The sequence below is a fragment of the Bacillus sp. FJAT-14266 genome, from assembly GCF_001719225.1.
GTDB classification, from domain to species: Bacteria; Bacillota; Bacilli; order Bacillales; family Bacillaceae; genus Bacillus; species Bacillus subtilis.
In genome coordinates this window covers 4,032,813-4,090,483 of the sequence record NZ_CP017072.1, presented here as the reverse complement: position 1 = coordinate 4,090,483, position 57,671 = coordinate 4,032,813, and the positions used below count along the sequence as shown (strand labels likewise).

Below are 57,671 nucleotides of genomic sequence, written 5' to 3'. Positions count from 1 at the left end.
ATTGCCTCTGTGCCATGCAAATATGTAAATCAGGATCGCCGCGATGAGCCCGCCTATCAATCCAAAGAGCGGCATTCCCATCGCTGCAGCTATGGATGTCACTTCCTTCTGGCCTTGGAATAAGAGCATAAACGCTACAATGCCGGCTCCTGCCCCTGCGTTGATTCCGAGAATTCCAGGATCAGCAAGCCCGTTTCTCGTGATGGCCTGGATAACAGCGCCTGCAATGCCAAGACCGAGTCCAATAATAGCAGCCATGACAACCCGCGGCAGTCTTAAATCGAACAGCAAAATTTCATACTGCGGATTCGGGTAGATTTGAAAAAGAGTGGAGAGCAGCTCAGCAGGACGAACAGAAAATGATCCGCTCGTTAAGCTGAAATAACTGACAACAAGAATCAAAGCGATGAACAATGCATATTTTTTAGCCATTTTGCTCCCCTCCTTTTCGTTTAATTAAATAAAGGAAGAAAGGTACGCCGATAATGGATGTTACGACCTCAATCGGTGTTTCAAACGGATAGTTGATAAATCTGCTTGCGAGATCACACAGGGTTAAAAAGATTCCGCCCAAAATACAGGAGCACGGAATCAGCCTGCTGTAATCAGAGCCGACGAGAAATCTCGTGATATGCGGAACAACCAATCCGACAAACGCAATTTTTCCGGCCAGCGCTACGGCACTGCCGGTTAAAATGATGACGGAAAGCATCGCCATGATTTTAATGGTTTTTTTCTTTTGCCCCAGGCTTTTAGAAATGTCGTCCCCTAATGATACAGCGGTTACCTTTTTGCTGAGAGAAATGGCCATTATAATGCCAATCAGGAAAAACGGAGCGGCGAGCTTCAGGAAATCCGGACTCATTTGATGAAGTCTGGCACTGTACCAGAAACTGAGATCCTGAGAAATTTGAAAATAAATCGACATGGCCGCTGATAAGCTGCTGAGCAGCATGCTTGTGACTGTGCCGATGATGGCGAGCTGCACGGGGGTAAATCCGTTTGGCATCATGGCGGCAAGGCCGAATACTAACACAGCTCCTAACGCTGAGCCGATAAAAGAGTATATCATCATTTCAATCGAAGATGATTGCGGGAGCAGAACCATGCAAAGCGTAATGATAAACGCTGAACCATCTGAAACACCCATAATGGATGGCGAAGCTAAATAATTGCGCGTAATGCCCTGCATAAGCGCTCCAGAAACAGCAAGGGCTGCCCCTATGAGCAGAGCGCCGGCAGCCCTTGGAATCCGGGAATGCCATATAATTTGATGGTCTGTGTTTCCCGGATCGAAATGAATAAGAGATGTAAAAACAATATCTGTGCTAAGATGCTTTGCCCCATAAAGGATTGAAAGTAAAAGTGACAGCGTTATAGCAAATGGAGAAGTAATCAATATGATACGTGTCCACTGTTTTGAATACATACAAAAACCTACTCTGAATTAGTTTTGTGTCAATTTTTCAGCAGCCGCTTTCAGGAAACGGACTTTGCTCCAAGCTGTGCCGCCTTGTGCGAGAGGGTCCACTGAGTTGACATACACATGGTCTTCTTTGACTGCTTTAAGGCTTTTCCAGATTGGATTTTTCTCTAAATCTTTTAAGGCATCAGGTTTATCTGCATTTTCATCATCAGAAAATTGGACGAAAATATGGTCCGGGTTCATTTCACTTAATTTTTCTAATGAAATCAGCTCTTGCGCTTTTGCAGCTTTTACTTCGTTAGGCGCCTTAAGGCCTAAATCACCGTATAGTGTGGAGTTGAAATACACCTGTTCAGGGTAAATGTAAATGTTGCCTTGTCTAATTCTAATGACAAGCGCTTTTGAATCTTTCGCTTTATCGTTGATTTTTGTTTTTGTTTCTTTTAGATCTTGTTCATAGTCTGCAATAATTTTCTTTGCTTTTTTCTCTTTTCCGGTCAGCTGGGCAAGCAGCATCATGTTTTCCTTCCAGTTTGAAGAGATATGAGAAACTGGGATCGTCGTGCCTGCTGTGCTGATTTTTTGCAGCGTTTTTTCCGGAAACTTTGTTGAAGCAAGGATAACATCAGGCTTCATTTCAAGAATCTTTTCAATATTTGGCTCCATTTTTTCTCCGGTTGGTTCGGCTTTATCAGTGATGTCTTTGAACATATCAGGGAATTTGCCGGAGAATGAAATTGCGCCTTGCGGATGAACGTCAAGCAATTTCGCGTCTTCCATTGATTCAACGCTTCCCGTAATGGCGATTTTGTCTGTCGGTACAGTTACTTCATATGTTTTATCAAGATATTCAATTTTCTTCTTCTCAGATGCTGTGCCGCTTGCCTTGCTGGCAGTTGATTCATTTTTGCTGCCGCAAGCTGCCGCCGTCAGCGCGAGAAGCAAGATTAATAAGGTAAGAGATATCTTTTTCATCTATAGAGCCTCCTGTTCAATTGATAACTATTATCAATTGGAATTATAGAGAATGAACAGATATAACACCATGGACAAATTCCTGATTTATCATGGACAATCTCCGGATAGTAAAGAAACAGTTTGCTGAACGATGCGTTCGTGCCCGCAAGCTGAGTATTCATTCCACGGGTCAAGGGATAGAAGATAAACACGGTTATCTCGTACCGCGCTTAGGTTTTGCCATGCTTCTGTCTGCTGTAATTGCTGGTAGTAAGCTATGGTCTCCGGCTCTTTAAAAAGAAAAAGCATCATACAGTCAGCTTGGTAATTTGCGATATTTTCTAACGAAATCGCTTGTTCTGAAGGTGTGTCAGCCGTTGTTGCCGAGCTGAATCCTAAATCCCCAAAGAAAACTTCGCGGACACTTCGGTTATGTGCCAGATAGAAGTTTTGCTTATGCAGCCTCAAAAAGAGAAAACGCAGCCCTTGAACGTGCTGAAGTGTTTTTTTGGCGGCTGTTGTCTGCTGGTCATAATCCGCTAGCCACTTTTCTGCTTCGGACTCCTCCTTTAAAAATGAGGCAGTTTGCAGAAAGTGGGTTCTCCAGCTTTCTTCTGAAGGAAGGTACATGACTTCTGCGATGCGATTCAGGCGATCTTGTTCTTCTGGAGAAATAGAATCCATGCTGACAATCACATCTGGTTCTGCCTGCGATAACGTGTACAGGTTTTCTTCCCACTTTTCATTAAACCGGTATGCACTGAGCTGGACGGGTATATCTGTCGAATAATGCTGATAGTAGTAAGACGTCCATTTCGGATGCAGAGCGGCCGCAAAAGGTATGTGGTGAAGAGGGATGAGATGGCCCATTGTGCCCCTTCCGTATGCGGCGATTTTCTTTCGGCGTTTTTTCATATAGCTTGTAGGTGAACAGCCTGTATATTTTTTAAAGATTCTGCTGAAATAAAATTCATCTTGATAACCGGTTTGGTGTGCGATTTCTTTCAATTTGCAGTTTGATTTTGCCATGAGCCGTTTTGCCTTTGTGATTCGTGTTTTCGTAATAAATTCTGTTACGCTCTGTCCTGTCCATTTTTTAAAGCTTTCACTGTAGTGTTTGGCACTGATTCCTGCCATTTGCGACAGCTGGGCAAGCGTGATTTTTGTATCGGCATGTGTTTCGATATAGTGTTTTGTTTTTTCGATTGCTGAATGTGTATCCGTTTGATCAGATAAACTGGCAGTAAAAAGATCATAAATCAGGCTTTGTACTTCAATCACACATTTTAGCTGAGAAAGCTGAGACGATTCATTCCATAGTGCGGCAAGCTCTTGAAGCCGGACTGCAAGATTTTCGATATGTGAAACATTCATAAGCTTCAGTTTGGCTAATTCCGATTCTGTGCACGGTGTGTAAATATCTTGGCCGGCTTCCTTGATATAGCTTTGAAGCCTGATCAGACAGGCATCTATATGTCCATCGGCTGCTGGCATAAAGCCAAAGGTCTCGTTAGGCGGACAAACATAAAGTGTCTTTTTTTGCAGAGGATTGGTGTTTGTTCCGATCGAAATATAGCCGTTTCCTTTTAAATGAAAAATCAGCACGAATGAATCGGCTAATTGCTGTTCTGAGAAGAGATCACTTGTCTTTTTTAGATATTCAATTTGTATCGGTTGATAAATCACTGCATTTTGCACGAGTAGACCACCTTTTCAGAAGCTTTCAATTGATAATCATTTTCAATAAAAATTGTACCAAATAAATGAAAGTTTTCCTATATAAAGCGGGTGGGTTTTTAGCATGAAAAAAACCCTTACTTATGTGTAAAAGTAAGGGTCTTTCGTTCAGTAAGAATATGTTACACGTGTAACATACGATGCTTACGTTCTAATAAATGAGATATTTTTTTCTTGTTTTGCTGAATTGTTGGAGTGTTTTTTCATAGCTGTTTATGATGCCCTCAACCGAAGTTCCATTTTCAATTTTTGTCCTGATCCAGCCGTTGCCTGCCAGTTTATCGAATGAACCTGTTGACAGGAACTCAAAATCCTCAGGATAGAGATCGTGTATGGTTTTAATGACTGAAAGACCCGTTTTAACGGCTTCAAACTTATCTCTGTCTGTCACATAGAGCTGCACACCGTGGCAAAGCGTTCCTTGATGTTTAGAAAACGTCGGTGTGAAGGATGCTGCCCTAAATGTTACGCCCGGCAAATGGAGGCTGTTTAATGTTTCTTCAAGTTCTGTGCTTTTGATAAAGGGAGCTCCGATCAATTCGAATGGCTTTGTTGTCCCTCGCCCTTCGGATATATTTGTTCCTTCAATCAGCCCGGTTGCAGGATAAACAAATGTGCTTTCCACCGTCGGCATGTTAGGCGAAGGGAGGACGAAAGGCAATCGGGTATCGTCAAAATCCATTTTTCGTTTCCAGTGTTTCATTTTTACCACTGTAAGATCGGCATCAATATCAAATTCTTTGTTGAACAGTAAAGCCAATTCGCCTATCGTCATCCCATGCTTCAATGGAATGGGATACAATCCGACAAATGAGGCGTATTCAGGTTCTAAGATTGGCCCTTCAATATGATTCCCGCCTTGGGGATTCGGACGGTCTAGCACCATAAATGGAATGCCGTTTTCTTTAGCGGCTTCCATTGCGTATGCCATTGTATAAATGTACGTGTAGAAACGGGTCCCGACATCCTGAATGTCAAACATTAGAATATCGACATTTTTCAGCATTTCTGGAGTCGGTTTTTTCGTTTTTCCGTAGAGGCTGTATACGGGAACCCCGGTTTTTTCGTCAATGTAAGAGCCTACTTCGTCTCCAGCCTGGGCGTCACCGCGGACGCCGTGTTCAGGGCCGAATAAAGCTGTCAGTTTGATATCCGGGTTCTCGTAAAGGATATCGACACTGCTTTTCAGAGATGCGTTTACTCCGGTTGGATTGGTGATCAGTCCGATACGTTTTCCCTTGAGCTGTTTTTTATAGTCTGGCAAGAGCGTGTCTATCCCAGTCTGGACTTTAGGTTTTTTAGCCGTTTGATTCTTTGAATCGGGTGAAGCAGAGGCAGCGGTTATCGTTCCGAACATCATGAGCCCTGTCAGAAAAGCGAATATTGTTTTTCTCATGTGTCCCTCCTTATTAAAGCGGTCTTCCCGTTTTGATATTTAATCCGTAGCCAAATGGGTAAAGGGTGTTCCCTGGTTTCGTGACTGACGGAATGTCAACTGGAAGTGTGCCTTTAGGTTTTGCCTGGCCGAATATCGCCATCACTCCGGCCGGAATATTAGGTTGAAGATAACTGCCATTTGCGTATCCTTTAAAGCCATAGACTGCAATCAGTGCTTTTGCTTCTTCGAAATTGGCTGCGTCATAGGGGTTGCGCAGGCTCATTAAGACAAATGGTTTGTTGTGCTGCAGTGCGGCTTTCATGACAGCTCTCGGAAACACGGTGGCCCATTTGCTTGAATCTGATATTGTGTCGTCGATGACACCGTCGTTGACGACAGGGTCATTTTTGACGACATAGGAGCCGGTAATGATATAATCAGCCTCTTTTACTTGTTTTTCATGCTCGGCCTTAAATACTTGGTTGGCAAAGTTCATTTTGCTGAGGGATACGGGTTTGATTTTCTTTCGCTTGATGAGATCGTGAATGGTTTGTTCGATTGAAGCAGTTTGTTCTTCGTAAGGTGCCACAATTAAGATTCGGCTGCCTTTTTTAGGCTTGAACGGCAAAGTGTGCTGTTCATTTTTTAATACAGTTACTGCTTTTTCAGCTATTTTTTTCTCTGCTTTCAGGTGCTGCTGGCTTCCTACGATTTTTTTGGCTTTGGCTATTTTTTCTTTTGTACTGTCGCTGTTTCGTGCTGGATACATGCCGCGTTTTATTTTCAGGGAAATGATTCTTTCAACTGATTTGTTGATTTGTTGTTCAGGAATATCCCCGTTTTTCACGGCTTCTTTCAAAGCTTGAATGACACGTGCGAATTTCTGTTCTTCTTTCATTGAAGTGACTGAGGCTGGCATTAATGCAATATCGACACCAGCTTTTACGGCCATGACCACAGCCTCCTCCTGTCCGAAATGATCTGCAATTGCCTTCATATTGAGCGCATCGGTAACGATGACCCCATTAAAGCCCATTTCCTGACGAAGAAGACCTGTCATCACTTTTTGCGAAAGTGTAGCTGGAACCAGAATGTCCGATCCATCGAGTTTGCTTTTGTAAGTGGTGTCATCAAAGGCGGGAAACTGAACATGGGCTGTCATCACCATATCAGCACCAGCATCAATTGCTTTTTGAAAAGGATAAAGTTCGACCTCACGAAGCCGTTCTTGGCCATGGGAAACGAGCGGCAGTCCATAATGGCTGTCAACGTCCGTGTCTCCATGTCCCGGGAAATGTTTGAGGGCAGACGCGATATCCTGCCGCTGCAACCCTTTCATCGTATATAGACCGAGGCGTGATGTCAGTTCTCGATTGGAGCTGAATGACCGTACGCCGATTACAGGATTATCAGGATTATTGTTAATGTCCACGACAGGGCTGAAATCTGTATTGATGCCTAAGGCAGAGAGCTCTTTCCCGATGATGCTGCCGGTCTGATACGCATTGATTCTGCTTCTGGCTGCGCCCAGTGCCATATTCCCTGGGAAATTAGTGCCCTCCCCTAACCGCGTTACAATGCCGCCTTCCTGATCAATACTCAGCATGAGCGGGATTTTTGGACTTGCCTTTTGGTAATCGTCTGTCAGTTGGACAGTTTGTTTTGTTGTTTTTACATTTTCTGCAAAAAGGATGATGCCTCCGAATTGATATTTCTTGACGAGGCTGGCGACTTCATCATTCATTTCTGTAAGGGCTTGCGGAGAGGACTCGCCTTCCTTTTGCCAATTTCTAAAATCAGGCATCAGCATCTGGCCGAGTTTTTCATCTAACGACATACGATTGACAATCTGATTGGCATCGATTGAACGTTTGGATGCAGAGGCTTCTGTCTGTCTGGCCCCGAAAAAGCATGAAAGAAAGAGAACGGCTGAAAGGATAAGCGGAAAGACAGGTCTCATAGAAACTTCCTCCTATCGTCTAATCATTCACTCCATCGCTTCATAAATCGCGGTTATGACACTTCCATAACTGCCTGTTGCAAATTGATCACCCTCAAAGACGTTTGGATTTTCTTCCGGATCAATAACTGGTGTATGCTTTTTATTTGTTAACAATGCGATGCCTAAATTGTATGCTGGATCAATAATTGTAACTGTCCCCGTCCAGCCGGTATGCCCGTAAGCATTTTCGCTGGCATGAGGGCCAAACATCCATTCCATGCTTTTACTTCCGTTCCGCCTCCAGCCAAGAGCGAATGTCGGATCTGTTGCTGAAGGTGCTGTAAACAGGTCGGCTGTTTTCTGATCAAATAAAGAAATGTTTCGGTATGAACCTTTGTTTAACATGACTTGCAGCAGTATGGCCATATCATCTGCATTTGAGAACAATCCGGCATGCCCAGACACGCCATCCATTGAGTAAAACGCTTTTTCGTCATGCACCTCTCCTTGCAGCGTGTTTGTGCGGATGTTAGGGAATTGAATAACGCCGTCACGTGTATTGCCCATTCGTTCAGTAGCTGCGAACTGTTTCGGTTTAAAGCCCTTTTGCAGCGGATTGTACAAGGTATGCTTCAGCCTGAGCGGTTTGTAGAGCTCTTGCTCCGTGTAGACATCAAGCGGTTGACCGGTGAGTTTTTCGACAATACATCCGAGTAGCATATATCCAATGTCACTGTATACGTGCTTTGTCCCAGTTTGATAATCGAGCGGAATTTTCGTCAAATATTCAATCGTTTTGTCCCGTTCCTGGGAATAGTACTTGCCGGCTTTTTCCGGCGTGTAAAAGTAAAAGCTTGATGGGAGCCCTGATTGGTGCTGGAGGACATCGATGACACGTATCTTGTCTTTTCCTTTTATGAGGTCACCCGGCTGATCCTTGAAACCCGGCAAATATGCAGAAACTTTTTCATAGACGTCAAGTTTTCCTTGGCTGACTAAGTGCTGCAATGCAAAATTTGTTGCGTACATTTTTGTATTTGAGGCTAAGTCAAACATCGTGCGGGTTTTCATTTTGGCCGGACGGCGCAGCAGTTCTGATCCTTCGTACTTTTTACTGTAGCCGTATGCTGCTTTTTTTATGATACGTCCATCCTTCACCACCACAAGAACGGCGCCTGGAAATCCTGCTGCAATATCCCGTTCTATCATCTGATCTACCTTCCTTAGCTTCTTCGTCGAGAATTGTGCAGTTTCTGCATTTATGATTTTCGGCTCAATCAAGTTGTCTGCTGTTTGTGCGAAGGTTTCATTTGGCGCAAATATCGATAGGGTTAAAATGGCACTGAATATGAACAGTGTCTTTGTTTTCACAGGCTAGCCCCTTTCTGTGCTTCTATCCCGTTTACTATCCCTAAAACAGAAACAATTTAATCGAACTGAGAAGCCATTTCATCTTTATATCCGAATGCATAGGTCAATAAAAAACCGGCCGCGTAGGAAATAAAGAGCCCAACGATATACAGGATGATTTGCGAAGGCAGGACTAGAAAAGAAAGCGGCAGTCCGGAGACACCAATCGCAATGGTGGCTACTTGAAAATAAGCTTGAAAGGCGCCGCCGATTCCAGCTCCTAAACATGCTGTTAAAAACGGACGGCCAAGCGGCAGCGTGACTCCGAAAATAAGCGGTTCACCAATGCCGAGCAGTCCCGATGGAAGCCCGCCGGCGATTGCTTTCCTCAGTGTTGTTTTTTTCGTCTTCACGAAAACGGCAAAGGCCGCGCCTACCTGTCCTGCACCTCCCATAGCCAAAATAGGGAGCAGAGGATCATTGCCAATTGAATTGATCAGTTCCATGTGCACAGGCGTCAAGCCTTGATGCAGTCCGGTTACGACGAGAGGAAGGAAGGTTGCGCCCAGAATAAAGCCTGCAGCGATGCCGCCGATGTCCAGGATGGACAGAAGGCCGGATGTAATGGCATCAGAAATGAATCCGCCTAAAGGCATAAATACGACATACGTTACGATTCCGGTGATTAACAGTGAAACGGTGGGTGTGACAATGATATCGAGTGATTGAGGGATAAAACGGCGAATAAATTGTTCGGTGTAAGCAATGAATATGGCTGCGAAAAGGACGCCGATCAGACCTCCCCTGCCCGGGAGAAGCTCTTCTCCAAATAAACTGATTTTTGCGATCTCCGGATTGATAATCAAGATCCCGGCCAAAGCCCCAAGTGCGGGTGTCCCGCCAAATTCTTTCGAAGCGTTAATACCGACGAGAATGCCGAGATAAGTGAACAGCCCTGATCCGATGACTGTCAGGATAACCGCAATTTGTGAGTCTGCAGAGAGCCAGCCTGCTTGAATAATTGCTTTGGTAATCCCAGTAATTAAACCGGAAGCGACTAGAGCGGGAATAAGAGGGATAAAAATGCTGGCAATTTTACGTAAGAAAAGTTTAAAAGGAGTGGCGTTTTTTCGATTGATATCGGCTTTCTTTTTGGCCGCTGCTTCTTTGACATCGGCACCTTCTTCTGCTGACACGAGCTTTGAGAAAGCAGCTGTAACATGATTGACAACTCCTGTGCCGAGGATAATTTGTAAGGTTTCAGCTTCAACGACCCCCAATACGCCGTCAAGCTTTCTTAAAGCCTGAGCATCCGCTTTGCTTTCATCGTAAGGCGTAATGCGCAGGCGTGTCATGCAATGCGTATATGAAGAAATATTGGATTTTCCTCCGCATAGCTCAAGGATTTTCTGTGCGAGATGATGGTAGTTATTTTCTTTGCTCATTAAAACCCCTCCCCTTCAAGATGCCTTATTTTTTTCTCATAGATTGGATGGCTGCTCTCGTTTTATCGATATAACCGGTTGTCGTTTCATACTGCTCAGCCGCCATGCCTAAAAACAAAACATCAATTATAAAAAGCTGGGCGAGGCGGGAGGAAGTGGCTGCACTTCGAATCAAGGCTTCATTGGAATGGGCTGTATACAAAGGGACATCAGCCAGTGCGGAGACGGATGTCTGACTGAATTGTGTGAGGCTGATCGTTGTGATGCCTTTTTCCTTAGCCATGGCAAACAGTTCAATGATTTCCAGTGTCTCTCCTGAAAACGAGATGGCGAATACGATGTCGTCTTTATCTGCATTTGCGATTAAAGATGCCACAAGATGAGTGTCTGTAAACGCGGTTGCTTGTTTATGAATGCGAAGCCACTTTTGCTGGGCGTCCTTGGCGACAATGCCGGAAGCCCCGAGGCCGATAAAATGCACGGTATGAGCTTTGAGAAGCATAGAAACCGCTCGCTCAAGCTCTTTGTAGTCCATCAGGTCTGAAGTATCCTGAATGGCTTGAATGGCATTGCCGGCCGTTTTTTCGGAAATGGAGGGCAGCGGCTCGTGGGGAACAATATCCCGGTAGCCCTGAAAAGTAGGCTTTGCCAGATCGCCTGCTACTCTCATTTTTAAATCTTGAAATCCTTTCAAACCGAGTGATTTGCAGAGCCTGATGACGGCAGCGTCACTTGAATTGGCTAAGGCGCTGATTTCGTTGACCGTGCTTTCGATTGCTTTGTGGGGATGGGCTAGGATATAATCTGCAAGTTTGCGCTCGGATGGAGGGAGCTTATGCTTCATTGATTGGATGATCGCTAAACCGCCTGTGGCCATTCTAGTTCTCTCCTTATCATGGATGGTAAAGTTCGATTGCTTTGTCAATGAAACCGTTTGCTTCATCGAGTAATGTCTTTGCTTGTTTCTGATCTGTGCTTGTTTTGAGCATGACGATTGCTGTTTTGACGTGATGATCGGCTTGTTCCAGAGTGTATCTTGCTGTGTCGTATGAAGCGTTTGTAAGGCTTTGGATGATGCTGATGGCGCGTTCTTTTAGTTTTTTGTTGCTAACGTTGACGTCTACCATCAAGTTTTCGTAAACCTTGCCGATTTTGACCATTACAGCGGTAGATATCATGTTTAGAATCATTTTATGTGCGGTTGCGGCTTTCATACGTGTTGATCCTGTAATGGCCTCAGGTCCGACGACAACCTCAATGCTGTGATCCGCATCCTTGCTGATGGCGGAATTTTCATTGCAAGTAAGGGCGATGGTGTGTGCTCCGACTTTACGGGCGTATCTTAGGGCGCCTGCGGCGTAGGGTGTGCGGCCGCTTGCTGCGATGGCAATGACGGTGTCATTTGAAGTGAGCTGTATGTTTCTTAAATCTTCAGCTCCTGCTTCTTCACTGTCTTCAATGCCCTCTGCTGCCTGTAAAAAGGCTTCGGGGCCTCCAGCCATGATTCCGATGACCTGATCTGGGCTTACGCTGTAGGTGGGAGGACATTCAACAGCATCCATGACGCCGAGTCTGCCGCTTGTGCCGGCGCCTGTATATATGAGCCGGCCTCCATTTTGAAACGATTCATATGCGCAGTCTACAGCTGTTTTGATGTCGGGGAGAACCTCCTGAACGGCTGCAGCGACTTTCATATCTTCGTTGTTGATCATTTTAAGGATGCCGAGAGTGTTTGCTTTGTGGATTTCAACTGTTTGACTATTGCGTGATTCCGTTGTAAGACGGTGAAGGTTTAATGGTTCTGACATGAGGATGCCCCCTGTTTTAAAATGATATATCTCAATATTCAGTATATTCATTTCTGTTATGATATTTCAACTATGTTTTTAAATTTTTGAAATTTTATTTCACTTAAGACTATAAGAAATGATGAAGGATCAACTGTTCTACAAGCGGCCCGATTCTTCGCCGTCCTTTATCAAGGAACCCGCTTTTCATATAAAGGTGTTTTGCGCGTATGTTCAGATGATTGACGGCCAAGATGATTTCGTCGCACCATGGAAAATATCCGCTCACAAAAGCGGGAAGCAAAAGCATGGCTTTTTTCGCATAGCCTTTTCCGTGATGCACAGCGGTTAAAGACAGGGAGCTGAGCAGTAAAGCAAATGGATTGTTAGAATAGGAAGCAAGCGTTTCTTTTGATGCATGTAAAATGAAAAAACCGACTGGAAGGTCGTCTTTTAAGATGACAACCGGGTATCGGTCCTGTATGCCCAGAGCCTGAGACAGCACCTCTTTCGGGAGGGAGGTAAAGCGTTTGTCATCGTTGGTGAGCGTGAATGATTGGAGCTCGGGCAAGTGTTCAGGCTTATAGAAGGATAAAGAAATGTCTTGAGTCATGGGGTGGCCTCCTTACAATATGTCGTTAAGCTCGTTTTCCGAAATGACGCGGTAGCCCGCTTGTTTTAACAGTGCGGCGGTTACTCCGCTGCCGGTGATTTTTTTGCCAGAGAATGTGCCGTTATAGATAAAACCGCTTCCGCAAGATGGACTGTTTTCTTTTAATATGACGGCAGAAGCGTTGATTTCTTTTGCGTAAGCCAATGTTTTCGCGGCGCCTTCCATATATAGTTCTGTGACGTCTTCTCCTGAAGCTGTCACGATTTTCGCTGTTCCATTGAGGACATCCTCGCCAGTGCCTCCTATGATTTCTGCGGGTTCGCGTGGGGTAGAGAAGCCGCCGAGAAGTTCAGGGCAAGCCATGACTGCTTTCTTTTCATCGACTAGTTTTCTGATTTTCTCCGACGCTGCGTGAGAGCCGTTATATCTGCATTCAATGCCTCCAAGGCAAGAACTGACTAGTATCATATTGGTTTCTCCTCTCTTGCTTTGCTTGTCTCTATCATAAAATAAATGGCTTTAGTTGGGAGGCTTTTTCAGTTAAAAAAGGAGTTAAAAAGTTTGAAAATAAAAAATTTAATTTTTCTCTTTACAAACAGGGGGTGACCTGTATATAATAACTTTTGTCAGCTCGACGAGAACACAACGGCCCGTTGGTCAAGCGGTTAAGACACCGCCCTTTCACGGCGGTAACACGGGTTCGAATCCCGTACGGGTCACCATTTGGAGGATTAGCTCAGCTGGGAGAGCATCTGCCTTACAAGCAGAGGGTCGGCGGTTCGAGCCCGTCATCCTCCACCATCTTGCCGGTGTAGCTCAATTGGTAGAGCAACTGACTTGTAATCAGTAGGTTGGGGGTTCAAGTCCTCTTGCCGGCACTGTTTTTTCAAAATTTTATGTGGAGGGGTAGCGAAGTGGCTAAACGCGGCGGACTGTAAATCCGCTCCCTCAGGGTTCGGCAGTTCGAATCTGCCCCCCTCCACCATTATTGGGCTATAGCCAAGCGGTAAGGCAACGGACTTTGACTCCGTCATGCGTTGGTTCGAATCCAGCTAGCCCAGTCACAGACACCTTTGATCAAAAGGTGTCTTTTTTCTTTTCGGAAAAATCATTCCAACTTCTAACTGTTCAGTCTGTATAATAATTTTAAAAATATGTTAAGGTAGTTTATTCACGAATTACCATCTACACCCTGCCAAAAATTTGATAAACTTATTTTATAAAAAAATTGAAACCTTTTGAAACGAAGCTCGTATACATACAGACCGGTGAAGGCAGAGGTTAGATAAATATGGAAATGATGATTAAAAAAAGAATTAAACAAGTCAAAAAAGGCGACCAGAATGCATTTGCGGACATCGTAGATATTTACAAAGATAAAATTTATCAGCTTTGCTACCGTATGCTTGGCAATGTGCATGAGGCGGAGGATATTGCACAGGAAGCTTTCATCAGAGCGTACGTTAATATCGACAGTTTTGATATTAACCGGAAATTTTCAACTTGGCTTTATCGAATCGCGACCAATTTGACCATTGACCGCATTCGCAAAAAGAAGCCGGATTATTACCTCGACGCAGAGGTGGCTGGTACGGAAGGCTTGACCATGTATTCTCAAATCGCCGCAGATGGTGTTTTGCCTGAAGATGCAGTTGTGTCGCTGGAGCTCTCAAACACGATACAGCAGAAAATTTTAAAGCTTCCTGACAAATACAGAACAGTCATCGTATTAAAGTATATTGACGAACTCTCATTAATTGAAATCGGGGAGATTCTAAACATTCCTGTGGGGACTGTGAAAACGCGGATTCACAGAGGCAGAGAGGCTCTTAGAAAACAATTAAGGGATCTTTAAGTGGGGTGATGAAATGAGCTGTCCTGAACAAATTGTGCAGCTTATGCATATGCATCTTGATGGAGATATCCTTCCAAAAGATGAACACGTATTAAATGAACATCTGGAGACATGCGAGAAATGCAGAAAGCATTTTTACGAGATGGAGAAATCCATAGCGCTCGTACGGAGCACATCGCATGTCGAAGCCCCCGCGGATTTTACCGCTAATGTCATGGCAAAATTGCCTAAGGAGAAGAAAAGAGCTTCTGTAAAAAGATGGTTCAGAACCCATCCCGTTATCGCAGCTGCTGCGGTATTCATCATTTTGATGGGCGGGGGTTTTTTTAACAGCTGGCATAATGACCACAATTTCAGCGTGTCCAAGCAGCCGAATCTTGTGGTTCATAACCATACTGTAACCGTGCCAGAAGGTGAGACGGTCAAAGGCGATGTCACTGTTAAAAACGGCAAGCTGATTATTAAAGGCAAAATAGACGGGGATGTAACCGTCGTAAACGGCGAAAAGTATATGGCCTCTGCTGGACAAGTCACCGGTCAGATTGAAGAAATCAATCAATTATTCGACTGGACATGGTACAAGATGAAGTCTGCGGGGAAAAGTGTACTCGATGCATTCAGTCCGAACGGAGAAGAGTAAAGCGCGTTAGCCGCTTTGCTCTTTTTTTGCGGGCTGAGAGGGCTGGCACATTTCACTTGCTAAATCGAAATGTGGTATAATGGGCTCGCTATGTAAAGTACATATGCGTAACACGTAAAACACAAAATACGAAATGACTGAAATCTTGGAGGACGAGGAAATGGCTTTTGAGGATATCCCTTTTTTGCAGTACCTCGGCAATGCCGTTGATATTCTCCTTGTTTGGTATGTGATATATAAATTGATTATGGTGATACGCGGCACGAAAGCGGTTCAGCTGTTAAAAGGAATTGTAGTCATCGTGCTTGTTCGTATGGCCAGCCAATATTTGGGCCTCAGCACACTTCAATGGCTGATGGACCAAGCGATAACATGGGGATTTTTAGCAATTATTATTATTTTTCAGCCTGAGCTGAGAAGAGCGCTTGAACAGCTAGGCCGCGGCCGCTTTTTTTCGAGGAGCGGCACGCCTGTTGAAGAAGCGCAGCAGAAAACGATTGAGGCCATTACAAAAGCGATCAATTATATGGCGAAACGCCGTATAGGCGCCCTGCTGACCATTGAGCGGGATACTGGAATGGGGGATTATATTGAGACCGGCATACCACTAAATGCCAAAGTCAGCTCTGAGCTGCTGATCAATATTTTTATTCCAAACACCCCGCTTCATGACGGTGCGGTGATTATGAAAAATAATGAAATTGCCGCGGCCGCCTGTTATCTGCCGCTTTCTGAGAGCCCGTTTATTTCAAAAGAACTGGGCACGCGGCACAGAGCAGCTGTCGGTATCAGTGAAGTAACAGACAGTTTGACGATTATTGTGTCTGAAGAGACCGGCGGCGTCAGTGTGGCAAAGAACGGCGACCTTCACAGAGAGCTTACAGAAGAAGCGCTGAAAGAAATGCTTGAAGCCGAGTTTAAGAAAAACACCAGAGACACTTCTTCTAACCGCTGGTATTGGAGGGGCAAGAAAAATGGATAAATTCTTAAACAACCGCTGGGCTGTGAAAATCATTGCTCTGCTTTTCGCGCTCTTGCTTTATGTGGCGGTTAACAGCAACCAAGCACCGACTCCAAAAAAACCGGGTGAATCTTTCTTTCCGACATCAACAACTGATGAAGCAACTCTGACTGATATTCCGGTTAAAGCGTATTATGATGATGAAAATTACGTCGTGACGGGTGTTCCGCAAACGGTTAATGTCACGATAAAAGGCTCGACAAGCGCCGTGAAAAAGGCTCGGCAGACCAAAAACTTTGAAATATATGCCGATATGGAACATTTGAAAACCGGCACACATAAGGTTGAGCTTAAGGCCAAAAACGTGTCGGATGGGCTGACAATCTCAATTAATCCGTCTGTTACGACAGTGACCATTCAGGAACGGACGACCAAAAGTTTTCCCGTAGAAGTGGAGTACTACAACAAAAGCAAGATGAAAAAAGGCTATTCTCCGGAGCAGCCGATTGTCAGTCCGAAAAATGTGCAGATTACCGGATCGAAAAATGTGATCGATAATATTTCTCTTGTAAAAGCTTCAGTGAATTTGGAAAACGCAGATGAAACGATTGAAAAGGAAGCGAAAGTGACTGTCTATGATAAAGACGGAAACGCGCTTCCTGTCGACGTGGAGCCCTCGGTCATCAAGATTACCGTTCCGGTGACAAGCCCGAGTAAAAAAGTGCCCTTTAAAATTGAACGGACAGGAAGCCTTCCTGACGGTGTCAGCATAGCGAATATTGAATCAAGCCCCAGTGAGGTAACGGTTTACGGCTCACAGGATGTGTTGGATTCTCTTGAATTTATTGACGGCGTCAGCTTAGATTTAAGTAAAATTAACAAGGATTCCGATATCGAGGCAGATATTCCGCTTCCTGACGGTGTCAAAAAAATCTCACCGTCAAAGGTGACTTTGCATATAGAAGTCGATAGTGAAGCGGATCAGAAGTTCGAGAATGTCCCTATCAAGACTGTAGGGCTGAGCAGCTCACAAAACATTGAATTTCTTGATCCTGAATCACAAGCGATAGATGTAACGGCTAAAGGCTCTCCCACGAATATAAAAAAGCTGAAAAAATCAGATATTGAATTGTATGTGAATGTTTCAGATTTAGAGGACGGGGAGCATAGCGTGAAGCTTGAAGTGAACGGGCCACAGAATGTAACTTGGTCCTTGGGGCGGAAAAACGCCAAAATCAAGCTGACGTCTAAGAAAAGCAATACATCAACGAATGATAACAGCAGCAATACATCAGGGAACCAGGATGACACAGATAAACAAACAAATGATCAAAAGAACAATCAGCAAGAAGATACAAAGAACACTGATAAAAACAGCAACGATCAAAACCAAGACGAAAATAAAGATCAAAACCAAGATCAGGATGAGGATGAATCCACTGCGAATTCATCCTCATCGGAATAAAAAAGGAGCGATTATAAAATGGGCAAGTATTTTGGAACAGACGGTGTAAGAGGTGTCGCCAATAGTGAGCTTACACCTGAGCTGGCCTTTAAAGTCGGACGTTTCGGCGGTTATGTGCTGACAAAAGACAAACAACGTCCAAAAGTGCTGATAGGCCGCGATACACGCATCTCCGGCCATATGCTGGAGGGAGCCCTTGTCGCCGGACTTTTATCCATTGGCGCAGAAGTCATGCGCCTAGGTGTCATTTCTACACCAGGTGTATCTTATTTGACAAAAGCGATGGATGCAGAGGCGGGCGTCATGATTTCCGCTTCTCATAACCCAGTGCAGGATAACGGCATCAAATTCTTTGGGGGAGATGGATTTAAGCTTTCTGATGAACAAGAGGCTGAAATTGAGCGCCTGATGGACGAACCTGAGGATAAGCTGCCAAGACCTGTCGGAGCAGACCTTGGACTTGTAAACGATTATTTTGAAGGCGGACAAAAATATCTGCAATTCTTAAAACAGACAGCTGATGAAGATTTCACAGGCATTCATGTGGCATTGGACTGTGCCCATGGCGCAACATCATCCTTGGCGACACACCTGTTTGCTGATTTAGATGCAGATGTTTCTACAATGGGGACTTCCCCGAACGGATTAAACATTAATGACGGCGTCGGTTCGACTCATCCCGAAGCGCTCAGCGCGTTTGTCAAAGAGAAAAACGCGGATCTCGGCCTTGCATTCGACGGTGACGGCGACCGCCTGATTGCTGTCGATGAAAAAGGAAATATTGTAGACGGCGACCAAATCATGTACATATGCTCAAAACACCTGAAATCAGAGGGCCGTTTAAAGGATGATACTTTGGTTTCAACCGTGATGAGCAACCTCGGCTTCTATAAGGCGCTCGAAAAAGAAGGCATCAAAAGCGTACAGACAGCTGTCGGCGACCGCTACGTAGTAGAAGCAATGAAAAAAGACGGCTACAACGTCGGCGGAGAGCAGTCAGGACATCTTATTTTCCTTGATTACAACACGACAGGGGACGGATTATTGTCTGCTATTATGCTGATGAACACTTTGAAAGCCACAGGCAAGCCACTGTCAGAGCTTGCAGCTGAAATGCAGAAGTTCCCGCAGCTGTTAGTCAATGTGAGAGTGACTGATAAATATAAAGTTGAAGAAAATGAAAAAGTAAAAGCAGTTATTTCTGAAGTTGAAAAAGAAATGAACGGCGACGGCCGGATTTTGGTGCGCCCTTCAGGAACTGAACCGCTCGTCCGTGTCATGGCTGAAGCGAAGACGAAAGAGCTGTGCGATGAGTATGTCAATCGCATTGTTGAAGTCGTCCGGTCAGAAATGGGATTAGAGTAACGAAGTCTATTATCAGAGAGTGAACAAGACAAGCGAGGTTTACATAAGATAATTGTGAGACATACGGCAAAGTTGTTTAAAAAACAATTGACCGTTTATGCCACATGTTGTAAAATCAAGCTTGTCTTGTTCTTATTTTCTCAATAGGAAAAGAAGACGGGATTATTGCTTTACCTATAATTATAGCGCCCGAACTAAGCGCCCGGAAAAAGGCTTAGTTGACGAGGATGGAGGTTATCGAATTTTCGGCGGATGCCTCCCGGCTGAGTGTGCAGATCACAGCCGTAAGGATTTCTTCAAACCAAGGGGGTGACTCCTTGAACAAAGAGAAATCACATGATCTTCCAAAAAACATGTAGGAGGGGACGATTGAAAGTCCCCTTGAAATTTGACTTTCTTCGTCTCCTTTTACAATCTTAGGAGGAAGAAAAATATGTGTGGAATCGTAGGTTATATCGGTCAGCTTGATGCGAAGGAAATTTTATTAAAAGGGTTAGAGAAGCTTGAGTATCGCGGTTATGACTCTGCTGGTATTGCTGTTGCCAACGAACAGGGAATCCATGTGTTCAAAGAAAAAGGACGCATTGCAGATCTTCGTGAAGTTGTGGATGCCAATGTAGAGGCGAAAGCCGGAATTGGGCATACTCGCTGGGCTACACACGGCGAACCAAGCTATCTGAACGCTCACCCGCATCAAAGCGCACTGGGCCGCTTTACACTTGTTCATAACGGCGTGATCGAGAACTATGTTCAGCTGAAGCAAGAGTATTTGCAAGATGTAGAGCTCAAAAGTGACACCGATACAGAAGTAGTCGTTCAAGTAATCGAGCAATTCGTCAATGGAGGACTTGAGACAGAAGAAGCGTTCCGTAAAACACTTACACTGTTAAAAGGCTCTTATGCAATTGCTTTATTCGATAACGACAACAGAGAAACGATTTTTGTAGCGAAAAACAAAAGCCCTCTATTAGTAGGTCTTGGAGATACATTCAACGTCGTAGCATCTGATGCAATGGCGATGCTTCAAGTAACCAACGAATATGTTGAGCTGATGGATAAAGAAATGGTTATCGTCACTGATGACCAAGTTGTCATCAAAAACCTTGATGGTGACGTGATTACACGTGCGTCTTATATTGCTGAGCTTGATGCCAGTGATATCGAAAAAGGCACGTACCCTCACTACATGTTGAAAGAAACGGATGAGCAGCCTGTTGTTATGCGCAAAATCATCCAAACGTATCAAGATGAAAACGGCAAGCTGTCTGTGCCTGGTGATATCGCTGCCGCTGTAGCGGAAGCGGACCGCATCTATATCATTGGCTGCGGAACAAGCTACCATGCAGGACTTGTCGGTAAACAATATATTGAAATGTGGGCAAACGTGCCGGTTGAAGTGCATGTAGCGAGTGAATTCTCCTACAACATGCCGCTTCTGTCTAAGAAACCGCTCTTCATTTTCCTTTCTCAAAGCGGAGAAACAGCAGACAGCCGCGCGGTTCTCGTTCAAGTCAAAGCACTCGGACACAAAGCCCTGACAATCACAAACGTACCTGGATCAACGCTTTCTCGTGAAGCTGACTATACATTGCTGCTTCATGCAGGCCCTGAGATCGCTGTTGCGTCAACGAAAGCATACACTGCACAAATTGCAGTTCTTGCGGTTCTTGCTTCTGTGGCTGCTGACAAAAACGGCATCGATATCGGATTTGACCTCGTCAAAGAACTCGGTATCGCTGCAAACGCAATGGAAGCTCTATGCGACCAGAAAGACGAAATGGAAATGATCGCCCGTGAATACCTGACTGTATCCAGAAACGCTTTCTTCATCGGACGCGGCCTTGACTACTTCGTATGTGTCGAAGGCGCACTGAAGCTGAAAGAGATTTCTTACATCCAGGCAGAAGGTTTTGCCGGCGGTGAGCTAAAGCACGGAACGATTGCCTTGATCGAACAAGGAACACCAGTATTCGCACTGGCAACTCAAGAGCACGTAAACCTAAGCATCCGCGGAAACGTCAAAGAAGTTGCCGCTCGCGGAGCAAACACATGCATCATCTCACTGAAAGGCCTAGACGATGCGGATGACAGATTCGTACTGCCGGAAGTAAACCCAGCACTTGCTCCGTTGGTATCTGTTGTTCCATTGCAGCTGATCGCTTACTATGCTGCACTGCATCGCGGCTGTGATGTTGATAAACCGCGTAACCTTGCGAAGAGTGTTACTGTGGAGTAATAAATGTTTAACCCCTTTGGATAAGATTGTCTAAAGGGGTGTTTTTATGTCCAAAAGAGAAAGAACGTCTACAGTGGAAAAATGGATTAAAGAAGGTGATGCTACAGGACTCGACTATCTATCGGCCATGGCTATAGATTTAAGATGTTTCCACATTAGGTCGGTTAACGAGGTTAAAAGTCATTAAGACTTGGAGAGAAACTGCTTTTGCCTAACTGAGTTTTCTGATGTTAATACAGATATAAGAGAGCAGTTCCTCATTAAGATACGCTTTTGATAGCAGTTGGAATTTAGCATGCTAGAAATCCGAAAATCGAAGAGCCTATTGGAATGATAACGTGTTTTTTTATTGTCAATTAATAAAGGCAAAAGAATTCTAGAAGTCGCACTTACAATGTACTTGTGAGATTAGGTTTTAAAGTTCATCCTTTTTTTATTTAGTACATTCCGGTTTAAGTTGAAATGATTCAGTAAAGGACACGCCATAAATAAAAGGTAGCGTATGACTCCCATTTTTTCCATGAAAACGATATTTCTAAGATTTCATCTTTCGTAGGCTTTCGATTCATATTACGTAATATTTTTATCGAACGAATTAGACACACATCATCGATTGGAAAAGCTGTCGGGAACCTAAGGCAGCGCATTAGAACATAATTGGCTGTCCAAGGACCGATTCCTCGTATTTTAATTAAGTTTTTTTCAGCATCTTTAAAGTTCATTTTCATTAATTTTTCCCTCGATAATTCTCCACTTGCCATTAATCTGGCTATTCCAATGATATATTCACTTTTTTTTACCGTCATTTTAATATCTGCCAGGTCGGTAGGGGTTAACCGTGCAATTCGTTCGTACGGTGGGAACACCCAATACTTTTTACCATTCCATTCAATAGAATCGCCAAATGCTTCTACAAATTGCTTCTTTAAGGAGTACGCGAAGGCTAAGTTAATTTGTTGTCCTAAAACTCCCCAACATAAAGCTTCAAATAAATCGGGAATGCCGATCACTCGCAACCCATAAAATTTTCGGGCAGGCATTTTAAGTAATGGATCTGCTTTTGCCAATTCATAAAATGGAGTTAAATCGTTATCAAGATCAAACCATTCATGAATATATTTTACAATCTCTTCCCGTTTCCACTGCTCAACAGGTCTAGAATCGTTTAGGAATTGAACAATCATTTGTTTATTATTGATTACGCTTACCTGCACTAAGGACCGAATTTCCCCAATGGCTATAACTTTTGTAATGATATTGTTCTCTATTTCATACATGCATTCATTTTTTTCCCTGGTTAGGTAGCCTAGGTTCGCATTCATGTCGAAAATTTCAGGTAATGTAATGACAATAACATCATTGACTTCATGCCATGCCACTTTTTCATTCTCCTTATCTTAAATAATTATAAGAAAACTCACGCTGGTTGAAATTAGTTTATCACATAATCATCTTTACTCATTTTGTTATCTTGCTATTACATTCTAACCATCTTATTTTTTTCTATTTATGAGGTTATAGTGTAGTTATCAAGAATGCTAAACGGGAGTAGATAAAAATGGCCCAAGATATAAAAAACGCGTGTCGAAAATTTAAATTGGGATTCAATTCAAAATGAATTAGATGAGCCATGTAAGGAGAGGTGAGATAAATGCCGGATAGTATCAATAACGGACATAAAGAGAGCCATGATCATAGAATTTCGAATGATGTAGAAATGATAACAGATGAAAAGTGGCAAGCAATTATAAATAATGATGCAGCGTACAATAATCAATTTTTCTACGCTGTAAAGTCGAAAGGGGTATTCTGTAAACCATCCTGTAAATCTCGTGTTCCGAAAAAAGAAAATGTATGCATTTTTCCAAACGCAGAACAAGCTCTCCGCGCAAATTTTCGCCCTTGTAAACGTTGCAAGCCCACTAATGAAAAAATGCCTGATAGCGAGTGGGTTGATTTAATTACTGAATACATTGATAAAAATTTCACAGAAAAATTAACGCTAGAATCGTTAGCAGATATTTGTCATGGGAGTCCGTATCATATGCATCGAACATTTAAAAAGATTAAAGGCATTACGCTGGTTGAGTATATACAACAAGTTAGAGTACACGCGGCTAAAAAGTATTTGATTCAGACAAATAAATCGATTGGAGATATCGCTATATGTGTGGGTATAGCTAACGCGCCTTATTTTATTACTTTATTTAAAAAGAAAACTGGACAGACACCAGCACAATTTCGTCAAATGAGTAAAATGGAGGAAACGTACAATGGAAACAAATAAACCAACCCTTTATTGGTCTTTACTAATGTTCAAGAATTGGAATTTTTATATTGCTTCAACTTTAAAGGGGCTTGTGTTTGTAGGTTCACAGAACAAACCAATCGAGGAATTGTTCGAATGGGCTAAGAAACGCTTTCCAGGAAGTCTTCTTGTTGAAGATGATGATAAGCTTGAACCCTATGCTGTTGAAATCACTCAATATCTAGAAGGAAAGCGGAAAAACTTTACTGTTCCAGTTGAGTACGCCGGTACGCAATTTCAGCTAGCCGTCTGGAATGCACTTTGTGAAATTCCTTATGGACAGACGAAATCCTATTCCGACATTGCAAATGATATAAATAAACCAGCAGCTGTTCGTGCTGTAGGTGCGGCTATTGGGGCTAATCCGGTATTAATTACTGTACCGTGCCATCGTGTAATAGGAAAGAATGGCTCATTAACTGGCTATCGGGGCGGATTTGAAATGAAGACACTGCTCCTCGATCTGGAAAAGCGAGCTTCATCTGAAATGGATGTTCCTCATTGAAAGTGAATCATCTATAATGGGTTGGATTCTTTTAGAGGAAAGTAAAGACCAGTTTACTGATAAACTTGACAACTTTTAAAATTTAGCATATCTTATACGTAACTTAATAAATCGATGCAGATGTTTATTTTTCCTTTTAAAATATGTAGGCCTTTAGCATTCTTTTCATATTTAATTTTAAATATTGATAGGATGAAAAAGTATCCTAATAAAAAAGGAAGAGAACATAGTCGATTTATTTGATAATCAGGACTATATTAAAGGAAATGAAAACATAGCATAAAGTAAAGACCAATAATAAGGTAGCACTTCAAAAAACTTCGCTGAAGTTAGTTGAAGTGAAGCCGACAATTTTCAGGATTCAATGATCTAACATAATCATTGAAATTTTGAAGTTGTCGGCTTTTTTGTTGGAAAAAAATAGAGATAAATAAAAATTGAAATAAATAATAGACAAATATGATCTGATTGAAAGGTCTTTTGACCAATAATGAGTTTTAAAAAAGGGAGAATTTAGAATGTTAGTTTCGCTGAGTTTGTCATCATTATTAACATTATTTTTTATTATGCTTATGGCTTCTGGGATTAGTGGACTATTGTTTTTACATCCGCGAGTACCCTTGAGTTTTGTTCGCATTCATATTGGGATCTTGGCTTTACCACTTTTGGTTTCCTTACTGATTCTTGCCAATAGTGGTGTGAGTGGAAATGTTGGCCCTTGGCACTTAGATTCCTTAGCTTGTTTAATGACTTTCTTTGTTCTTGCAATTGGATTCATCATTCAGCGTTTTTCTGTACGTTACTTAATGGGGGATCGATCTTATCGAAAATATTTTACGCTTTTTACTTTCACAACAGGAGCTGCTTCAATGACATGGTTAAGTGGTGATCTCCGCTTGATGGTTCTATTTTGGGGAGCGACTCTTGTTGGATTAACCTTACTTATTAGGTTAAACAGTGCTTGGCAAGTGGCTAGTGAAGCAGCCAAAATTTCTGGCCGGTTATTTTTGTTAAGTTGGTTTTCTTTGTTTTTTGCGATGATGTGGCTTTTTCATGCCACAGGTCAATGGCAGCTATCATTGGTTGTAACAAATGAAAGTTTAGCTGGGCTGGGAGAATGGGAGAGAACAGGGATTCAGCTATTGATTGTACTGGCGGTGATCATTCCTGCAGCTCAATGGCCGTTCCAAAGATGGTTGGTTGAGTCTATTGTTGCTCCCACCCCAGTTTCTGCAATTATGCATGCAGGTTTAGTAAATGCTGGAGGAATAATACTAACTCGATTTTCACCTCTATTTCATGGTGGTATCGCTTCGATTATCTTACTTCTGCTTGCTAGCATTTCTGTATTGATTGGAACTGGAATTAGTTTAGTTCAGGTTGATTATAAACGCCAGTTAGTAGGCTCCACGATTGGACAAATGGGGTTTATGCTCATTCAGTGTGCATTAGGCGCCTATATAGCAGCCATTATTCATCTTATTTTACATGGTTTATTCAAAGCTACGTTGTTTCTACAAGCTGGTTCAGCAGTAGGGCGTCATGAAGTATCGGCTCGCACTAATGAAAGAACATCCTATTTATGGATCATGGCTGGTCGGATTTTATCCTTAGTTATAGGTGTTGCTTTTTGGCTCGCTGCTCCTGGAGAGGGATCTCAATTCATTAGTGCGCTGATCTTAGGGTGGTCATTGTCCGTTTCTTGGAATCAGCTTGTCGCTTTTGGAGAGGGCCGAATTGGCCGAATTGTCGGCTTAACTGTTTTAGGAGGAGCAGCCCTCGTATATTTTATCATTCATCACCTTTTCTATAAGTGGCTGCATACAACCATTTTTCAAAGTGTTCAACCTCCAATGTCAGCTGTCATGATTGTCGTATGTCTCTTACTATTTGGCAGTGCTTTAGGTACGTGGGTTGCTCGTCATCGTTCTTCCGTTTTTTTCGCGGTACTCTATCTTTGGTTAGTTCGATTAGGTGAAGCAAAACCAAAGTCAGTAGAGAGTCACCCAGACTACCTTAAACAATATATTTCATAAGGAGCTAATCTGAGATGGGCATTACATCCGTATTAACGAAAGATAATGTAAACAAGATAGATACAGATATTGATGTTCAAGAAAGGGATCTTAACGTTTTCATTACATCTGCCAGCCGAGTGATTGCGCCACTTTGGCCTATTTCTACATTTGCTGCACGTAATCCGTGGATGGGACTTGAAAACCAACCTTTTGATCAGGTTGCAAGTTGGTTGAAAAACACTCGTGATGTTGATATATACCCTAGTGCGTCTATGATCCGTTCAGCAAAGAATAAAGGTGAGATTGATGAAGATTTTGTGGAAATGGGGCTGCAGCGTTGGCTTGATTCACATTCCTATCACATTCCACGGGACGTGGCAGAGCGATTTTGTCATGCTGCATTAAAGTTAGATCCCCTGCCTTCCGACCTTTTATCATCACATGAGCTGGAGAAATTAGTAGGTGAATGTAGTGGATTGGATCATATCGAGAATGTGTTTATGCAGCCACTAAGTTCGTATATAGAGAATCAAGATGGTGAAAGGCTAGTCAATATACTAGATCATCATGTCATTAAATGGAGTAAATTATATCTTGATGACTCTCAAGCAGGCTGGACAATGCCTAATCGTGAGGAAGGTTTCTATCGTGCTTGGCAGCATCTCATTCAATATGATCCAGCACTTAGTAAAAAGCAGCGAGAAAGGTTAAAAGGTTGGCCGAAAGAGGCACATTTGGCTTTACAGGAAGCCTTATTCGCACTAGAAATCCCAGAGTCAGAAATCCAGACTTATCTTGAAGGTCATTTACTTTCATTACCTGGATGGGCAGGGATGATGCTTTGGCGCTCCCAGCAATCGAGCCACGAACATGCACTCCTAACAGAATACTTAGCGGTTCGAATATCCATGGAGTGGGCTCTTATAAAGCCATACTTACCTTTGAATGAACGATCTAAGAAAACAATTTCAATTGCTCCCCTTATAGCAGCTTGGATTCATTGGGGTGGGCATACATTAGAAGAATGGTCACAGATGACGGCCATTGAACAAAACGAATATTTATCATTTGCCTACAGCTTTGATGAGAAACTTCGCAAGAAACTTTGGTTAGAAGCTTGGGAACAAACGTACACTGATCGATTAAGCCAGAAGATCATCTCGAAACAACGTGAAACCGGCGGTGAAAAATCTGCATTAGCTCAATTAGCATTCTGCATCGATGTACGATCAGAACCTTTTCGTCGTCAACTAGAAAAAGAAGGTCCGTTTGAAACGATTGGTATTGCTGGTTTCTTCGGGGTGCCAATTGCAACTTGTGAACTTGGCAGTAAACACAGTCATGCTTCCTTGCCGATCATACAAAAACCGCAATATAAAATAAAAGAGTTCGCAGATGAGGATGTATTCAAAAAATACAATCAACGGAAGCAAGCAATTCATTCTTTAAGCCATACCTTTAAAACGATGAAGCAGAATGCGCTTTCGAGCTTACTACTGCCTGAGCTAAGCGGACCTTGGCTTACTCTGCAAATGGCAGCCCGTAGCTTTGTGCCAAGAAAGGCGGGTCGTTTCATTCGTAATCTCCGTGAGGCTTGGTTACGCAAACCTGATACAAAACTCTCGCTTCATCATGATGCTACAGAGGCAGAAATACCTGTGGGTTTTACTGATGAAGAAAAAGTGAACTATGCTCGCCAAGCATTAAAAATGATGGGGTTAACAGAGAACATCGCACCATTGGTCGTAATTTGCGGGCATGGCAGTCAAAGCACTAATAATCCTTATTCTGCAGCCCTTGATTGTGGTGCCTGCGGTGGAGCGGCCGGTGGATTCAATGCAAGAGTTTTAGCTGCTTTATGTAATCTATCAGAGGTACGAGAAGCTCTTTTAGCTGAAGGAATTAAAATTCCTGAGGATACGGTTTTTGCAGCAGCTGAACATAATACAACAGTAGATGAATTACATTGGCTTTATGTACCAGAGCTTTCCGAAGCTGCACAAGAAGCATTTGAACAAATTGAAGCCGTTATGCCGAAAGTGAGACATCATGTAAACGCAGAACGTCTAGCCCAATTACCGAATTTCCAATCGAAGCTAAAAAATCCGAAGGCTGAGGCAAACCGATTTGCGGAAGATTGGAGTGAGATACGTCCGGAATGGGGACTGGCTCGTAATGCCGCTTTTATTATCGGTAAACGTGAACTAACTCAGGATTGTGATTTGGAAGGCAGAGCCTTTCTCCATAATTATGATTGGAAGCAGGATGAAAGCGGTGAACTCCTAGCAAATATTATTGCAGGACCTGGAACTGTAGCCCAATGGATTAATTTACAATATTACGCATCAACGGTAGCACCTCATTATTATGGCAGCGGAAATAAAGCAACTCAAACCGTTACTGCAGGTCTCGGCGTTATGCAGGGGAATGCAAGCGATTTGTTAGCCGGACTGCCTTGGCAATCCGTCATGGAATCAGATCACGAGGCCTATCATTCTCCTCTTCGTTTATTGATACTCATCCAAGCACCTAGAGAATATGTAGAACGGTTATTAAATAATGATTCAGCATTTCTGCAAAAAGTTCAAAATGGATGGGTCCGACTGGCTAGTCTTGATCCAGAAGGATGTTGGGAAAGCTGGTAATGATGAATCTAAGCATTTATCAAATGGATTTGTTATTCAAAATAAAAATGATAAACATAAGGAAGAGGTGTGCTGTATGAATGTAAACCAAAATAAAAAAGTATTATTTTTGACGGATATTGAAAACGGTTTGGAGCCTATTTTACAAGAAGCGACTAACACTTCTGCAGAGAATATGTTGACTATACAAAGCTATGGTGCCGGTATTTCACATCCTTATGGAGAAATCATGAGGTCTGTTATTTTTGCGATTTACCAGGAAGATGTTGAGGAGATTTTTGTAGTAGGAACAAAAGATAAGAAGACTTCCGCAGGTAATGGACTAACTCAACTTGAAACAATGAAAGATAAAATACAAACATTGGATTATCTTTTTCAAAATTGCAAGCCTGAATTTTTAGGTGGTACGGTCGATGAATGGCTAAATGAAAATAGCAGTGACACCATTGAAAAAAGTGTTGATATGATTCGACATCATCCCCTAGTGCCGTCATATGTTAAAGTTAGAGGTTTATTCGTTCATCATAAGGATGGAAAACCCTCAATCGTGGAGGTTCCTGATGTTAAAACAGGTCAAGCCTTACCTGATCATTGCTTGTTATGATGAAATGCAGGTTTAACTTCTAAACGCACCCATATATGGAGAAAGCAGTTCTAAGGAGATTGTATGAGCGCTAATTTAACTGATTTTGTCACGAAAACAATAGAGGACATGAACTCGTTTGATCGTGAAAATATGGAATGTATGAAAAAACTAATTAGAAAAGCAATTGATTTTTATCATCTTAAATCTTATGAAGAAGTTGAGGAAACCCATTCAGGAAATGTTCGATTTTTGCATGTCCACTCTATGATGGAAGAAAATATGTTATCCAAAATGATAGTGGTCACAAGAAACGGTAAAACTGATTTGGATATTGAAGGTGTATATGAAGGATATGTTGTAAGAGAATATTAATGAGACGAAACCACAAATAGAATATGCCAATTTTTTTGCTCAGGAGATGTATTAGATATGAAAAAGTCGAAAGGTTCTATTGAATCAGAGATCAGTAAGTCCATTACTCAATGGGAGAAGGATTATCTTGGACGGGGGTCTGTATCTGTTAAGACTGATATACTGCGGGACATGATCATCGTCAATTTAAAAGGGATTTTAACACCAGCCGAATATGTAGTTTGTGGATCAAAAGAGGGTATGTTATCTATCAAACAAACTCGTTCGGAGTTAGTCGAATCAGGTATAGAAGGCCTTAAGGATATTATCTTAAAAATAACCGGAGAAAAAGTGAAAAGTTTTCATACTGATTTAAGCTCCCGGACAGGTGAACGAGTGATGGTGTTTAAATTATGTAATGATCTAGAGAAAAATTTGGAAAAGATCTTATAATCTAAAGAAAATAAATGTTTTGACGGTATGGAATCTGTTGTGAATTGAACATAATGAACTGCCGCTTCTTTTGTTTTACAATTATGGCATCATTGATAACTTTTATTCATAACCTAAGCGGACATAAAGAGATGTCAATTCATAGTACACTGACTTGTTATTCCTGTCGAAAGATCTAACATCCGCTGTTGTTATGAGCGGATGTTTTTTTACATCTATTTTAAATACATGAATTTGATGCTGGTGATTAGTCACTTGAACAATATTAAATTCATTTTAATTGAAAACATCCTTGTCACCTGCCGGGTTCCCCAAGTGTTTAGTGACATGATTATGAGACCAATTTCGTAAAGCTTGATGATAAATTTAAGAGGTGAACAAAATTGATATGCTGTCTTCAGTTTCATTTCACGGAATTAGTCAGAGATAAACCTTTAATTAAATATATCCAAAAAACGGATTGACATATCGAAATATAACGATATAATAATCGATATGGAACCAATTGAAGTATTCAAAGCCTTATCAAATGAATCAAGGCTGCAAATTTTACAATGGCTGAAGGAGCCCGATCGTCATTTTGCACCCCATGAAGGGATTGATATGAACACAATCGGGGTATGTGTCAGTCAAATAACAGACAAATTGAAAATGACGCAATCGACAGCTTCTCAATATCTTACCATCCTTTTAAGAGCCGGCTTGATTAAGGCGGAGCGTATTGGAAAGTACACATATTACAAAAGAGATGAAGAAGCCATTGGGAAACTTGCTGACTTTCTTAAAACAGAGATATAAAAATAAACATCAAAAGATGTTTATTTTTACACCATACATATCGACATATTACGATGTGTTTATTTTTTATAATAACATATCGATAATTCGTGATATGTTTATTGATAATTAAGGAGTGAATGTTTTATGTCTAACACTTGGAAAATTTATATTTTAGCCATTGTCAGCTTTTTAGTTGGAACCTCAGAGTACATCATTTCGGGAATTTTGGATCAAATTGCTCATACTCTCGGGATCACTTTAGCTGCCGCGGGCCAGCTTATTACCATTTTCTCACTTGTATATGCTCTTTCTACACCCATACTTATGGCGTTGACAGCAAGTATGGATAGACGCAAATTGATGATGTATGCCCTAGGTTTGTTTGTGTTCGGTAATGTCCTGGCTTTTGTACTGCCTGGTTATGGATGGTTTATTGCAGCGCGGATCATTATGGCGATGGGAGCAGGTGTGGTTGTTGTCACCGCATTAACGATTGCCGCTAAGATTGCATCGGAAGGGAAGCAGGGAAGTGCCATCGCTACGGTCGTGATGGGATTTACCGCTTCTTTAATCATTGGTGTTCCGCTTGGAAGAATGATAGCAGTAGCATTAGGCTGGAAGTCTGTATTTGGAGCAATTGCTTTGTTGGGATTGATCGCAATGGTCGTTATTTTCTTTACTCTTCCGCATACTGAAGGGGATAAGCCTGTGCCTTTGCTTCAACAGCTTGCTCTTTTCAAAAAACGGAAAGTGGCTATGGGATTATCAATCACTTTCTTCTGGCTCGGGGGATATTCTGTTGCTTACACTTATTTGTCACCGTATCTCTTGAACATCTCAGGTATAAATGGCAAGCTGCTCAGTGGTGTTTTGCTTATATTTGGAATTGCCAGTTTGGTTGGATCAAAGTTTGGGGGATATAGCACCGATAAATGGGGAGTGCCTTTTACACTCGTTGGCGGGATGACGTTGCATATCGTCACACTGATTCTTCTGTCACTTGTTACTCATTCCTATATCGGAGTGTTGGTGATTCTCATATTATGGTCGTTTGCCGCATGGTCCACCGGTCCGACACAGCAATTTCACCTGGCTACAATAGAACCGGAAATGTCAGGTGTTTTGCTTAGCATGAATCAGTCAATGATGCAATTCGCCATGGCGGTCGGCGCAGGTATAGGAGGGGTTTTTGTGGAAAACGTATCATTGGCCTCGATTACCTGGGTTGGTGCGTTAGGGGTTATGATTGCCATTATTGCATCATTGCTGATTTTCAATTCGCAACCGAAACAAGCGCTAAAAGATATCAATCAATAATTTCGAAAGTTCTAACATCCGCTCGTTATACAAGCGGGTGTTTTTTTAGCGTTCAAAGTCAGTCCATGCATGAGCCCTCCAAGGGCCGACATCGTTCTGTATGTGTCGAAGGCGCACTGAAGCTGAATGAGATTTCTTAAGGCTTTGCCGCGGCGAGCTGAAGTACAGTACGATTGCCTTGATCGAACACTGGAAACACAAGAGAACGTAAACCTGAACATCCGCGTAAACGTCAAGGAAGTTGCCACTTGGGGAGTAAACACTTGCATCATCTCGCTGAAAGGCCTAGACAATGCGGATGACAGATTCGTATTGCCGGAAGTAAACACAGCGCTTGCTCTGTTTCCGTTGTCGATTGCAGCTGATTGCTTACTAATGCTGCCCTGCATCTCGGTTGTGATGTCGATAAGCAGCGTAACCTTGTGAAGAGTGTTACTGTGGAGTAAGATTTTTAACCCCTTTGGAATATAGATCAAAAGGTTTTTTAATACTTATAAACTGAAGGAGATCAATTTTAAATCGTTTTAAAACTATTAAAGGAAGTTTAGTAACGATAACTTAAACATCTGGCTAATAAGATTACTGAGGATACATCAAAAGTCGAATAGTAATAGTAGAGAGTAAAAGTAACCGTAAGAAGAATTATAACAATTAGTTAGCAAATAATTAAAAAATGTCCCAAAAAAAGTATTGACTAACTTTTTTTGGGATAGTACTATTGAATTGCAACCGGTTGAAAGTATCAAAAAAAGGAGGAAATGGAAATGGAGAAGAATAATATTTTTGACCTAGACATTAATAAAAAGATGGAATCTACTAGTGAGGTTTCTGCTCAAACTTGGGCTACAATCGGAAAAACTATTGTGCAGTCTGTGAAAAAATGTAGAACATTTACTTGTGGATGTTCGCTAGGCTCTTGCAGTAACTGTAACTAATTAGGGGATGAGCAGAGGGAGTTAAAATACATACTATATTAAAACTCCCTCTTCTTCTAAAGACAAGGAGTAAACAATTCCATAAATATGAATATGACTACAAATGCTTTACCTAACCAATTTTCTTGGAACTCTTATAAAGTAACAAATGGATATAGGCTATATGATCTTCAAGTTGGGAGCCCTTTAATTAAGATAGCTGTAATTGATAGTGGGTATGATCCTAATCATTCCGAGATTACTGGAAATATTGATAAAAAAAAATCTTGTTCATTCGTTGATTATGAGAATTTTAATGAAGATCTATATGGGCACGGTACAGCTGTTATTAGTGTGATTGTAGGGAAAAATCAAGTTAAAGGAGTAGCTCCCGGAATTACAATTATTAGTTATAAAGTTCTAGATAGAAATGGTTTTGGGAAAATAGAATGGGTAATACATGCTATTTTAAAAGCCATTGAAGATTGTGTCCACATTATAAATTTAAGTCATGTTTTTACTATGTTCGGATTGGGAAATAAAGGAGCATTCAATAAACTTCAGCAGGCCATTGATAAAGCCAGAAAGAAAGGCATAATAATTGTAGGGGCAGCAGGGAATCAAGGAGTTTTATTAGATATGAAGAGTACAAGTTTATACCCTACAATTAAGGGAATTAACTATGTCACCTCAACAAATAAAAATAATTACACCTCATCTTACGCAAATATTGGGTCAATTATTCGATTTGCTGCACCATCAGGGGAACTTGATGAAACAAATAATGTTACAGACTTAATAATAGTTGCACATCCCACAAATTTTCCAAAAACAAAGTTTGAAAAAGCAATTGGGCTTCCGGACTTTTATACAGTTACATGTGGAACTAGTATATCAGCAGCTATGTTTTCGAGTCTAATAGCATTAGTATTGACTGAATATTTGATATGTAAGCAAATTCACCTATCAGAAAAAGAAATTCTTAATATAATCCAAAAAAACTCCTCACGAGTAAAAGATCAAAATTCTATTTTCGAAATAAATGCTTATAGTGTAATAAAATTTATCAAAGGATTGTTATAAATGAATACAAAATATTTAAGCTCAGACTTGTTTATGTATAGAAAGCCGATATTGGACTTATCGTTTTATAAAGAGTGTTTAGCTTTTGATAATGAATTTAACGAAGAGGAATACATAGCGAAGATAAGTAACTTATTAAACACTAATCCCACTATAGCAGAGGCCATTTATTTTGCAAGTGAACCACTATATAATTCTTTTTTAAATATAGAAAAATTAAAAAAGAAAAAGCGCAAGAGTGTTATTGATAGTATGCTAAAGTTTTTAATAAGAATGAGTACAAGACCAACTCCATTTGGCCTTTTTTCAGGTATTGGGGTTGAAACATTTTCAGGTCAGGATGAATATTTAACTAAAGATTCTGAAGTTATAAAAAATACTCGTTTGGATATGTGTTGGATCTATTTCTTAATAAGAAAATTAGAGAGTAACCTTAGTATTCTCGAGCAGTTAACTGTGGAAAATAACTCACTGGTTTATAATCACGGTGATAGAATCAAATTAAGTTATCAAAGTCTATTACACAGTGACGATAATGATCAGTCATTAGAAATGTTAACCCTTAGAAAGACAGCAGTAATGGATTATGTCTATTCGCAAGCAGAATTCGGTATCAATTACTCTACGTTAAGAGATAGTATAAATAAAACATATAGTGTTACTGATGACATATCAAATGATTTTTTAAATAGTCTATTAAAAAATGAAGTTATTATAACTAACTTAAGAACATCTCTTGTTAATTCTGATCCTTTTGAAAATATATTAAACATAATTAGTAAAATGCATAATGTAGAGGAAGAATTGAATTATTTAGTTCGATTAAAAAAATCGATTGAAGAATACAAAAAATCTTCTGGGGAATTAGGTATAAGTATTTTAAAGAAAATCAAAAAGGAAATGCGAGTAATAGGATACGAAGGGGATGATTTCCTTAGAACAGATTTGTATTATGTGAGAAATAAAAAACGATATATTAATAATAACCAAAAAGATAGTATAGAGAAGCTAGCTGAGATTCTTTCTCTATTAGGATCAGTAAACTCTTTCCAACCTTTAGAAGCCTATAGAGATGAGTTCATTGATAAATATGGTATTTTTCAAGAGGTACCTCTCCTCGAACTCATAGATGAAGAATTAGGTATTGGTTTACCACCTGAATATCATGAAAACAGGCATAAACCATCACAACCAGAACCGAGTAATGAATTTCATAGGATAAAAAATATTATATCTTCTTGGCAAGCGGAGGTGAGTTTATCCAAAAATCATGAGATTAAATTAGATGATGAAAAGATTAAACATTTATTTAACTCGGAAGAATTAAATAACATTGCGGTATCACAAGAATTAGAACTTTATTTTAATATTTTACTTGATGAACACAAAGAAAATAAACTCTATTTAAATCCTAACTGTGGTTCTAATTCTCTTTTTCAAACATATGGAAGATTCAAATATTTTTTGGGTGAAAGTGATAAAGAGTACATAAAACAATTCTCACATATAGAAAAAGATGTTATTTTTGCAGAGGTTACGTATTATCCTACCCATGGAAAAACTGCTAACATTATAAATGCTGAAACATGCTTTGATTATGAGATAGCTTTTAGCTGTAATTCGTCCAAAGATAATAAGCACTCAATTGCGTTGTCTGACTTATACGTTGGGTCAACATATAACTTTATTTATCTTAAGTCAAAAAAGTTGGATAAAATCATAATACCAAAATTAAGTCATATGTTTAATTATTCAATGGGCCCTAAAGTTTATAGATTTCTTGTTGATATTGGTGTTCAGTATCAAAAACAATGGTCTAATATAGATAGTTTCTTTTATGATGCTCCAATTAAACCGAGGGTTATATATAATAATATTGTATTATCACCTAAAAAGTGGAACTTGAATAAAAGTATTATTCCATTTGAATGTGACTCTGGAGAAAAATTCCATTACTATATAAAAGATTGGAAGAAGAGATATAAGGTACCTGATTTTATATATTTAATAGAATTTGATAATAAACTTCTGCTGAACTTAGAAAATATCTCACACATTAAAATTATCTATAATGAATTTAAGAAGCTTTCGAATAATCAATCACTACATTTTTTAGAAGCAGAGAAAGAGTTGTTTAATAATCATAACAATGAAATAGAAGAATACGTTTTTACTTTAAAGTCAAAGTTACATCAATTAGAACTTGATTCTTATATGACAAATATTCAGAGTGAAATGCCTTTTAAATATATTGGTGACAATGAAAGGCTTAAATTCTTAGGTACAGAATGGATTTATGTGAAATTATATGGATTAGGCACTAGAGAAAATGAATTTATAGCTGATGAACTTGGCTCGTTTATAAAAAAACATTTAGATAAAGGTACTATTAAGTCTAGCTTTTTCATTAGATATAGTGACCCTAAGCAGCATTTACGTGTTAGATTTAAAGTTGAAAAGAATAACATTTTCGATACTGTACTCCCGATTATAATAAAATGGTTAGAAGAAATGAGAACAAAGGGTTTTGTTAATTATTATTGTTTCGATCCATACAACCCTGAAATAGAAAGATACGGAGGGGAACAATCATATAAGATTGCAGAAGATTTATTTTTTTGTGACTCATTGATTGTTTCTGAGTGGATACAAATTAACAGATCTGGAAATGTTAATATTGATGAAGTGACCTTTGGAGTTTTTAATATTCTTCAACTATTAAAATTATTTAATTTAAATATTGAAGAGCAAATGACATGGTTAGAAATTAATACAAAACCGCAGAAATACGCTAATAAATTCAGAGGGAAAAAAAGTACTTTAATTGAGCTGGCAGACTTAATCTATACTAATAAGAAACTTGATAAATATAATAAAATCTCAAGTATTATAGAGATACGAGAAAAAACTGCAATCACCTATTCTAAGAGCATAGAAAATAATCCAGATTTCTTAATAAAAAATATTATAATGAGTGTAATACACATGCATTGTAACAGATTATATGGAATAAACAGGGACAAAGAAAACTTAGTTATTGGGTTAGCATATCATACCATTAAAAATTATAATAATGCTCTAAAGTATAATAATGTTTTAATCCCTAACTAAATTTTAATTGAAAGGAAAGAATTAATGCAGAAATGCAAGAATCAAGATTTTTTAACCGATATCCTTTTAGATATAGCTAATTCAATTAAAGATAAGTCAGAAACCGAAAAAATAATACTTGGTGATCAAAATAATCCTGAAGATATAATTGAAGTAGTATCATTGGCAGCAGGATATCCAGGAATTTGTGTGTTTTTAGGTTATATGGATAAAGTTTTCCCTGAAGATGGATGGGATGTTGTGGCACACGACTATTTAACAGATTTAATTTCCTTAATTCAGACTAATAAAACATACTCACTATCCCTATTTAATGGGTTGGCAGGTGTTTTAGTGGCTCTTGAAACTTGCTCTAGAGGCGGAACAAGATATACTACAATAATAAATCAAGTGCTAACCCTAATTTTAGAAAACTATAAACATTATTTGTCTGAGGACTTGTTGAAGCTAAAGAAAGAGGGAGTGTCCGCTTCTGAATATGATGTTATAAGTGGTTGGACAGGTGTTGGAAGAACCCTATTGCATTTTGATCAAATATCAAATAAAGGAGATATTTCATTAAAAAAAGCATTGCATGATATAGCAGAATATTTACTGTTAGTTAGCAGTATTGATACTCTAAGTAATATGCCAAATTGGCTTATATCCAATGAAAACCTTCCTTTAGATATCGAGAAAAAAACTTATAAAAAAGGATATTTTAATTCTGGCATGGCGCATGGAATTTCTGGAGTTTTAGCATTTTTATCGATTCTGAAAAAAGAAAACTATAAAATAAAGAATTTAGAATTAGGTATTAAAAACATTCAAAATTGGATATTCGAAAAGGTAAAAACACACAAAGGAATTTATTATATACCTAATGTAATTGAAAATGAAGTTGTTAGAAATGAGGCTTTTTTTAACCACAGAGATGCCTGGTGCTATGGTACACCAGGTGTGTCAAGAGCAATCTTTTTATCAGGTATAGCTTTGAACGATCAAAGAGTTAAAATGAAAGCCCTAGAACTGTTTAAGACATTTTTTTTACGTGATGAGAAAGATAGAAAAATTATATCCCCCACAATTTGTCATGGATATGCCGGCATATTAATGTTGACTCTAAGAATGTATAAAGATACTAATGACCGATTTCTAGCTGATAAAATGCATGATATACTTAATGAAATGTTAACTTTTTACTCTCAATTAAACTTTTCCAAATTCAATAATTATGAATTAATAAGTGGGAAAATTGTAGAAGAGAAAAAAGTGGGTTTGTTAGAAGGAAGTACGGGAATTGCCTTAGTTTTAATTTCTTTCATTTTTGGTCAAGATTCGTGGGACAAGATATTTCTGATAAGTTAAAGGGGGATAAAATTGATACAAGCAGTACTAGAAATCACTATTAAATTTCTAACGGAATTAATCTCTTTTGAATTGCCAGTATATATGTATATTTGGTTCGCAGTTCTTTTCATATTTTCAATGATAGTCGAAAATGTACAATTGGCAATAGCTAAGGATAGTATATTAAATTCTATTTTAAAAAGATTAGGAATAAAAATTTTAAGTCTATTGGTGGTCTTAATTATTGGGGTTTTAGGATCAAACTTTTTTGCTCAGGTTGTTGAAGACGCAGTCAATAAAGAATCTAACTTAGCTTATTATATTCTGTCTACTACAATAGCTACAGCATTGACCATAATCGAACCAATAATTGAGACGATGAAAAAGTTTATAAAAGAACAATCAAATCTTGCTTTTGCAAATTTTACAGTCAGTGTTATTTGTCTTACTGTAACGTTTCAAGCAGTCTCAAGCATCTTTAGTGATTATTTTATTTTGGCCACCCCTTATAAAGTGGTGTTAATAATTTCATCAGCAATTGGTATTGTATATTTGGTGAAATTCGATCAAAATAATTTAGAAGTTAATAGCGAAAGTGTTCATTCAAATAAAAATGATTAATCTAAGAGGTTATACATATGGGCAATAACCATTTACTATTACTGCTTAAACTTGTTAAATGGCCAAAAAAAATATTAGTATATATTTTATTTTCATTACTATTTACAACTATACTATCCTTGGTAATACCAATATTGACTAAAAATACTGTTGATCAATTCACTGATGGAACAGTAAATTGGGCCTTAACAATAATGTTAGCAGGTTTATTTCTCATAAATATTTTATTAAGTGGATTATCTTTTTATTATCTAGCATTTTTAGGTGAGAATGCGACTTACTATATACGAGATAAAATGTTTTCTCATATTTTAGATTTACCTCTAACGTTTTTTGATAAAAATGAATCTGGTCAAATTGTAAGTAGAGTTATAGATGATGTTGAGTTAATGAATACTTTTATTTCTGACAAGATACCAAACTTTGCTTCTCAATTGATAGTAGTTGCCGGATCATTAATTCTTCTGTTTGTGCTGGATTGGAAAATAACATTACTTATGTTGATTTCTGTTCCTATTTCATTAGCTGTTATGATTCCATTGGGGAATAAGATGTATAAAATTTCTTTAGAAAAACAAAATAATATGGCAATATTTACTGCAAGAATAAGTAGTGCATTTTCAGGAATTAGACTTACAAAAAGTTATACTGCAGAAAAAGAAGAGTATGGGAAAGGTAATGTCATTTTAAAAAGAATTTTTAAGCTTAATCTAAAAGATACTAAGATACAAGCTTATATGATGCCTATTATGTCTACTGTTATACTAATGATAATATTATTGTTAGTGGGGTATGGGGGGATAAGGTTATCGGAAGGAACTATTTCACCAGGTACCTTTGTTGCAATAATTTTTTACTTAGTTCAATTTGTTACACCTCTTTCCTCTCTGTCTAACTTTTTTACTGAATATAAAAAAACACTAGGTGCAACAAAAAGATTATATGAAATATATTCACTAAAACCCGAGGCCGAAAATAAACAAATTAGCAGTAATGCATTTAACTTGGGAAATGGGGATCTGAAATTTGAGAACATTTCGTTTCAGTATAACGATCCTTCTTCTGAAGTATTTAACAAACTGAATTTGCGTTTTCCAAAAAATAAGATAACAGCTGTTGTAGGTCCTTCTGGAGCTGGAAAATCAACTTTATTTAATTTAATAGAACGTTTGTATGAAGCTCAAAATGGTGAAATCTATTATGAATCAACTCCTATAAAAGACATTGATTTGACTGTTTGGAGAAAAAAAATTGGTTATGTAATGCAAGATACTTTGATGATCACCGGCACGATAAAAGAGAACCTGACGTACGGTTTATCAGGCTCTGTATCTCAAGAAACTATAATTAAATATTCTAAATTAGCCAATGCCCATGATTTTATTATGGAGCTTCCAGATAATTATGAAACCTTTATTGGAGAAAGGGGTATAAAATTATCAGGTGGTCAAAAACAAAGAATTGCAATAGCAAGAGCATTAATTAAAAACCCTGAAATACTTTTATTAGATGAGGCAACTTCTAATTTAGACAGTGAAAGTGAAATATTGGTACAACAATCTATAAATAGACTAGTTCGAGATAGAACCACTATTATTATAGCTCATAGATTGTCAACAATTAGAGATGCAGATAACATTGTATTTTTAGAAAATGGAGTGGTTACAGGAAGCGGTAATCATTTGGACCTAATAAATAACCATGAAAAATACCGAGAGTTTGTTAACGGTCAATTGCTAAATAACACTTCAATAAGCGCGAGTTCTCTAAGTTAATTGTGCATAAATAATGAGACCACTTGGGTACACTTTTTATCGGTTCTATAACCATAAAAAGCAGCTGAACTTTTAGTTCAGCTGCTTTTTGATTGAATCTTGTGACTAGAAAGTCAAATGTGAAAATAAAACTGTTCCAAAGTTAATCAGAAATTTATTTTCATATTGTATCCTTTCAGTATCACGGTGAAAGGAGCATCATATGAAAACATTATGGAAAGTCCTAAAAATTGTTTTTGTCAGCTTGGCTGCTTTGGTTTTGCTTGTATGCGTCTCGGTATTTATTTATCACCATTTCCAGCTAAATAAGGAGGCGGCACTCCTTAAAGAAAAAGGCACAGTAGTCGATGTTGACGGTAAAAAGATGAATGTGTATCAAGAGGGAAGCGGGAAGGATACGTTTGTGTTTATGTCTGGTTCGGGTATTGCTGCGCCTGCTTATGAAATGAAGGGGCTGTACAGCAAGTTTTCAAAAGAAAATAAGATTGCTGTTGTAGATCGGGCAGGTTATGGATACAGTGAAGTGTCTCACGATGACAGAGATATTGATACGGTATTGGAACAGACGAGGAAAGCGCTTATGAAAAGCGGAAATAAGCCTCCTTATATTTTAATGCCTCATTCGATATCCGGGATTGAAGCGATGTATTGGGCACAGAAATATCCTAAGGAAATCAAGGCCATTATTGCGATGGATATTGGATTGCCCCAGCAGTACGTCACGTATAAATTGAGCGGAGTTGACAGGTTGAAAGTGAGAGGGTTCCACCTGTTAACCTCGATTGGTTTTCATCGGTTTATGCCTTCCGCTGTATATAATCCTGAGGTGATACGGCAGTCGTTTTTAACTGATGAAGAAAAAGAAATCTATAAAGCCATTAACTTTAAGCAATTTTTTAATGCAGATATGGAGCATGAGCTTTTACAGTCTTACCAAAACGGCAGCAAATCTGTGAATCTGCCGGCGCCAAAGGAAACTCCCGTCTTGATTTTAGATGCGGTCTCTGACCAAAATAGACATTCAAAGTATGCTATACAAAACCGAAAAGATTATGAAGTGTTTGCGGCTCAATTCAATACTGCCGATATAAAGGAACTGAGGGGAACACACAGTATTTATTTATATCAGCCTGATCAAATATATAAACTGTCCATGGAGTTTATGAGAAAGGTTCGCTAGGATGAAGGGTTATCATATTTTAATCGTTGAAGACGATGTGATGATTGGTGATTTGCTGCAAAAGATTTTGCAGCGTGAGGGATATCGTGTGATATGGAAAACAGATGGAGCGGATGTGCTTTCGGTGATTCAGAAGGTGGATTTGGTCATTATGGATGTGATGCTGCCGGGTGAAGACGGGTATCAAATGTCTGCAAAAATCAAAGAGCTGGGGCTGGGCATTCCGGTAATTTTTCTTTCGGCCCGTAATGATATGGACAGCAAGCTTCAAGGTTTACAGATCGGCGAGGATTATATGGTAAAGCCCTTTGATCCGAGAGAGCTGCTATTAAGAATGCGGAATATGCTTGAGCATCATTATGGCACCTTTACGCAAATCAAACATTTGTATATTGATGCGGTAACGAAAAAAGTGTTCAATGAAAGCCTGCATGATGAGGTATTGTTTACTGCGATTGAGCGGAAAATTTTCTTTTATTTATATGAAAATAGAGACAGTATCCTGACAAAGGAACATTTCTTTGAATATCTATGGCAGCTCGAAGATAGAAACCCGAATATTGTCAATGTGCATATTAAAAAAATCAGAGCTAAAATCAATGATCAAGCGGGTGAGATGATTGAAAATATATATGGAGAAGGGTATCGGCTGAATACCGTTGTGAAGAAATGAAGCTCAAGACAAAATATCAGTTGTTATTGTTTACGGCTGTCATTAGTGTTCCGATGCTGTTGCTGGCGGTCAGTGTTTTGATGTCTGTTATTTATGACAGCATGTTTAAACCGATGAATCATGGTATGCCCTTTCACAGGTCGTTTGCGTACCCGGCAATGATCGTTGTATTTTTGATATCGCTCTTATTGTTAGCTTTTTTATTTTCAAAGTCGATTCATTCTCTGTTGCATAAAATCAATCTATTAAATCAAACCATTCGGCATTTGGCGAGTGATCAAAGGGTGCCCGATAAAATTGAAGTGAAGCGTGCTGATGAAATCGGGGAACTGATCAAGTCGGTCAATTTGTTAATTGAACGGACGACATATCGTGAACTGGAGCTGAGACAGCAAGAGGAAATCAAAAAGGAGCTTTTGCAAAAACTGCGGCATGACATTAATACACCTTTAACGGCTCTCAGGTTGCATTTATTTTATTTGGAAGACCAATGTCATGGTCAGGCTGTATTCGAATCATTGTATCAGCAAATCGAATATATCTCGGAATTAACCAATGAATTCAATCTATATTCCGCTGAGACGCTGGAAAGCTCTTATATTGTAAATGAAGAAGTGCGTCTAAACGAGCTATTAGAAACAGCGGTGAAAAAGTGGGATTATTTATACAGTATGAGTGGGATTGAGCTGCACTATAAGCCGGCAGATCAAGATGTGATATGGATGAGCAACGCGTTATGGATGGAAAGGCTGTTTGATAATATTTTTCAAAATACGTTAAGGCATTCAAAAGCTGAAAAGATGGAAGTCACGATTGAACATGGCGATGTTTTTATTCGTGATGACGGTATTGGATTTGATCGGAATGAGAGCAGTGAGGGACTTGGGTTAAAGATTATTGAGGATACATGCAGGCTGCTTGCGATTACTTATGAGCTGCATACAAATGATAGCGGAACGGGGTTCTTGTTTTCAAAAGAGTGACCCCGCTGATGTTTTTCTTTCTCCTATAAAATTTATATAATAGGGAGAAAGAAATGGGGTGAACAGCATATGTTTAAAAAAATCATCAAAACGATTAAGTACCTCTCAAGCAGTTCTAGTGACCGATATCGCAGACACCGGCATTACAGCAGCAGTCGGCGCAGACATTATCGCAGCTACAGCAGCAGCTCGGGCAAAAGAAGACACTATGACCGTTATGGCGGCAGTCATCGTTACAAACGCCGGAGCTACAGCAGCAGTTAATCCAAAAAAAGTTCTTGTTCCGCTTTTGGGACAAGGGTTTTTTTATGTGACCGATTGAATGGCCCGGTTTAGATCCTCGCGAATGGAAGCGGTGTGCTGATACTCTTCCTCGATGCCCAATAATCTTTTCAGCAGCCGGATTACTTCCTTTGTCAGTGTTAATTCCTCCAGCCAAGTGCTGTTTTTCTTCTTTTTTCCTTTATATTGAGAGTACAGCAGGAATAACAGCGTTTCTCCGAGATCGAAGAAGTCATCCTGTTTTCGTACCTTTATTTCCTCCATTTCTTCAGGAGTCAATTGTTTGGCAAGGCCGAAATCGATGAGGCAGAGCCTGCCGTCATTGATGATGATATTAGGCGTTCTGATGTCGCTGTGGAAGATAAGGCGATCATGCAGGTATTCTATAATCTCAAGCAGCTGCGAAATCAGTTGTAACGCCATAAGCTCTGTGAACGGCTGTTTTCGAAAAAATAATAATTCTTCTATATTCTCTCCCTCGATGAACTGCATGACATAATAAGCCTGTCCGTCTATGATGAACTCATCTATGAAGCCCGGAATTTGCGGGTGGTGAATGCTTTTGAGCAGTTTTATTTCCTGTTGGAATCGGACTTTCTCTTTTTCCTTTTTCGCTTTTGTTGGCCGAAGCTGTTTTAAAACATAAGGTGTTTGAGTTAGGATATCGGTGCACAAATAAATCAAACCGTAGCCTCCCATACCGAGGCACTCTTCGATTTTGTATTGATGATTTAAGATAACGCCGTTCTTTAGAGGGCGGTCAAAAAGCAGTTTTTTTAGAAGTTTTAATGCCATGTCTGCACTTCCCTTGGTTGTACTGACTATAGTTTACCTTCTAGACGGAGAATAAAAAAGAGCCGGATAACCGGCTCGGTATAAGTTAAAACTGCTTTGTCACGTCGTATTCATAATCTATTTTTGCTTTTACGTTGCTCATCGTCGATCTGGCTGTCGCTAATGTATTATATTTAAAACTCCATACCTTTGCCACACTGAGTTGATCTGACAAAGAGATATCATAAGACCCTGAAGTCGAGCTGTTTACAAGAGCACGGCGCCATTCGTTGTTTTCGTTCGTCATGATCAGGTGGCGTGTATTTCCCTGGCTTGGTGTTTGAGTGGCGGTTGTCTGAACTCTGGTTACAATGGCATCACGCGGTATCCCGGATTGGTTTGTTAAATCAACCTTGATCACGCTGGAGTCAGAACCTGAGGGGCTAAGGCTTGTATTTCCTTTATTTTCAGCAACGCCGCTGAATTGGAACGTTCCGCTGCCTGATTTGATTCGGTCTTCAATTGAAAGCGTAAAGTACATGTTTCCAGTATAGGTGCCTCGTGACACTTTCACATAAAAGGTATCTGTCGTGTTTTGGGCGTCTGCATTTGCATAAATAAAAGAAGAAAACGTATTAGGGTTAATGACTTCTGTCCCTTGAGAAACAGGTATTCTATTCTTATCATAAATTTCAATTTTCATCCCTGTATACGCGCTCTGGTATGTACTCCTCACGTATACTTTTTCTCCCTTATTAGCCGTAAAAGTGAAATAGGCTTCATCTTGACCAGCTTCCAGTATTGTTGTATCGATATTTTTATATTTCCAATAACCGATCGGCATTGCGGTATCAAATGAATTGTTTCCTGTGATAGCAGTGACTCCAACAGCTGATGCCGAATACGTAAAGGTGAATAAGACAGACAGCATAACAGCGAATGGAATAAGCCATTTTTTCACCATGCAAACAACCTCCTTTTATTTCCATCATACATAATAACGATTTAGGTGTAAATAAATGTTTTTTGAGGTTAATATATACATTATCTTTGCCGATAAAAAAGAATAAGAGAGAATACTCGGGAGGGAATTCAATGCGTCTGAATCGGCAATTTATCCGCACTCAGCTGATGGCACAGAACATATTGAGCAAGAATGCGCCTGCCAAACGGGAGAATGCGACTGAAAATCCAGCGGCAGTTCTGGAAAAGGCATACAGCAGGCTTAAGTCACAATCTTCAACTGGGGGAATCAATCAGTTCAATTATTCTAAAACCAGCGTGTCGGGAAACAGCAGGACGTTCAGCAAAGTGTATCAATCAGCGAATGATCGAACAGTGACAGACACAGGGGAAGAAACAGTGATTCAATCCCAAAACCCCTATGAATCTGAGAGTGATATCAGAATCAAAATACTAGATGAAAAATACAGCAGGATGAATGCGATTAACAAATCAAAGCCTGATCCATTAGGCTATATTAAGGATAAGTACCAAAATTCAAAGTCTCCTTATTTCAGAAGTGATCTGTCAGCTGCAGAAAGACAGGCCGCTTACGATAATGAAACAGAATGGTTATTCAAAGGGAAGGCGCAAAACTATAACCTTCAGGATGCTGTGTTTCGGAATGTCACATTTCATGGGGAAGTGGAAGCTGAGAATGAAAAGGTGTATCAGCGGGGACAGGTTAACCAGCAGCTGCAAGTACTGTTGAATCGAAACCATATTCATATTCCAGAGGGGACAGAGCTGACGTTTACAATCACACCGATTGACTATCAGGTGCGGGTAAGCGGGACAGACGATCAGGATCTGATCAAGCAAATTGAGCAAGTGCTGCAATCTGGAGACAACAGCAAAGAACTATTTTTGCACATCATGAAAAGCCAAAGCAGTGATTCAGCACAATTTTCCGAAGAGGCCTATCAAAAGTATCAGGCTGCTCGTGAGATGTATGAAGTTACAGGCTACCATTTGAAGGATTTAGAAGTGATTGATGGGCGGTACGTCACGCCTGAGGGACGTGACTTAATGGAAGTATATAAGGAAGAGCTTGAAAAAGATCCAGTGCAGAAACAAACGGCTTCTTATGCTATATCTTACTATCGTTCTGAGCTCAGTAAAATCGCGGAAGCCGGGTATAATGCCATTCCGGATTTCATCCTATCAATTGATTACAGCAATGGATCTCTGATAGATGTGGGACAAAGCAAGAGCTATGGGACCGGAGATACCGGGTGGCTTGAAGCATTAAAGCGTCAAACGGGTGTGAATTATTAGGTAAGCTGTTCATGTAGAACAGCTTATTTTTTATGAGAATCTAAGGGGTGTATTAATTTCAATATTCAAATAATTTTATTATTTTTATATAAAAGATTTTAAAAGAAGTGAACGATTCAAAACTCTGAACAAAGGTGTTTACCTGAAAAAAACAATTGTATTTTTCAGAGAAATTTATTATGATGAAATAAGTAATTTAGGAGATTATATAACAATTTTAAGTTTGAATTTTCTGATTGTTATCGCTGATTCATGTGAAGGCAAGCAGGTCTGCTGTTTTCTCATTTATGTTAGGAGGAGGAAGAGGAGTGGCAAATAAAGAATTAAAGAGGGGCCTGGGCGCGCGCCATATTCAGATGATCGCCTTGGGCGGTACAATCGGTGTTGGCTTGTTTATGGGTTCTGCCAGCACGATTTCATGGACTGGCCCATCTGTCCTTCTGGCTTATGCAATATGCGGAATTTTTATCTTTTTTATTATGCGTGCGATGGGTGAAATGCTGTATGTCGAGCCGAGCACAGGTTCTTTTGCGACGTTCGGCCATCAATATATTCATCCGATGGCAGGTTATATAACAGCATGGAGCAACTGGTTCCAGTGGATTATCGTCGGCATGTCAGAAATTATCGCTGTCGGTTCTTATATGAAGTATTGGTTCCCGGATTTGCCTGCTTGGATACCTGGTATCGTGGCAATGGTGATTCTTGGTGCGGCGAATTTAATTTCTGTTAAGTCGTTTGGGGAATTTGAGTTTTGGTTTGCGATGATTAAAATCGTGACGATTATCTTGATGATTATTGCGGGAATCGGAATTATTTTCTTCGGTTTTGGCAATGGCGGAGATGCGATCGGTTTGTCGAACCTGTGGTCTCACGGGGGCTTCTTTGCAGGAGGTTTCTCGGGTTTCTTCTTTGCACTGTCTCTTGTCATTGCGGCCTATCAAGGAGTTGAGCTGATCGGGATTACAGCGGGTGAAGCGAAGGACCCGCAAAACACGCTAAGAAATGCGATTCAAAGTATTATCTGGCGTATTTTGATTTTCTACATTGGTGCTATTTTTGTGATCGTGACGGTGTATCCTTGGGATGAGCTCAACTCACTCGGAAGTCCGTTTGTGTCTACGTTCTCGAAAATTGGAATTACGGCAGCGGCCGGCATTATTAACTTTGTCGTGATTACTGCTGCAATGTCCGGCTGTAACAGCGGTATTTTCAGCGCGGGCCGCATGCTGTATACACTGGGTGTCAATGGACAAGCACCGAAATTCTTTAAGAAGATTTCACGCAATGGTGTGCCGCTGTATGGCACAATTGCGGTGCTGATCGGTTTGGCTGTCGGTGTTGTGCTGAACTATATCGCTCCGCCGAAGATCTTTGTCTATGTATACAGCGCAAGCGTGCTCCCAGGGATGATTCCTTGGTTTATCATTTTGATCAGCCATATCGGATTCAGAAAAGCGAAGGGTGCTGCATTAGATAAACATCCATTCAAAATGCCGTTTGCTCCTTTTACAAACTATTTGACGATTGCTTTCTTGCTGATGGTTCTGGTTGGCATGTGGTTTAACGATGATACTCGTATCTCTCTGATTGTAGGTGTAATTTTCTTAGCGCTTGTGGTCATTAGTTATTATGTGTTTGGGATTGGCAAACGCACGCAGGCCAATTTGACAAAAAGCGAACAAGCAGCTGAATAACGATAAAAAAGAGACATTCGCGGATGTCTCTTTTTTTATTTTTTGCGTATGGATTTTCCCTATTTTAGCAAGCTATAGGGTAAAGATAGCAGAAGGAAAGGTGTTCATAAAATGGATGTTACACTCGGTTATTTGCGCGAATCACTTTCGAATCATCTAGAAAATGAAGTGTGCCAGCGTATTTGCAAGAAGATGCTGGCGAAGCGTTATGCAAATGAAGAGGAATTTGTAAAAGACTTAGATGATAATGAAATGTCTTTTTTGAACCATGTATTAGAAAAAGAAATTAAGTATGCCCAGAATGAACAGGATCAAAAACGGGCCAAGGAATTAAACGAGGTGTATGAATTACTGCTTTGAGAAAGGCGGGTAAGAAATGGGAGCAATTGAACGAAGCGGATATACATTTCAGCCGGAGTTTAGCGTTGTCCGTCAAAACGGAGCCATCCATGTGTACCACCAAGGAGAGTTTGTGGAAGAAATCGAATTTGAATTTAACGGGGAATATCCCGATCATGATTTGATTGAAGAGCTTGTGAATCATTATTGTTTTGAGCATGAGATTTAGAGCCCTGTCGTGCAGGGCTCTTTTATTTAGGATGTGATCAGCCCATACTTTTTCAGGATATCCACGGTGATGTTTTTGGCTTTTGTGCCGGAATCATCGACATTGGTGACAAAGACATAAGAGCCATGCTCTGTTTTGATGAATCCGACAAACCATCCTAATCCCATATCTGTCAGGCGAGTTCCGGTTTTCCCGTAGAGCGTGTAATGATCGCCTTCCTCTTGAATCATCATGCGCTTGACGGTTTTCATTACCGGCTTGTCAAATGGAAGCTCCTCGTTAGCCAGTTTCTCCAAAAAAGTTTCTTGTTCCAGCGGAGATATTGTGAGCGAGCTTTGCAGCCAAAACTGGTCGATTCCCCCGCTGATATCCTCGTTGCCGTAAGATAGTGTATGAAGCCATGTTTTCATTCTTTCCTCGCCGATATCTCTCGCTAATGCCTGATAATACCAGATTGCGGATTCGCGCATGGCCGAGCCAAGCGTATGGTCGCGGTTCCATGATTCGAATTCACGCTTGACCCCGTCCCATCGTTTAACATCGTATTCATCTCTTACAGCTTTGACCTGCAAACCGATTAAAGCGTTCACGACTTTAAAGGTGGATTGCGGAGTTTGTCTTTGATTTGCCCGTTTTCTGTTATAGACAAATGTCTGATCCTTTTGTAAATCGTGAAGAATGAAGGTTCCATCCGTATCCTTGAATTCATCATCGACATTCATTTTGCTGACATTCAAGTGTTTTTCATGAGCAGATGATGCTGCGTGGACGGAGAAGCCGCCGATCCCTGCAATACTCAGCACAAGCACAACATATATCCATTTTTTCATTTTGTTCTCCCCTTCGTTTTGATTAACTACCTTTTCTCTCTTTCGTTTGTTCTTCCTTTAAAAAATAATCAAAAAGCGCTTAAATTTGGTTTTGTAAACAAATACTGTTACTGGGTTTATAGTCGGAAGATAACGTGAAAATAGAGGGTAAAAAGGAAGGCAGGGTAAGCGGATGAATGAGCAGATTCCACATGACAAAAGTCTCGATAACAGCCTGACACTGCTGAAGGAAGGGTATTTATTTATTAAAAACAGAACAGAGCGCTACAATTCAGATCTGTTTCAGGCCCGTTTGTTGGGAAAAAACTTTATTTGCATGACTGGCGCTGAGGCGGCGAAGGTGTTTTATGATACGGATCGATTCCAGCGGCAGAACGCTTTGCCTAAGCGGGTGCAGAAATCGCTGTTTGGTGTTAATGCGATTCAGGGAATGGATGGCAGCGCGCATATCCATCGGAAGATGCTTTTTCTGTCATTGATGACACCGCCGCATCAAAAACGTTTGGCTGAGTTGATGACAGAGGAGTGGAAAGCAGCAGTCACAAGATGGGAGAAGGCAGATGAGGTTGTGTTATTTGAAGAAGCAAAAGAAATCCTGTGCCGGGTAGCGTGCTATTGGGCAGGTGTTCCGTTGAAGGAAACGGAAGTCAAAGAGAGGGCGGATGACTTCATTGACATGGTCGACGCGTTCGGTGCTGTGGGACCGCGGCATTGGAAGGGAAGAAGAGCAAGGCCGCGTGCGGAAGAGTGGATTGAAGTCATGATTGAAGATGCTCGTGCCGGCTTGCTGAAAACGACTCCCGGAACAGCGCTGCATGAAATGGCTTTTCACACACAAGAAGATGGAAGCCAGCTGGATTCCCGCATGGCAGCCATTGAGCTGATTAATGTACTGCGGCCTATTGTCGCCATTTCTTACTTTCTGGTGTTTTCAGCTTTGGCGCTTCATGAGCATCCGAAGTATAAGGAATGGCTGCGGTCTGGAAACAGCCGGGAAAGAGAAATGTTTGTGCAGGAGGTCCGCAGATATTATCCGTTCGGCCCGTTTTTAGGGGCGCTTGTCAAAAAAGATTTTGTATGGAATAACTGTGAGTTTAAAAAGGGCACATCGGTGCTGCTTGATGTATATGGAACGAACCACGACCCTCGTCTATGGGATCACCCCGATGAATTCCGGCCGGAACGATTTGCGGAGCGGGAAGAAAATCCGTATGATATGATTCCTCAAGGCGGGGGGCACGCCGAGAAAGGCCACCGCTGTCCAGGGGAAGGCATTACAATTGAAGTCATGAAAGCGAGCCTGGATTTCCTCGTCCATCAGATTGAATACGATGTTCCGGAACAATCACTGCATTACAGTCTCGCCAGAATGCCGTCATTGCCTGAAAGCGGCTTCGTAATGAGCGGAATCAGACGAAAAAGTTAAATTAAAAAGCTCTCTTCCTTTATCGAAGAGAGCTTTTTGATTACTTCTTTTTTTCATCGTAGTATTGGACGGGATACATGGAGCCTTCTGATACCATTTTGTTGTCCTCGATATCTTGCGGGTCCGGGTGGCCGGCTTTATCAACTGGGAACGTTTCCATGTCTGGCTGTTTTGTTATTTTCATCTTCATGCTGTGAATGAATTCTCTTGCCTTTTGGCGATTTGACGGGTCTTTTAATAGATAAGAAGTGATGCCGACAGTTGAAACAGCGAGACCTGAAAGTAACAGCTTTTGTTTCATGGTGATACTCCTTTCTATTTTAAGAATAGTGTTTCCTGTATCATTCCCGTTTTGGAAATAGCTAAACCTATTGTGTTTTTATCATTGGGATTCACAGTAAATTCCATTTAAGAAGAAATTAGTGACTTCATTCCTGTATTGGAAGGTAATATACATTGACTTATTATCGTTTCAGTCAAAATTCGATAAATATTGACAAAGTAAAGTAATCAGAATAATAATATAATTAGCAAGAGAATGTCATCATACATGAAAGGTGTTTACGATATGAATCAATTGCATCGAAGAATGGGAACGTTTTCCCTCATGATGGTCGGGCTCGGGTCGATGATCGGTTCAGGCTGGCTGTTCGGGGCTTGGCGTGCTGCTCAAATAGCAGGACCAGCTGCTATTATTTCATGGGTTATTGGAATGGTCGTCATTTTATTTATTGCTCTTTCTTATAGTGAACTAGGTTCTATGTTCCCTGAAGCGGGGGGAATGGTAAAATATACGCAATATTCACACGGTTCGTTTATCGGTTTTATTGCGGGCTGGGCCAACTGGATTGCAATTGTGTCCGTCATTCCGGTTGAAGCGGTGGCCTCTGTTCAATATATGAGTTCTTGGCCATGGGAATGGGCGAAATGGACAAGCGGTTTGGTGAAGAATGGAACGCTGACTGGGGAAGGGCTAGCATTTGCCTCTGTATTGCTTCTCATTTATTTTCTGCTGAACTACTGGACAGTCAATCTATTTTCGAAAGCGAATTCATTAATTACGATTTTTAAAATTATTATTCCGGGTCTTACGATTGGAGCTTTGCTGTTTGTCGGATTCCACGGAGAAAACTTTACTGGCGGTCAAAGCATTGCGCCGAATGGCTGGGCAAGTGTGCTGACGGCGGTTGCCACTTCTGGTATCGTTTTTGCGTTTAACGGTTTCCAAAGCCCGATTAATATGGCGGGTGAAGCAAAAAAACCGGGGAAATCAATTCCGATTGCGGTTGTTGGCTCTCTTTTCGTTGCGACAGTGATTTATGTCCTGCTGCAGATCGCCTTCATCGGAGCGGTGAATCCTTCTGATATTGCTCACGGCTGGAGCCATCTGAATTTTAATTCTCCTTTTGCTGATCTGGCGATTGCGCTGAATATTAACTGGCTTGTTATTGTGTTATATGCAGATGCATTTGTATCACCGTCTGGAACGGGGATTACGTATACGGCGACAACGTCCCGAATGATTTACGGAATGGAAAAAAACAAATACATGCCGAGTATATTCGGGAAGCTTCATCCGATTTACGGCGTTCCGCGACAAGCAATGTTCTTTAACTTGATTGTGTCGTTCATCTTTTTGTTCCTGTTCAGAGGGTGGGGCGTATTAGCGGAAATTATTTCCGTTGCTACGTTAATTTCTTATATCACCGGCCCGATCACAGTCATGACATTGAGACGGACGGGGAAAGACCTGTACAGGCCTCTTCGTTTAAAAGGTTTAAACGTGATTGCGCCGCTAGGATTTATCTTTGCGTCACTGGTGCTGTATTGGGCGCGCTGGCCGTTAACAGGGCAGGTCCTGTTTATTATCCTGATCGGTCTTCCGATTTATTTCTATTATCAGGCGAAGGCGAAATGGAAAGGGTTTGGCCGAAACTTCAAAGCCGGCGTTTGGATGGTGTTTTATCTGCTGGCCATGATGGTCATTTCTTATTTGGGCAGTGATAAATTCGGCGGCCTGAATGTCATTCATTATGGCTGGGATATGGTTCTGATTGCGATGGTATCACTTGTATTCTATGTGTGGGCGCTGAAGAGTGGCTACCAGACAGAATACTTAAAGGATGCGAAAGAGATAAATTCTCAGCTGCTTAATGGACAGTCAGAAGCTGCTGCCGGAAAAGAATAAAATAAATAAGAAAACCTTGCGATAGTTGTCGCAAGGTTTTTTGCTTTTAATAACCCTTTTTTACTTTGTGGAAAAGATCAGGATAGTTGGTGAACACTCCTGTTACGCCCCAATCAAGCAGGCGATGCATATCAGCTTCATTATTGACTGTGTAAGGGTGAAGCAGGAGGCCGTGGCTGCGGATCATACGGACGTTTTCTTGATTTAAAGCTTTATAATCCGGGCCCGCACCGACAGCGTATGTTTTGATTTCTTCCAGGGCAGCATCTGTCATTGACGCCATTTGTTTGGCTTCCAGCAATTGAACGGTCGGCAGGTTTGGCTGTAATTGATGGACTTTTACCAGGCTTTCTTTGCTGAACGATTGAATGATCACCTGGCCTGGCTTAGAATGCTTCCCTAGTAATTTATGTTTCTGCAAAGAAGCGATCAGTTTTTCTTCCATACCTGGGTAGGTGTCAGGCGATTTTGTTTCAATGTAGTAGTTCGCGTGCTTTCCGAAACGGTCTAATACCTCTTCTAATGTAGGAACTTTAAGGCTGACGTACTGCGGCTTTGCTTTTTCCGGATAGGCTTCATTAAACCAAGAACCGGCGTCAAGCTTCTTAATGTCTGCGAGCGTATGGTCTTTCACCCAGCCCGTTCCGTTTGTGGTGCGGTCCAGTTTTTCGTCATGCATGACAATCAATTTCCCGTCTTTTGTCATTTGCAGATCCAATTCAATATAATCAGCCTTCATTTTCTGAGCGGTTTCGTAAGACAGAATCGTGTGCTCAGGCACATATCCAGAAGCCCCTCTGTGCGCGACGGTCAGGATACGGTCAGGTGACAGCAGGTTTCCTTTTGACGCTGCCGACACTGGCGTTACCATAAATGAGAGTAAGCCCAGCGACAGAACAAACAAGGCCAGTATTCTATTTTTTCTCATGATTTCTCCTCCTTATAGATAAGCACTACCTGTCTTTCATATTAAAAAACGGATGTAAACGGCGTGTTGGAAAACTATTAATCTTTTATGTGTCTTTCTTAAACATGCTCTGCCCGTTTTCCTGTATTCCACGTCAAAGCCAAGAAGACGATGGCAAGAATGCAGGATGAGATCAGCATGATAAAGCCGCCGTTCCAGTTAAAACGGTCCACGACAAAGCCCATAATGGCGTTTGCGAAGGCGGATCCGCCGATGTATCCGAAAAATCCGGTCAAACCGGCTGCAGTTCCGGCTGCTTTTTTCGGTGCTAGATCGATCGCTTGCAGGCCGATCAGCATAACAGGTCCGTAGATTAAGAAGCCAATGCTGATCAGGGCGATATTGTCCACGAGCGGATTGCCGGCCGGATTCAGCCAGTACACCAATACGGCAATGAAAACACCCGCCATAAACAAAACGCCTGCCGGTGCCCGGCGGCTTTTGAAGAATCGGTCACTGATCCAGCCGCACAAGATCGTTCCCGGTATGCCTGCGTATTCGTAAAGAAAATACGACCAGCGTGAGTCTTCAGGAGAAAAGCCTTTGGCTTCTGTTAAGTAAGTAGGCGCCCAGTCAACCACGCCGTATCGCACGAAATAAACAAATACATTGGCAAAAGCGATGTACCAAAGAAATTTGTTGTTCAGCACATATTGAAAAAGAATTTCTTTTGTTGTTAATTCTTTTTCCTGATTTTTAAAAGCGTGTTTTGGATAGTCATTCCGATACTCTTCAATTGGCGGGAGTCCGCAGGATTGAGGCGTATCACGAACCAATAAAACAATTAAAAATGAAATGATAATGGCGATGATGGCAGGGAAGAAAAACACGCTTTTCCAAGTGACGAACATCGCGATCCCAAGAGTGACAAGCGGAGCAAGAATACCGCCGCCTATGTTATGGGCGACATTCCAGATCGACATTTTTGTGCCGCGTTCACTTATGGAGAACCAATGGGCCATCGTCCTGCCGCATGGCGGCCAGCCCATTCCTTGAAACCATCCATTGATAAACATAAAAATAAACATGATGGTGACGCTCGAAGTCACCCAAGGCATTGAAACGAATAGAATATTAACGATTGCTGATAAAAATAGGCCTGTCGCCAGAAAATATCTCGGATTACAGCGGTCAGACACCATTCCCATGATGAATTTGCTGAAGCCGTACGCTATGGACACAGCGGCCAGCACCAAACCCAGTTCTGTTTTCGAAAATCCCTGTTCCTGCAGATAAGGAATGGCAAAGGCAAAGTTTTTCCGCAGCAGGTAGTAGCCTGCGTAGCCAATGAAAATACCAATGAATACTTGCAGCCTGAGCCGTTTGTATGCCGCATCCATCTTTGAATCATCCAGTCTCTCAATATGAGGAGCCGGTTTAAATATATTAAGCATTAATAATTATCCCCCTTTGCTGTTTGTGCTGGATGTGTGGCGTGCCTCCTTTCCCAAAAAATAAATAGAGCCAGAAAACACCCCTTGTCAAAAGGGGTTGGATTCCTGGCTCTCCTCATCTCCATCCAAGCTATTAACTTATCATGATAGCGCTTTCTTAAATTATCATAGTCCGGAGCGAATGTAAACGGGTAATTTTCAAATTGGGCCTTAGGGAAGTAAATATTATCCTTTTACTAAATGCAATTATATTTTTTTACTAGTAACATAAAAATCTGGAGGGAGGCTGTTTAAAGGTGGATGAATTAGATATCGCATTCTTTATTTTACCGTTAGGAATTATGCTGCTATCGATTGTCGGGACCTGTATTTGTAAAAACCCGTATCTGATGCCAATGCTTAGTTTGGTGATTTCTCTTGTGCTCACCTTTACCATTTTTAATCAATCATTTTTGGGATGGGCTGTTGTCTATAGCTTGGTTTCTCTGGCTTTATCCTATATCACATTGATTGTGGTAAGGAAAAGGAAGGAATCAGGAAATTAAAAAGACCTCACTTTCTAACATATCGTTGACTAAAGCAACTATATGTGATTATAATTGCTTTAGTCAACGATATTAGAAAGTGGGGATTGATTTGAAAACAAGAGAATCATCTGTCGGGTTAAAATTCAGAAAGTTCAATCGATTTTATACAAACGTCCTTGGTTTCCTTAATGAGCACATTTACGACAGCCCGTTTTCCTTAACAGAAACACGGATTTTATTTGAGATTTATAATACGCCTAATTGTACGGCAAAAGCTCTTCAGGATAAGCTGGGGCTTGACCGGGGATATGTCAGCAGGATTGTGAAGCAGTTTGAAAAAGAAGATTTGATTTATAAACAGAGGAGCAAAGATGACGCCCGCCACCATTACATTTTTGTCACAGAAACAGGAAAAACGATTTATAAAAAGCTGGAGGAGAAAGCCAACGAACAAGTAGAACTGATGCTGAAGGAAATCAACCAAAAGGAGCAGCACAAGCTTGCCGAGGCGATGGCAGAGATTGAAGCGATCCTTTCACAGTCGCTTTCTGCCAGAGCATCAGAGATATCGATTAGAGATTATTTTCTTTCGGAGGATCTTCAACTCCTTATTGAGAAACAAAGACAATTTTACGCGGAGGCTCACGGTTGGGATGACACGTTTTTAGCTTATCTTCAGGAGACATTTGACGCTGACATCGAAAAAATATGGATTGCGGAAAGCGGCGGGAAATTTGCCGGCTCTGTCGGGTTGGTCAAGCACGATGAAAAGACAGTCCAGCTCAGATGGTTTCTGGTTGATGCGGATTTTCGGGGCAGGGGGCTTGGCACGCAATTGCTGGAGCATCTGGTTGCATACTGCCAAGACATGAAGTTTGACCGCATTTTCCTTTGGACGGTGAGCACGATGGCTGAGGCTCGTCCGCTCTATAAAAAATTTGGATTCAGG

At 40.7% G+C, this 57,671-nt stretch carries 53 protein-coding genes, 5 tRNA genes and 1 pseudogene (2 of these 59 cut by a window edge); 40 read left to right on the top strand and 19 right to left on the bottom strand.

What is annotated here, in order from left to right:
* The 12 genes from feuC to BGM23_RS21030 all read right to left on the bottom strand — a co-directional run.
* Positions 1–432, bottom strand: partial view of an iron ABC transporter permease FeuC gene (gene feuC, locus BGM23_RS21085; protein WP_029726921.1) — the 5' end (the start) only. It extends 579 nt beyond the left edge of the window; 432 of the gene's 1,011 nt are visible here — the first part of the coding sequence; it begins with the start codon at positions 430–432; the stop codon falls past the left edge of the window.
* Complete coding sequence (locus tag BGM23_RS21080) at positions 425–1,429, bottom strand: FecCD family ABC transporter permease (protein ID WP_015715127.1); 1,005 nt, start codon at positions 1,427–1,429, stop codon at positions 425–427. The genes feuC and BGM23_RS21080 overlap by 8 nt, the downstream gene beginning before the upstream one ends.
* Positions 1,430–1,447: 18 nt before the next feature.
* Entirely contained in the window at positions 1,448–2,401 is a 954-nt protein-coding gene (gene feuA / locus BGM23_RS21075; protein ID WP_014475620.1) for an iron ABC transporter substrate-binding protein FeuA, read from the bottom strand.
* Positions 2,402–2,491: 90 nt separating this feature from the next.
* Complete coding sequence (gene btr / locus BGM23_RS21070) at positions 2,492–4,081, bottom strand: bacillibactin transport transcriptional regulator Btr (RefSeq protein WP_029726922.1); 1,590 nt, start codon at positions 4,079–4,081, stop codon at positions 2,492–2,494.
* A 190-nt stretch (positions 4,082–4,271) separates the two neighbouring features.
* Entirely contained in the window at positions 4,272–5,516 is a 1,245-nt protein-coding gene (locus tag BGM23_RS21065; protein ID WP_015252972.1) for an exo-beta-N-acetylmuramidase NamZ family protein, read from the bottom strand.
* A gap of 13 nt (positions 5,517–5,529) precedes the next feature.
* On the bottom strand, positions 5,530–7,458 hold the full coding sequence (nagZ, locus tag BGM23_RS21060; protein ID WP_029726923.1) for a beta-N-acetylhexosaminidase: 1,929 nt from the start codon (positions 7,456–7,458) through the stop codon (positions 5,530–5,532).
* Between the two features lie 27 nt (positions 7,459–7,485).
* Positions 7,486–8,811, bottom strand: a complete 1,326-nt coding sequence (gene amiE, locus BGM23_RS21055) for an N-acetylmuramoyl-L-alanine amidase (protein WP_029726924.1) — start codon at positions 8,809–8,811, stop codon at positions 7,486–7,488.
* Between the two features lie 56 nt (positions 8,812–8,867).
* Complete coding sequence (locus tag BGM23_RS21050) at positions 8,868–10,235, bottom strand: PTS transporter subunit EIIC (protein WP_014475625.1); 1,368 nt, start codon at positions 10,233–10,235, stop codon at positions 8,868–8,870.
* Between the two features lie 25 nt (positions 10,236–10,260).
* Positions 10,261–11,112 (bottom strand): MurR/RpiR family transcriptional regulator, encoded by an 852-nt coding sequence (locus tag BGM23_RS21045; RefSeq protein WP_029726925.1) that lies wholly within the window; start codon positions 11,110–11,112, stop codon positions 10,261–10,263.
* Between the two features lie 16 nt (positions 11,113–11,128).
* Complete coding sequence (murQ, locus tag BGM23_RS21040) at positions 11,129–12,043, bottom strand: N-acetylmuramic acid 6-phosphate etherase (protein WP_029726926.1); 915 nt, start codon at positions 12,041–12,043, stop codon at positions 11,129–11,131.
* A 109-nt stretch (positions 12,044–12,152) separates the two neighbouring features.
* The gene (locus BGM23_RS21035) at positions 12,153–12,635 is read right to left on the bottom strand and encodes a GNAT family protein (protein ID WP_029726927.1); all 483 of its coding nucleotides are present in this window, start codon (positions 12,633–12,635) and stop codon (positions 12,153–12,155) included.
* 12 nt (positions 12,636–12,647) lie between these two features.
* Positions 12,648–13,103, bottom strand: a complete 456-nt coding sequence (locus tag BGM23_RS21030) for a 2-thiouracil desulfurase family protein (protein ID WP_003234960.1) — start codon at positions 13,101–13,103, stop codon at positions 12,648–12,650.
* 179 nt (positions 13,104–13,282) lie between these two features.
* On the opposite strand from BGM23_RS21030, the gene BGM23_RS21025 reads away from it, so the two are divergent.
* The 12 genes from BGM23_RS21025 to BGM23_RS21985 all read left to right on the top strand — a co-directional run bounded on the left by BGM23_RS21025 (position 13,283) and on the right by BGM23_RS21985 (position 21,344).
* Positions 13,283–13,357 (top strand) — tRNA-Glu (locus BGM23_RS21025).
* Positions 13,358–13,360: 3 nt separating this feature from the next.
* Positions 13,361–13,436, top strand: a tRNA-Val gene (locus tag BGM23_RS21020).
* A 4-nt stretch (positions 13,437–13,440) separates the two neighbouring features.
* Positions 13,441–13,513 (top strand) — tRNA-Thr (locus BGM23_RS21015).
* A gap of 22 nt (positions 13,514–13,535) precedes the next feature.
* Positions 13,536–13,620, top strand: a tRNA-Tyr gene (locus BGM23_RS21010).
* Between the two features lie 4 nt (positions 13,621–13,624).
* Positions 13,625–13,696, top strand: a tRNA-Gln gene (locus BGM23_RS21005).
* A 230-nt stretch (positions 13,697–13,926) separates the two neighbouring features.
* Positions 13,927–14,490: an RNA polymerase sigma factor SigW gene (sigW, locus tag BGM23_RS21000; protein WP_014478649.1), complete on the top strand. Its 564-nt coding sequence runs from the start codon at positions 13,927–13,929 to the stop codon at positions 14,488–14,490.
* Between the two features lie 13 nt (positions 14,491–14,503).
* Positions 14,504–15,130, top strand: a complete 627-nt coding sequence (rsiW, locus tag BGM23_RS20995) for an anti-sigma-W factor RsiW (RefSeq protein ID WP_015252964.1) — start codon at positions 14,504–14,506, stop codon at positions 15,128–15,130.
* A gap of 160 nt (positions 15,131–15,290) precedes the next feature.
* A complete protein-coding gene (cdaA, locus tag BGM23_RS20990; protein ID WP_003223651.1) occupies positions 15,291–16,112 on the top strand; it encodes a diadenylate cyclase CdaA in 822 nt (273 codons plus the stop codon).
* Positions 16,105–17,556, top strand: a complete 1,452-nt coding sequence (cdaR, locus tag BGM23_RS20985; protein WP_029726928.1) for a CdaA regulatory protein CdaR — start codon at positions 16,105–16,107, stop codon at positions 17,554–17,556. The genes cdaA and cdaR overlap by 8 nt, the downstream gene beginning before the upstream one ends.
* A gap of 18 nt (positions 17,557–17,574) precedes the next feature.
* Positions 17,575–18,921 (top strand): phosphoglucosamine mutase, encoded by a 1,347-nt coding sequence (gene glmM, locus BGM23_RS20980; RefSeq protein ID WP_014478651.1) that lies wholly within the window; start codon positions 17,575–17,577, stop codon positions 18,919–18,921.
* A 433-nt stretch (positions 18,922–19,354) separates the two neighbouring features.
* The gene (gene glmS / locus BGM23_RS20975) at positions 19,355–21,157 is read left to right on the top strand and encodes a glutamine--fructose-6-phosphate transaminase (isomerizing) (RefSeq protein WP_015252962.1); all 1,803 of its coding nucleotides are present in this window, start codon (positions 19,355–19,357) and stop codon (positions 21,155–21,157) included.
* A 46-nt stretch (positions 21,158–21,203) separates the two neighbouring features.
* A complete protein-coding gene (locus BGM23_RS21985) occupies positions 21,204–21,344 on the top strand; it encodes a hypothetical protein (protein ID WP_015252961.1) in 141 nt (46 codons plus the stop codon).
* 280 nt (positions 21,345–21,624) lie between these two features.
* Here BGM23_RS21985 and alkA read toward each other — a convergent pair whose 3' ends face one another.
* On the bottom strand, positions 21,625–22,536 hold the full coding sequence (gene alkA, locus BGM23_RS20970) for a DNA-3-methyladenine glycosidase II (protein ID WP_029726929.1): 912 nt from the start codon (positions 22,534–22,536) through the stop codon (positions 21,625–21,627).
* A gap of 272 nt (positions 22,537–22,808) precedes the next feature.
* On the opposite strand from alkA, the gene adaA reads away from it, so the two are divergent.
* The 20 genes and pseudogenes from adaA to BGM23_RS20865 all read left to right on the top strand — a co-directional run bounded on the left by adaA (position 22,809) and on the right by BGM23_RS20865 (position 44,111).
* Positions 22,809–23,444 carry a bifunctional transcriptional activator/DNA repair enzyme AdaA gene (gene adaA, locus BGM23_RS20965; protein WP_029726930.1) on the top strand — a complete coding sequence of 212 codons (636 nt, stop codon included), beginning with the start codon at positions 22,809–22,811 and terminating at the stop codon, positions 23,442–23,444.
* A complete protein-coding gene (gene adaB, locus BGM23_RS20960) occupies positions 23,431–23,970 on the top strand; it encodes a methylated-DNA--[protein]-cysteine S-methyltransferase (protein WP_029726931.1) in 540 nt (179 codons plus the stop codon). The genes adaA and adaB overlap by 14 nt, the downstream gene beginning before the upstream one ends.
* 518 nt (positions 23,971–24,488) lie before the next feature.
* Complete coding sequence (locus tag BGM23_RS20955) at positions 24,489–26,006, top strand: NADH dehydrogenase subunit 5 (RefSeq protein WP_029726932.1); 1,518 nt, start codon at positions 24,489–24,491, stop codon at positions 26,004–26,006.
* Positions 26,007–26,020: 14 nt separating this feature from the next.
* Positions 26,021–28,633 (top strand): DUF2309 domain-containing protein, encoded by a 2,613-nt coding sequence (locus BGM23_RS20950; RefSeq protein ID WP_029726933.1) that lies wholly within the window; start codon positions 26,021–26,023, stop codon positions 28,631–28,633.
* 76 nt (positions 28,634–28,709) lie between these two features.
* Positions 28,710–29,237 (top strand): carbonic anhydrase, encoded by a 528-nt coding sequence (locus BGM23_RS20945; RefSeq protein ID WP_046664311.1) that lies wholly within the window; start codon positions 28,710–28,712, stop codon positions 29,235–29,237.
* A gap of 63 nt (positions 29,238–29,300) precedes the next feature.
* Positions 29,301–29,591 (top strand): DUF6407 family protein, encoded by a 291-nt coding sequence (locus tag BGM23_RS20940; protein WP_015252954.1) that lies wholly within the window; start codon positions 29,301–29,303, stop codon positions 29,589–29,591.
* A 57-nt stretch (positions 29,592–29,648) separates the two neighbouring features.
* Positions 29,649–30,023 (top strand): Na-translocating system protein MpsC family protein, encoded by a 375-nt coding sequence (locus tag BGM23_RS20935; RefSeq protein ID WP_003246482.1) that lies wholly within the window; start codon positions 29,649–29,651, stop codon positions 30,021–30,023.
* A 495-nt stretch (positions 30,024–30,518) separates the two neighbouring features.
* Positions 30,519–30,821 (top strand): ArsR/SmtB family transcription factor, encoded by a 303-nt coding sequence (locus BGM23_RS20925; RefSeq protein ID WP_003234907.1) that lies wholly within the window; start codon positions 30,519–30,521, stop codon positions 30,819–30,821.
* Positions 30,822–30,947: 126 nt separating this feature from the next.
* Positions 30,948–32,120: an MFS transporter gene (locus tag BGM23_RS20920; protein ID WP_017694956.1), complete on the top strand. Its 1,173-nt coding sequence runs from the start codon at positions 30,948–30,950 to the stop codon at positions 32,118–32,120.
* A gap of 98 nt (positions 32,121–32,218) precedes the next feature.
* Positions 32,219–32,566, top strand: a pseudogene (locus tag BGM23_RS20915) (glutamine--fructose-6-phosphate transaminase (isomerizing)); the annotation flags it as partial.
* A 312-nt stretch (positions 32,567–32,878) separates the two neighbouring features.
* Positions 32,879–33,055, top strand: a complete 177-nt coding sequence (locus tag BGM23_RS22055) for an FDLD family class I lanthipeptide (protein ID WP_306465212.1) — start codon at positions 32,879–32,881, stop codon at positions 33,053–33,055.
* 93 nt (positions 33,056–33,148) lie between these two features.
* Positions 33,149–34,117, top strand: a complete 969-nt coding sequence (locus BGM23_RS20905) for a S8 family peptidase (RefSeq protein ID WP_164906779.1) — start codon at positions 33,149–33,151, stop codon at positions 34,115–34,117.
* Positions 34,118–37,228, top strand: a complete 3,111-nt coding sequence (locus tag BGM23_RS20900) for a lantibiotic dehydratase (protein ID WP_015715150.1) — start codon at positions 34,118–34,120, stop codon at positions 37,226–37,228.
* Between the two features lie 24 nt (positions 37,229–37,252).
* A complete protein-coding gene (locus tag BGM23_RS20895; RefSeq protein ID WP_015715151.1) occupies positions 37,253–38,575 on the top strand; it encodes a lanthionine synthetase C family protein in 1,323 nt (440 codons plus the stop codon).
* A gap of 12 nt (positions 38,576–38,587) precedes the next feature.
* A complete protein-coding gene (locus tag BGM23_RS20890; RefSeq protein ID WP_015715152.1) occupies positions 38,588–39,178 on the top strand; it encodes a DUF5823 family protein in 591 nt (196 codons plus the stop codon).
* Between the two features lie 17 nt (positions 39,179–39,195).
* Positions 39,196–40,953: an ABC transporter ATP-binding protein gene (locus BGM23_RS20885; RefSeq protein ID WP_015715153.1), complete on the top strand. Its 1,758-nt coding sequence runs from the start codon at positions 39,196–39,198 to the stop codon at positions 40,951–40,953.
* A gap of 202 nt (positions 40,954–41,155) precedes the next feature.
* Positions 41,156–42,133, top strand: a complete 978-nt coding sequence (locus BGM23_RS20880; RefSeq protein ID WP_046664310.1) for an alpha/beta hydrolase — start codon at positions 41,156–41,158, stop codon at positions 42,131–42,133.
* Between the two features lies 1 nt (position 42,134).
* A complete protein-coding gene (ybdJ, locus tag BGM23_RS20875; RefSeq protein WP_015382624.1) occupies positions 42,135–42,806 on the top strand; it encodes a two-component system response regulator YbdJ in 672 nt (223 codons plus the stop codon).
* Positions 42,803–43,789 (top strand): two-component system sensor histidine kinase YbdK, encoded by a 987-nt coding sequence (gene ybdK, locus BGM23_RS20870; protein WP_046664309.1) that lies wholly within the window; start codon positions 42,803–42,805, stop codon positions 43,787–43,789. Before ybdJ ends, ybdK begins: the two co-directional genes overlap by 4 nt.
* A 58-nt stretch (positions 43,790–43,847) precedes the next feature.
* On the top strand, positions 43,848–44,111 hold the full coding sequence (locus BGM23_RS20865; RefSeq protein WP_046664308.1) for a hypothetical protein: 264 nt from the start codon (positions 43,848–43,850) through the stop codon (positions 44,109–44,111).
* Here BGM23_RS20865 and BGM23_RS20860 read toward each other — a convergent pair.
* Both BGM23_RS20860 and BGM23_RS20855 read right to left on the bottom strand, forming a co-directional pair.
* Positions 44,096–44,866: a serine/threonine protein kinase gene (locus BGM23_RS20860; protein ID WP_029726940.1), complete on the bottom strand. Its 771-nt coding sequence runs from the start codon at positions 44,864–44,866 to the stop codon at positions 44,096–44,098. The genes BGM23_RS20865 and BGM23_RS20860 overlap by 16 nt on opposite strands.
* Positions 44,867–44,951: 85 nt before the next feature.
* Positions 44,952–45,809: a hypothetical protein gene (locus BGM23_RS20855; RefSeq protein ID WP_015252944.1), complete on the bottom strand. Its 858-nt coding sequence runs from the start codon at positions 45,807–45,809 to the stop codon at positions 44,952–44,954.
* Between the two features lie 131 nt (positions 45,810–45,940).
* Between BGM23_RS20855 and BGM23_RS20850 the strand changes: the two genes are divergently transcribed.
* The 4 genes from BGM23_RS20850 to BGM23_RS20835 all read left to right on the top strand — a co-directional run bounded on the left by BGM23_RS20850 (position 45,941) and on the right by BGM23_RS20835 (position 49,390).
* Complete coding sequence (locus BGM23_RS20850) at positions 45,941–47,125, top strand: DUF4885 domain-containing protein (protein WP_046664307.1); 1,185 nt, start codon at positions 45,941–45,943, stop codon at positions 47,123–47,125.
* A 308-nt stretch (positions 47,126–47,433) separates the two neighbouring features.
* The gene (locus BGM23_RS20845; RefSeq protein WP_015252942.1) at positions 47,434–48,822 is read left to right on the top strand and encodes an amino acid permease; all 1,389 of its coding nucleotides are present in this window, start codon (positions 47,434–47,436) and stop codon (positions 48,820–48,822) included.
* Positions 48,823–48,933: 111 nt separating this feature from the next.
* Positions 48,934–49,182 carry a sigma-G-dependent sporulation-specific acid-soluble spore protein CsgA gene (gene csgA / locus BGM23_RS20840; RefSeq protein ID WP_003234887.1) on the top strand — a complete coding sequence of 83 codons (249 nt, stop codon included), beginning with the start codon at positions 48,934–48,936 and terminating at the stop codon, positions 49,180–49,182.
* Between the two features lie 16 nt (positions 49,183–49,198).
* Positions 49,199–49,390, top strand: a complete 192-nt coding sequence (locus tag BGM23_RS20835; protein WP_003234886.1) for a DUF5370 family protein — start codon at positions 49,199–49,201, stop codon at positions 49,388–49,390.
* 26 nt (positions 49,391–49,416) lie between these two features.
* Here BGM23_RS20835 and blaOXA read toward each other — a convergent pair whose 3' ends face one another.
* Positions 49,417–50,220, bottom strand: a complete 804-nt coding sequence (gene blaOXA, locus BGM23_RS20830) for a class D beta-lactamase (protein WP_046664306.1) — start codon at positions 50,218–50,220, stop codon at positions 49,417–49,419.
* 172 nt (positions 50,221–50,392) lie between these two features.
* Here blaOXA and cypC point away from each other — a divergent pair, with 172 nt between their 5' ends.
* Positions 50,393–51,646, top strand: coding sequence for a CYP152 family fatty-acid peroxygenase CypC (gene cypC, locus BGM23_RS20825; protein WP_046664305.1), 1,254 nt, complete (start codon positions 50,393–50,395; stop codon positions 51,644–51,646).
* Between the two features lie 40 nt (positions 51,647–51,686).
* Here the strand turns inward: cypC and BGM23_RS20820 are convergent, their stop codons facing one another.
* Positions 51,687–51,947, bottom strand: coding sequence for a hypothetical protein (locus tag BGM23_RS20820; protein ID WP_003234883.1), 261 nt, complete (start codon positions 51,945–51,947; stop codon positions 51,687–51,689).
* Between the two features lie 267 nt (positions 51,948–52,214).
* Here BGM23_RS20820 and BGM23_RS20815 point away from each other — a divergent pair, with 267 nt between their 5' ends.
* Positions 52,215–53,834, top strand: coding sequence for a glutamate/serine transporter AimA (locus BGM23_RS20815; RefSeq protein WP_029726946.1), 1,620 nt, complete (start codon positions 52,215–52,217; stop codon positions 53,832–53,834).
* Between the two features lie 46 nt (positions 53,835–53,880).
* On the opposite strand, the gene BGM23_RS20810 is transcribed toward BGM23_RS20815, so the two are convergent.
* Both BGM23_RS20810 and glpT read right to left on the bottom strand, forming a co-directional pair.
* The gene (locus BGM23_RS20810; RefSeq protein ID WP_029726947.1) at positions 53,881–54,762 is read right to left on the bottom strand and encodes a glycerophosphodiester phosphodiesterase; all 882 of its coding nucleotides are present in this window, start codon (positions 54,760–54,762) and stop codon (positions 53,881–53,883) included.
* Positions 54,763–54,860: 98 nt separating this feature from the next.
* Positions 54,861–56,195 (bottom strand): glycerol-3-phosphate transporter, encoded by a 1,335-nt coding sequence (gene glpT / locus BGM23_RS20805; RefSeq protein ID WP_003246460.1) that lies wholly within the window; start codon positions 56,193–56,195, stop codon positions 54,861–54,863.
* Positions 56,196–56,491: 296 nt separating this feature from the next.
* On the opposite strand from glpT, the gene BGM23_RS20800 reads away from it, so the two are divergent.
* Entirely contained in the window at positions 56,492–56,740 is a 249-nt protein-coding gene (locus tag BGM23_RS20800) for a YbeF family protein (RefSeq protein WP_003234879.1), read from the top strand.
* 91 nt (positions 56,741–56,831) lie between these two features.
* Positions 56,832–57,671 carry the 5' portion of a bifunctional helix-turn-helix transcriptional regulator/GNAT family N-acetyltransferase gene (locus BGM23_RS20795; protein WP_015252938.1) on the top strand. Its footprint extends 78 nt past the window's final position, so only the first 840 of its 918 coding nucleotides appear in the window; it begins with the start codon at positions 56,832–56,834; its stop codon lies off the right edge, out of view.

Bases quoted from the DNA above. Each gene is read 5' to 3' on its own strand.
- BGM23_RS21035 (WP_029726927.1), bottom strand. From the start codon at position 12,635: ATGACTCAAGACATTTCTTTATCCTTCTATAAGCCTGAACACTTGCCC.
- BGM23_RS20835 (WP_003234886.1), top strand. From the start codon at position 49,199: ATGGGAGCAATTGAACGAAGCGGATATACATTTCAGCCGGAGTTTAGC.
- BGM23_RS21080 (WP_015715127.1), bottom strand. From the start codon at position 1,429: ATGTATTCAAAACAGTGGACACGTATCATATTGATTACTTCTCCATTT.
- adaA (WP_029726930.1), top strand. From the start codon at position 22,809: ATGCCGGATAGTATCAATAACGGACATAAAGAGAGCCATGATCATAGA.
- cdaR (WP_029726928.1), top strand. From the start codon at position 16,105: ATGGATAAATTCTTAAACAACCGCTGGGCTGTGAAAATCATTGCTCTG.
- glmS (WP_015252962.1), top strand. From the start codon at position 19,355: ATGTGTGGAATCGTAGGTTATATCGGTCAGCTTGATGCGAAGGAAATT.
- BGM23_RS20925 (WP_003234907.1), top strand. From the start codon at position 30,519: ATGGAACCAATTGAAGTATTCAAAGCCTTATCAAATGAATCAAGGCTG.
- BGM23_RS20935 (WP_003246482.1), top strand. From the start codon at position 29,649: ATGAAAAAGTCGAAAGGTTCTATTGAATCAGAGATCAGTAAGTCCATT.
- murQ (WP_029726926.1), bottom strand. From the start codon at position 12,043: ATGTCAGAACCATTAAACCTTCACCGTCTTACAACGGAATCACGCAAT.
- blaOXA (WP_046664306.1), bottom strand. From the start codon at position 50,220: ATGAAAAAATGGATATATGTTGTGCTTGTGCTGAGTATTGCAGGGATC.
- BGM23_RS20940 (WP_015252954.1), top strand. From the start codon at position 29,301: ATGAGCGCTAATTTAACTGATTTTGTCACGAAAACAATAGAGGACATG.
- cypC (WP_046664305.1), top strand. From the start codon at position 50,393: ATGAATGAGCAGATTCCACATGACAAAAGTCTCGATAACAGCCTGACA.
- BGM23_RS20950 (WP_029726933.1), top strand. From the start codon at position 26,021: ATGGGCATTACATCCGTATTAACGAAAGATAATGTAAACAAGATAGAT.
- BGM23_RS20900 (WP_015715150.1), top strand. From the start codon at position 34,118: ATGAATACAAAATATTTAAGCTCAGACTTGTTTATGTATAGAAAGCCG.
- BGM23_RS21045 (WP_029726925.1), bottom strand. From the start codon at position 11,112: ATGGCCACAGGCGGTTTAGCGATCATCCAATCAATGAAGCATAAGCTC.
- BGM23_RS20850 (WP_046664307.1), top strand. From the start codon at position 45,941: ATGCGTCTGAATCGGCAATTTATCCGCACTCAGCTGATGGCACAGAAC.
- BGM23_RS20880 (WP_046664310.1), top strand. From the start codon at position 41,156: ATGAAAACATTATGGAAAGTCCTAAAAATTGTTTTTGTCAGCTTGGCT.
- ybdJ (WP_015382624.1), top strand. From the start codon at position 42,135: ATGAAGGGTTATCATATTTTAATCGTTGAAGACGATGTGATGATTGGT.
- BGM23_RS20895 (WP_015715151.1), top strand. From the start codon at position 37,253: ATGCAGAAATGCAAGAATCAAGATTTTTTAACCGATATCCTTTTAGAT.
- BGM23_RS20855 (WP_015252944.1), bottom strand. From the start codon at position 45,809: ATGGTGAAAAAATGGCTTATTCCATTCGCTGTTATGCTGTCTGTCTTA.
- glpT (WP_003246460.1), bottom strand. From the start codon at position 56,195: ATGCTTAATATATTTAAACCGGCTCCTCATATTGAGAGACTGGATGAT.
- BGM23_RS20920 (WP_017694956.1), top strand. From the start codon at position 30,948: ATGTCTAACACTTGGAAAATTTATATTTTAGCCATTGTCAGCTTTTTA.
- nagZ (WP_029726923.1), bottom strand. From the start codon at position 7,458: ATGAGACCTGTCTTTCCGCTTATCCTTTCAGCCGTTCTCTTTCTTTCA.
- BGM23_RS20955 (WP_029726932.1), top strand. From the start codon at position 24,489: ATGTTAGTTTCGCTGAGTTTGTCATCATTATTAACATTATTTTTTATT.
- cdaA (WP_003223651.1), top strand. From the start codon at position 15,291: ATGGCTTTTGAGGATATCCCTTTTTTGCAGTACCTCGGCAATGCCGTT.
- BGM23_RS20820 (WP_003234883.1), bottom strand. From the start codon at position 51,947: ATGAAACAAAAGCTGTTACTTTCAGGTCTCGCTGTTTCAACTGTCGGC.
- ybdK (WP_046664309.1), top strand. From the start codon at position 42,803: ATGAAGCTCAAGACAAAATATCAGTTGTTATTGTTTACGGCTGTCATT.
- csgA (WP_003234887.1), top strand. From the start codon at position 48,934: ATGGATGTTACACTCGGTTATTTGCGCGAATCACTTTCGAATCATCTA.
- rsiW (WP_015252964.1), top strand. From the start codon at position 14,504: ATGAGCTGTCCTGAACAAATTGTGCAGCTTATGCATATGCATCTTGAT.
- BGM23_RS20885 (WP_015715153.1), top strand. From the start codon at position 39,196: ATGGGCAATAACCATTTACTATTACTGCTTAAACTTGTTAAATGGCCA.
- feuA (WP_014475620.1), bottom strand. From the start codon at position 2,401: ATGAAAAAGATATCTCTTACCTTATTAATCTTGCTTCTCGCGCTGACG.
- BGM23_RS20810 (WP_029726947.1), bottom strand. From the start codon at position 54,762: ATGAGAAAAAATAGAATACTGGCCTTGTTTGTTCTGTCGCTGGGCTTA.
- BGM23_RS21985 (WP_015252961.1), top strand. From the start codon at position 21,204: ATGTCCAAAAGAGAAAGAACGTCTACAGTGGAAAAATGGATTAAAGAA.
- BGM23_RS21050 (WP_014475625.1), bottom strand. From the start codon at position 10,235: ATGAGCAAAGAAAATAACTACCATCATCTCGCACAGAAAATCCTTGAG.
- BGM23_RS20815 (WP_029726946.1), top strand. From the start codon at position 52,215: ATGAATCAATTGCATCGAAGAATGGGAACGTTTTCCCTCATGATGGTC.
- adaB (WP_029726931.1), top strand. From the start codon at position 23,431: ATGGAAACAAATAAACCAACCCTTTATTGGTCTTTACTAATGTTCAAG.
- BGM23_RS20860 (WP_029726940.1), bottom strand. From the start codon at position 44,866: ATGGCATTAAAACTTCTAAAAAAACTGCTTTTTGACCGCCCTCTAAAG.
- BGM23_RS22055 (WP_306465212.1), top strand. From the start codon at position 32,879: ATGGAAATGGAGAAGAATAATATTTTTGACCTAGACATTAATAAAAAG.
- BGM23_RS20945 (WP_046664311.1), top strand. From the start codon at position 28,710: ATGAATGTAAACCAAAATAAAAAAGTATTATTTTTGACGGATATTGAA.
- BGM23_RS20905 (WP_164906779.1), top strand. From the start codon at position 33,149: ATGACTACAAATGCTTTACCTAACCAATTTTCTTGGAACTCTTATAAA.
- glmM (WP_014478651.1), top strand. From the start codon at position 17,575: ATGGGCAAGTATTTTGGAACAGACGGTGTAAGAGGTGTCGCCAATAGT.
- BGM23_RS21065 (WP_015252972.1), bottom strand. From the start codon at position 5,516: ATGAGAAAAACAATATTCGCTTTTCTGACAGGGCTCATGATGTTCGGA.
- sigW (WP_014478649.1), top strand. From the start codon at position 13,927: ATGGAAATGATGATTAAAAAAAGAATTAAACAAGTCAAAAAAGGCGAC.
- BGM23_RS21030 (WP_003234960.1), bottom strand. From the start codon at position 13,103: ATGATACTAGTCAGTTCTTGCCTTGGAGGCATTGAATGCAGATATAAC.